Origin of the sequence: Pseudarthrobacter raffinosi (assembly GCF_023913835.1) — a bacterium.
Taxonomy (GTDB): Bacteria; Actinomycetota; Actinomycetes; order Actinomycetales; family Micrococcaceae; genus Arthrobacter; species Arthrobacter raffinosi.
In genome coordinates, this window is the sequence record NZ_JAMXBG010000001.1 from 284,882 (window position 1) to 342,552 (window position 57,671).

General features: G+C 65.2%; 46 protein-coding genes and 1 pseudogene (2 of these 47 running past the window's edge). 15 read left to right on the forward strand and 32 right to left on the reverse strand.

What is annotated here, in order from left to right; all coding sequences use genetic code 11:
• Positions 1 to 548 carry the 5' portion of a carbohydrate ABC transporter permease gene (locus tag NG697_RS01315; RefSeq protein ID WP_252608841.1) on the reverse strand. The gene continues 454 nt to the left of window position 1, outside the view, so 548 of the gene's 1,002 nt are visible here — the first part of the coding sequence; it begins with the start codon at positions 546 to 548; the stop codon falls past the left edge of the window.
• On the reverse strand, positions 545 to 1,957 hold the full coding sequence (locus NG697_RS01320) for an ABC transporter substrate-binding protein (protein WP_252608843.1): 1,413 nt from the start codon (positions 1,955 to 1,957) through the stop codon (positions 545 to 547). Before NG697_RS01320 ends, NG697_RS01315 begins: the two co-directional genes overlap by 4 nt.
• Before the next feature lie 298 nt (positions 1,958 to 2,255).
• On the opposite strand from NG697_RS01320, the gene NG697_RS01325 reads away from it, so the two are divergent.
• A complete protein-coding gene (locus tag NG697_RS01325; protein ID WP_252599353.1) occupies positions 2,256 to 3,404 on the forward strand; it encodes an ROK family transcriptional regulator in 1,149 nt (382 codons plus the stop codon).
• Between the two features lie 20 nt (positions 3,405 to 3,424).
• On the opposite strand, the gene NG697_RS01330 is transcribed toward NG697_RS01325, so the two are convergent.
• Both NG697_RS01330 and NG697_RS01335 read right to left on the reverse strand, forming a co-directional pair.
• Positions 3,425 to 3,778, reverse strand: a complete 354-nt coding sequence (locus NG697_RS01330) for a GNAT family N-acetyltransferase (RefSeq protein ID WP_252599354.1) — start codon at positions 3,776 to 3,778, stop codon at positions 3,425 to 3,427.
• A gap of 67 nt (positions 3,779 to 3,845) precedes the next feature.
• Positions 3,846 to 5,039: a serine hydrolase domain-containing protein gene (locus tag NG697_RS01335; RefSeq protein ID WP_252613400.1), complete on the reverse strand. Its 1,194-nt coding sequence runs from the start codon at positions 5,037 to 5,039 to the stop codon at positions 3,846 to 3,848.
• Positions 5,040 to 5,250: 211 nt separating this feature from the next.
• On the opposite strand from NG697_RS01335, the gene NG697_RS01340 reads away from it, so the two are divergent.
• Positions 5,251 to 5,580 carry a DUF6457 domain-containing protein gene (locus tag NG697_RS01340; protein ID WP_248762200.1) on the forward strand — a complete coding sequence of 110 codons (330 nt, stop codon included), beginning with the start codon at positions 5,251 to 5,253 and terminating at the stop codon, positions 5,578 to 5,580.
• A 33-nt stretch (positions 5,581 to 5,613) separates the two neighbouring features.
• On the opposite strand, the gene NG697_RS01345 is transcribed toward NG697_RS01340, so the two are convergent.
• Positions 5,614 to 7,914, reverse strand: coding sequence for an FdhF/YdeP family oxidoreductase (locus NG697_RS01345; RefSeq protein ID WP_252599358.1), 2,301 nt, complete (start codon positions 7,912 to 7,914; stop codon positions 5,614 to 5,616).
• 138 nt (positions 7,915 to 8,052) lie between these two features.
• Here NG697_RS01345 and NG697_RS01350 point away from each other — a divergent pair, with 138 nt between their 5' ends.
• From NG697_RS01350 to NG697_RS01360, 3 genes are all read left to right on the forward strand, one after another.
• Positions 8,053 to 9,249, forward strand: coding sequence for a TerC family protein (locus tag NG697_RS01350; protein ID WP_252599359.1), 1,197 nt, complete (start codon positions 8,053 to 8,055; stop codon positions 9,247 to 9,249).
• A gap of 90 nt (positions 9,250 to 9,339) precedes the next feature.
• On the forward strand, positions 9,340 to 13,071 hold the full coding sequence (locus NG697_RS01355) for a TM0106 family RecB-like putative nuclease (RefSeq protein ID WP_374209872.1): 3,732 nt from the start codon (positions 9,340 to 9,342) through the stop codon (positions 13,069 to 13,071).
• Positions 13,072 to 13,112: 41 nt separating this feature from the next.
• Positions 13,113 to 14,336, forward strand: a complete 1,224-nt coding sequence (locus NG697_RS01360; RefSeq protein WP_252599360.1) for an MFS transporter — start codon at positions 13,113 to 13,115, stop codon at positions 14,334 to 14,336.
• 90 nt (positions 14,337 to 14,426) lie between these two features.
• Here the strand turns inward: NG697_RS01360 and NG697_RS01365 are convergent, their stop codons facing one another.
• From NG697_RS01365 to NG697_RS01380, 4 genes are all read right to left on the reverse strand, one after another.
• Positions 14,427 to 14,732: an acylphosphatase gene (locus tag NG697_RS01365; RefSeq protein WP_374209875.1), complete on the reverse strand. Its 306-nt coding sequence runs from the start codon at positions 14,730 to 14,732 to the stop codon at positions 14,427 to 14,429.
• A 59-nt stretch (positions 14,733 to 14,791) separates the two neighbouring features.
• On the reverse strand, positions 14,792 to 15,337 hold the full coding sequence (locus NG697_RS01370) for a YceI family protein (RefSeq protein ID WP_248762204.1): 546 nt from the start codon (positions 15,335 to 15,337) through the stop codon (positions 14,792 to 14,794).
• Positions 15,338 to 15,495: 158 nt separating this feature from the next.
• Positions 15,496 to 16,389: a pullulanase X25 domain-containing protein gene (locus tag NG697_RS01375; RefSeq protein ID WP_252599363.1), complete on the reverse strand. Its 894-nt coding sequence runs from the start codon at positions 16,387 to 16,389 to the stop codon at positions 15,496 to 15,498.
• A gap of 241 nt (positions 16,390 to 16,630) precedes the next feature.
• Complete coding sequence (locus NG697_RS01380; RefSeq protein WP_374209876.1) at positions 16,631 to 17,674, reverse strand: adenosine deaminase; 1,044 nt, start codon at positions 17,672 to 17,674, stop codon at positions 16,631 to 16,633.
• Positions 17,675 to 17,782: 108 nt separating this feature from the next.
• On the opposite strand from NG697_RS01380, the gene NG697_RS01385 reads away from it, so the two are divergent.
• Both NG697_RS01385 and NG697_RS01390 read left to right on the forward strand, forming a co-directional pair.
• Positions 17,783 to 20,404 carry an excinuclease ABC subunit UvrA gene (locus NG697_RS01385; RefSeq protein ID WP_252599367.1) on the forward strand — a complete coding sequence of 874 codons (2,622 nt, stop codon included), beginning with the start codon at positions 17,783 to 17,785 and terminating at the stop codon, positions 20,402 to 20,404.
• A gap of 193 nt (positions 20,405 to 20,597) precedes the next feature.
• On the forward strand, positions 20,598 to 21,245 hold the full coding sequence (locus tag NG697_RS01390) for a LysM peptidoglycan-binding domain-containing protein (RefSeq protein WP_252599368.1): 648 nt from the start codon (positions 20,598 to 20,600) through the stop codon (positions 21,243 to 21,245).
• Positions 21,246 to 21,443: 198 nt separating this feature from the next.
• On the opposite strand, the gene NG697_RS01395 is transcribed toward NG697_RS01390, so the two are convergent.
• On the reverse strand, positions 21,444 to 22,046 hold the full coding sequence (locus NG697_RS01395) for a hypothetical protein (protein WP_252599370.1): 603 nt from the start codon (positions 22,044 to 22,046) through the stop codon (positions 21,444 to 21,446).
• A gap of 189 nt (positions 22,047 to 22,235) precedes the next feature.
• Between NG697_RS01395 and NG697_RS01400 the strand changes: the two genes are divergently transcribed.
• Positions 22,236 to 23,150, forward strand: coding sequence for an MSMEG_6728 family protein (locus tag NG697_RS01400; RefSeq protein WP_252599372.1), 915 nt, complete (start codon positions 22,236 to 22,238; stop codon positions 23,148 to 23,150).
• Positions 23,151 to 23,154: 4 nt separating this feature from the next.
• Entirely contained in the window at positions 23,155 to 24,015 is an 861-nt protein-coding gene (locus tag NG697_RS01405; RefSeq protein WP_252599374.1) for an SDR family oxidoreductase, read from the forward strand.
• Between the two features lie 247 nt (positions 24,016 to 24,262).
• On the opposite strand, the gene NG697_RS01410 is transcribed toward NG697_RS01405, so the two are convergent.
• The 3 genes from NG697_RS01410 to NG697_RS01415 all read right to left on the reverse strand — a co-directional run bounded on the left by NG697_RS01410 (position 24,263) and on the right by NG697_RS01415 (position 27,594).
• Positions 24,263 to 25,945, reverse strand: coding sequence for a phosphodiester glycosidase family protein (locus NG697_RS01410; RefSeq protein ID WP_252599376.1), 1,683 nt, complete (start codon positions 25,943 to 25,945; stop codon positions 24,263 to 24,265).
• A gap of 151 nt (positions 25,946 to 26,096) precedes the next feature.
• Complete coding sequence (locus tag NG697_RS21490) at positions 26,097 to 26,198, reverse strand: MFS transporter small subunit (RefSeq protein WP_445260433.1); 102 nt, start codon at positions 26,196 to 26,198, stop codon at positions 26,097 to 26,099.
• Between the two features lies 1 nt (position 26,199).
• On the reverse strand, positions 26,200 to 27,594 hold the full coding sequence (locus tag NG697_RS01415; RefSeq protein WP_252599377.1) for an OFA family MFS transporter: 1,395 nt from the start codon (positions 27,592 to 27,594) through the stop codon (positions 26,200 to 26,202).
• A 190-nt stretch (positions 27,595 to 27,784) separates the two neighbouring features.
• Between NG697_RS01415 and NG697_RS01420 the strand changes: the two genes are divergently transcribed.
• Complete coding sequence (locus NG697_RS01420; protein WP_252599379.1) at positions 27,785 to 30,097, forward strand: FdhF/YdeP family oxidoreductase; 2,313 nt, start codon at positions 27,785 to 27,787, stop codon at positions 30,095 to 30,097.
• Positions 30,098 to 30,183: 86 nt separating this feature from the next.
• Here the strand turns inward: NG697_RS01420 and NG697_RS01425 are convergent, their stop codons facing one another.
• The gene (locus NG697_RS01425) at positions 30,184 to 32,565 is read right to left on the reverse strand and encodes a Tex family protein (RefSeq protein WP_252599432.1); all 2,382 of its coding nucleotides are present in this window, start codon (positions 32,563 to 32,565) and stop codon (positions 30,184 to 30,186) included.
• 171 nt (positions 32,566 to 32,736) lie between these two features.
• Between NG697_RS01425 and NG697_RS01430 the strand changes: the two genes are divergently transcribed.
• Positions 32,737 to 33,033 (forward strand): hypothetical protein, encoded by a 297-nt coding sequence (locus NG697_RS01430; RefSeq protein ID WP_056346782.1) that lies wholly within the window; start codon positions 32,737 to 32,739, stop codon positions 33,031 to 33,033.
• Positions 33,034 to 33,254: 221 nt separating this feature from the next.
• Here the strand turns inward: NG697_RS01430 and NG697_RS01435 are convergent, their stop codons facing one another.
• From NG697_RS01435 to NG697_RS01445, 3 genes are all read right to left on the reverse strand, one after another.
• Positions 33,255 to 34,325, reverse strand: a complete 1,071-nt coding sequence (locus NG697_RS01435) for an alkene reductase (protein WP_252599381.1) — start codon at positions 34,323 to 34,325, stop codon at positions 33,255 to 33,257.
• 151 nt (positions 34,326 to 34,476) lie between these two features.
• Positions 34,477 to 35,184, reverse strand: coding sequence for a PKD domain-containing protein (locus tag NG697_RS01440; protein ID WP_252613403.1), 708 nt, complete (start codon positions 35,182 to 35,184; stop codon positions 34,477 to 34,479).
• 203 nt (positions 35,185 to 35,387) lie between these two features.
• Positions 35,388 to 36,047, reverse strand: coding sequence for a DUF6318 family protein (locus NG697_RS01445; RefSeq protein WP_308293067.1), 660 nt, complete (start codon positions 36,045 to 36,047; stop codon positions 35,388 to 35,390).
• A 233-nt stretch (positions 36,048 to 36,280) separates the two neighbouring features.
• Between NG697_RS01445 and NG697_RS01450 the strand changes: the two genes are divergently transcribed.
• The 3 genes from NG697_RS01450 to NG697_RS01460 all read left to right on the forward strand — a co-directional run bounded on the left by NG697_RS01450 (position 36,281) and on the right by NG697_RS01460 (position 37,824).
• Positions 36,281 to 36,715, forward strand: a complete 435-nt coding sequence (locus NG697_RS01450) for a pyridoxamine 5'-phosphate oxidase family protein (protein ID WP_252599383.1) — start codon at positions 36,281 to 36,283, stop codon at positions 36,713 to 36,715.
• A gap of 19 nt (positions 36,716 to 36,734) precedes the next feature.
• Entirely contained in the window at positions 36,735 to 37,163 is a 429-nt protein-coding gene (locus NG697_RS01455; RefSeq protein WP_252599384.1) for a very short patch repair endonuclease, read from the forward strand.
• 250 nt (positions 37,164 to 37,413) lie between these two features.
• The gene (locus NG697_RS01460; RefSeq protein ID WP_252599385.1) at positions 37,414 to 37,824 is read left to right on the forward strand and encodes an Hpt domain-containing protein; all 411 of its coding nucleotides are present in this window, start codon (positions 37,414 to 37,416) and stop codon (positions 37,822 to 37,824) included.
• On the opposite strand, the gene NG697_RS01465 is transcribed toward NG697_RS01460, so the two are convergent.
• Complete coding sequence (locus NG697_RS01465; RefSeq protein ID WP_252599386.1) at positions 37,797 to 38,567, reverse strand: response regulator transcription factor; 771 nt, start codon at positions 38,565 to 38,567, stop codon at positions 37,797 to 37,799. The genes NG697_RS01460 and NG697_RS01465 overlap by 28 nt on opposite strands.
• A gap of 100 nt (positions 38,568 to 38,667) precedes the next feature.
• Between NG697_RS01465 and NG697_RS01470 the strand changes: the two genes are divergently transcribed.
• Positions 38,668 to 40,323 carry a sensor histidine kinase gene (locus NG697_RS01470; RefSeq protein ID WP_252599387.1) on the forward strand — a complete coding sequence of 552 codons (1,656 nt, stop codon included), beginning with the start codon at positions 38,668 to 38,670 and terminating at the stop codon, positions 40,321 to 40,323.
• Here NG697_RS01470 and NG697_RS01475 read toward each other — a convergent pair.
• The 14 genes and pseudogenes from NG697_RS01475 to NG697_RS01540 all read right to left on the reverse strand — a co-directional run.
• Complete coding sequence (locus NG697_RS01475; protein ID WP_252599433.1) at positions 40,320 to 41,522, reverse strand: 5-methylcytosine restriction system specificity protein McrC; 1,203 nt, start codon at positions 41,520 to 41,522, stop codon at positions 40,320 to 40,322. The genes NG697_RS01470 and NG697_RS01475 overlap by 4 nt on opposite strands.
• 79 nt (positions 41,523 to 41,601) lie before the next feature.
• The gene (locus tag NG697_RS01480; RefSeq protein WP_252599388.1) at positions 41,602 to 43,836 is read right to left on the reverse strand and encodes an McrB family protein; all 2,235 of its coding nucleotides are present in this window, start codon (positions 43,834 to 43,836) and stop codon (positions 41,602 to 41,604) included.
• 71 nt (positions 43,837 to 43,907) lie between these two features.
• Positions 43,908 to 44,159 (reverse strand): PLDc N-terminal domain-containing protein, encoded by a 252-nt coding sequence (locus tag NG697_RS01485; RefSeq protein ID WP_141139620.1) that lies wholly within the window; start codon positions 44,157 to 44,159, stop codon positions 43,908 to 43,910.
• 100 nt (positions 44,160 to 44,259) lie between these two features.
• Complete coding sequence (locus NG697_RS01490; protein ID WP_252599389.1) at positions 44,260 to 44,676, reverse strand: acyl-CoA thioesterase; 417 nt, start codon at positions 44,674 to 44,676, stop codon at positions 44,260 to 44,262.
• Positions 44,677 to 44,723: 47 nt separating this feature from the next.
• The gene (locus NG697_RS01495; protein WP_374209873.1) at positions 44,724 to 46,808 is read right to left on the reverse strand and encodes an ABC transporter ATP-binding protein; all 2,085 of its coding nucleotides are present in this window, start codon (positions 46,806 to 46,808) and stop codon (positions 44,724 to 44,726) included.
• On the reverse strand, positions 46,805 to 48,538 hold the full coding sequence (locus NG697_RS01500; protein ID WP_058929912.1) for an ABC transporter ATP-binding protein: 1,734 nt from the start codon (positions 48,536 to 48,538) through the stop codon (positions 46,805 to 46,807). The genes NG697_RS01495 and NG697_RS01500 overlap by 4 nt, the downstream gene beginning before the upstream one ends.
• Positions 48,539 to 48,784: 246 nt before the next feature.
• Positions 48,785 to 49,822 carry an MFS transporter gene (locus tag NG697_RS01505; protein ID WP_374209877.1) on the reverse strand — a complete coding sequence of 346 codons (1,038 nt, stop codon included), beginning with the start codon at positions 49,820 to 49,822 and terminating at the stop codon, positions 48,785 to 48,787.
• Positions 49,770 to 50,477, reverse strand: a pseudogene (locus NG697_RS21300) (MFS transporter); the annotation flags it as partial. The pseudogene NG697_RS21300 and the gene NG697_RS01505, both read right to left, overlap by 53 nt.
• 343 nt (positions 50,478 to 50,820) lie before the next feature.
• Positions 50,821 to 52,515: a thiamine pyrophosphate-binding protein gene (locus NG697_RS01515; RefSeq protein WP_252599391.1), complete on the reverse strand. Its 1,695-nt coding sequence runs from the start codon at positions 52,513 to 52,515 to the stop codon at positions 50,821 to 50,823.
• 5 nt (positions 52,516 to 52,520) lie between these two features.
• Entirely contained in the window at positions 52,521 to 53,585 is a 1,065-nt protein-coding gene (speB, locus tag NG697_RS01520; RefSeq protein ID WP_056347317.1) for an agmatinase, read from the reverse strand.
• 178 nt (positions 53,586 to 53,763) lie between these two features.
• Positions 53,764 to 54,936: a M24 family metallopeptidase gene (locus tag NG697_RS01525; RefSeq protein ID WP_252599392.1), complete on the reverse strand. Its 1,173-nt coding sequence runs from the start codon at positions 54,934 to 54,936 to the stop codon at positions 53,764 to 53,766.
• 46 nt (positions 54,937 to 54,982) lie between these two features.
• A complete protein-coding gene (locus tag NG697_RS01530; RefSeq protein WP_256470834.1) occupies positions 54,983 to 55,801 on the reverse strand; it encodes an HpcH/HpaI aldolase family protein in 819 nt (272 codons plus the stop codon).
• Between the two features lie 191 nt (positions 55,802 to 55,992).
• On the reverse strand, positions 55,993 to 56,946 hold the full coding sequence (locus NG697_RS01535) for a sugar ABC transporter substrate-binding protein (RefSeq protein WP_252599394.1): 954 nt from the start codon (positions 56,944 to 56,946) through the stop codon (positions 55,993 to 55,995).
• 16 nt (positions 56,947 to 56,962) lie between these two features.
• Positions 56,963 to 57,671: the 3' portion of an ATP-binding cassette domain-containing protein gene (locus NG697_RS01540; protein WP_252599395.1), read on the reverse strand. 89 nt of this gene lie beyond the right edge of the window; the window shows 709 of its 798 coding nt (coding positions 90–798); the start codon falls outside the window, past its right edge — the gene reads right to left on this strand; its stop codon occupies positions 56,963 to 56,965.

Genomic DNA, 57,671 nt, shown 5'->3' on the forward strand with positions numbered 1-57,671 from the left:
GCCCGCTCGCTGAGGAACGGGATGGATTCCTCCCAGCCGAGCAGCTGCTTTCCCCAATAGTTGATGAGGCCAAACTGCGGATCCAGCATGGTGGTCCAGGTAAATGTCACGGCCACGATGGGTGATACGTAAGGGATCAGCATGGACGCGCGGATCAGGGTCCTGCCCTTGAACGGCTTCCGGAGGGCCAGTGCCGCGATCAGCCCCAGGATGATCGCCCCAGCGGTGCCGAAGATGGAGTAGGCCAGCGTAGTGCCGAGCGACGTGAAGAAGCTGCTCGAGAACACGCTGTCGAAGTTGGCCACCGTATACGGGCCGAAGATGCCGGCGGCACGGATATTCAGGATCCGCACTCGCTGGAACGCAAGCAGCAGGGTCCAGAGGATCGGGAGAACCACCATGACCAGGACCAGGACCAGCGTGGGCGAAAGCAACGTAAGTCCGGCCCGCTGCTCCTCCCTGGCCATCGGTGAAAGCATGCGGCGCCCCCGCGGGCCGGCGGCTGATGCCGCCGGCCCGGCAGGAACGTCTTTTTTGACCGAACTCACTTCAGCGAACCCTGGATGGAGCGAAGGGATTCCGCGGCCTGCTTGGCTGCGGTTTCAGGATCGACTCCGCCGGAAGTGACGTCGCTGACCGCCTTGGCGATGGGCAGTTCGCCCAAGGCTGCGCCCACCAGGTCGCCCTGGCCCTGGGTGATGCCCCAGCGCTTCAGGTCATCCGGACCCTGCTCAAGGATTGAAAGGACGTCCTCGGAGTAGAAGTTGCCCAGAGGTTCTTTCCGGTCCACACCGGCGGGCATGGTCTTCCACTTGTCCGAGTATTCAGTCGGCTTGTCCGCCGTTCCCGCACGGACCGGAAGCCTGCCTTCGGGGGCGATGGACAGCCAGTCAACATAGCCGTCGGTCATAAAGTACTCCACGAACTTCTTCGCGGAATCCGAGGCAGAGTCCTTCATGACTGTCCAGGACACAATCTCGCCGAACTGGGCTGGCTGCTCGCCGTCGGGTCCCTGGATGCCTGTTACGACGCCCGTGTTCTTGGCGAGGAAGGCAGGATCGGCAACGCACTCCGGGCACGTGGGCTTGGCGTTGTCACGCAGGCCGGCCATCTCGTCCAGGATGAAGGTGGACCATATAGCCATGGCTGCCTGGCCGGCGAAGTAGGAAGCGCGGACCGTGTCCACATCCTGGGCGCCCGGAACCGAGTACTGGGTCAGCATGTCGCGGTAGAACTCAAGGGCACCCACACACTCGGGGCTGTCAAAAGTGATGTCCCCCTGGGCATTGACCATTTCACACCCGTTGCCCTGCGCAATATGTTCGAAGGTCTGCTGGGTAAACGCCTCGCCGGGCTTATTGGCTGCCGCAAGGCCTGCGAGCTGCGGGGTGTCCAGCTTTTGCGCCGCTGCCTTGATGTCGTCATAGGTCTTCGGTGCCGCAATGCCGGCCTTGTCGAAGAGGTCTTTCCGATAGTAGAGGAGCTGCTGCCAGGAGGAGTCGGGGACCGACAGCTGCTGGTCGCCGTCCCGCGTCAGCTCGAGGGCCCGCTCGGAGAATGTGCTTGCACCCAGGCTCTCGATGACCGCCTTGTTGCTTGCGGGGTCCACCAGGTCGTTAGCGGCGAGCGTGCGGACCTGCGCAAGTGAAATGGAGCCGATGACATCCGGGAGGTCCCCGGCTGCAGCGGATGAGGTCAGGACCTGGTTGAACTGGTCCTCCGGCACGCCCACCAGGTCAACCTGAACGCCCGTGGCGGCGGTGAACTTGGCGATGATCTCCTCCGTTTTGGCGACGCGATCCGGCAGGGTGTCCGCCGTCCAGACGGTGATCGCCTGCGTGCCGCCAGTGGTTTGGCCGCCATTCGAACCTTCGTTGGGTGTGCAGCCTGCCAGCATTGCCATGGTCAGCGACGCTGCCGCAATCACGGCCACTTGTGAGCGGCCTCTGGTTCTCATCACTTCGATGCTCCTGTCTTCGGCGGCCCCGGAAACGGTGCCGCGGATTCGCGCGCTGGGCCCCCGTTTCCGTCTGGCCCGGACCGCTTCGGCCGGGCCAGCAAACAGGTACTGAAAAACTTCCCGGCCGTGAGCGCAGTCACAAAGCCGGGACTTGTGCCTAAAGGCTATCCAAATGTTGTCTAGCTGTCTAGCATTAGCTGCAGAGTCAATCGACACGGGCGCAAGCAGGTTGTGCCTCCTCCACCTCAGGAGCACCTAGGATTGCCAAAGTGCCTTTCAACCGTAGGAGCCGCAGATGTACGTGGGACCAGGGGACGTCCTTCAACTGATCCGGTCGGGTAAAGCCCGGACGCGCGGGGACCTCCAGGAGGAAACGGGCATGTCCCGCATGACGGTGGCACAGCGCGTGGATGCGCTCCTGAAGGCCGAACTGATCCGCGAGGCCGGCACTGCCAGGCCATCCGGCGGACGCCGCCCCACTGACCTGGCCTTCAACCTCCAGCACTCCTGCACGATTTCAGCGTCGGTTGAAACAACCTCCACCCGCGTCGCCCTCACCGACCTCAGCGGGGCCATCGTGGCCGATGAGCCCCTGGATATTGCGGTCGACGACGGACCGGAGAAAGTCCTGCACGGCATCATCGAAGCGGGACACAGACTCCTTAAGCGGTCCAAGACGCCGGCGTCGAAGGTCTCGGGGGTGGGCGTCTCCATCCCCGGCCCGGTGGATCCGCACACCCTCCGGCCCAGCCAGCCGCCCATCATGCCAGGCTGGGACGCCTACCCGATCGTGGAGTTCATCCAGGACGCGTTCCCGGTTCCGGTCCTGGTGGAAAACGACGCGGACGCGATGGCTGTCGGCGAATACAGCGCGGGCTTTGCCGGCGTCACCTCACTCTGCCTGGTGAAGGTTTCCACCGGCATCGGCACGGGGCTGGTCATCGGCGGGCAGATCTACCAAGGCGTCGACGGCGGCGCGGGCGACATAGGCCATGTCCGCCATCCTGCTTTCGCTGGGCTGCGGTGCCAATGCGGGTCCTTCGGCTGCCTGGCCGCGGGAGCCAGCGGAGGCGCCATCGCCCGCGAGCTCGCAGGCCTCGGCATCGAGGCTTCCTCAGGGCGGGATGTGCGCCAGCAGCTGCTGGCGGGAAACGTCGACACCATGCGGCTGACACACGAAGCGGGCCGGCGGCTGGGCGAAGTGATGGCCACCGTGGTGTGCCTGCTTAACCCCGCAGTCCTGCTCATTGCCGGAGACCTTGCCTCGTCCTCGCTGATCGGCGGCATCCGCGAAACGCTGTACCCCATGTCGCTACCCCGGGCCACGCGTCACCTTGACGTCCGGCTTGCAGCCCTGGGCGAAGACGCCGGAATCCGCGGGATGTCCTCCCTGTTGGTGAACCAAGTTTTCTCTGCTTCCGCGGTCAACGCCCGGCTCGGCTGAGCGCGGCCGGCAACTGACCGCTACGCCCGAGCGCGCGGGGCCAATGCGGTGTTCAAGAACTCCAGGTGCACCGGCGTGATGGCCACCGCGGCCACCGCGTAATCCGGGTGCTTGCGGACGTACTTCTTGATGAAGGGGCAGACCGGGACGATGGCGCGGCCCTCCTCAACCGTTTCATTGAGCGCCACCTTGGCGAGCTTGCCCGCAAGTCCCTGGCCGCCGTATTCCTCATTGATCACCGTGTGGTAGAAAATCCGCTGCGGCGAGCCGCCGCCGTCGTACTCCTTGTACACGGCTTTACCAATGACGTTCCCGCCGGTCAGCACTTCGAAGCGCTGGCGCTCCGGGTTGTGGCGGATGGTGACATCGTGCACGGGATCTCCTCGGTTCGGCTTCTCGTACAGCCTAACCTCGGTACCCCCGCCCTTATTTCGTCTCCCGCTAACAGGCCAAATTGAGCGCGTTCACGGCTGCTTCGGCCATCTCGAGCGACCGCCAGTCTTCGAAACCAACGGGGTCCGGGACGGGTTCACGGGCCACCGCCATGGCCACCTGCCGGGACCCGTCTGCGCTGATCAGCGCGAGTGCCGCATATCCCCGCACCACGCCGACATGGCCAAAATAGTCATTATTGGAGCACTCGTCGTACTGCCTCACAAGGCCAAGGCCGAACGTTTCGTACTTTGGATGATGCATCTCCTGCACGCTTTGGAGCGTCAGCAGGGTCCCTTTCTGCAGGGCCGCGAAATAGGTGTTGAGTTCCGGGACGGTGGAAATCATCCCGGTGTCGGGGGAACCGGTGTGGAAAGGAGCGAGCGCTTTGTCCTCCAGCTCGCCGGTTTCCGTCCGGGTGTAGCCGTGGAGCATCCGCTGCGGGCCCGGCTGCTCCCCCGTCATCAGGGTGTCCTGCAGCGCCAAGGGCACCACGTTGTCGTCGTGAATGACCTCTCCGATGTCCTTGCCCCGCAGCTTCTCGACGAGGAGGGCTGACGCCGAATAATTCGTGCCGGAGTAGCTGTACAGGCTGCCCGATCCGCCGGTCCAGGGCATGCCCGCAACGAGCGACACACGTTGTTCATGGGTGAAGGGCCCGTCAACTATGTGGATGGGCGATACCCAATAGTCGGGCATCCCGGACCGGTGGCTGAGGAGGCTGCGTATGGTGATGGGTCCAGGCGGCTTGATGATGTTCTCGAAGTCCGGCAGGTACTTCTGGATAGGGTCATCCAGAAGGACTTTTCCCTCCTCCACCAGCTTCATGACGGACACCGCCACCATGGTGGTGGTGATGTCGCCGATATGGGTCTGGTCACTCAACTGCACGGGTTCCTGGGTTTCAAGGCTGCGGATGCCTTCGGCCGAGGACCATTCGCCCAGCCTTGACTTCAGCTGGATGATGACGGCCGTCGCTCCTCTTGCGCGCATTTCCTCGCTGTACTTTTCCAGCACAGCAACAAAGGCCCGCGTCTTCGGGGCCGTCGCCGTCGCCGTCGCCGGAGAGGATAGAACAGTCGGGGACTGCTGATCTGGCGGATCCGGGGCGCTGGTGCAGCCTGCGAGCGAGGCCAGCAGCGCGGCCGCTGCCACGGCGACCGCAAGGCCGGAGGAGCTGAATCCATGAACGACTGCCTGCACCCACGTCCCTTCACGGGGCCGGTCAGCAACTGAACTCCCAAGAGACCGCCAACTGCCCCGGCACCTTCGATATTCCTCAGGGCAAAACGGAGTGTCAAGGACGCTGCCGCAGCCCGGTGACGCAGCCGCCCAGGCCTTGTAGTGTCGTTGGCAATGGGCCAGGACTCCCCCTGCCGCCCACCAGCAGCGAACCGGCAACCTAGGAGCGAACATGACTGTTGACGAGAACGAAGCCCAGGTCCTGGACCAGTGGACCCAGCGACTGGCCCAGGCACTGCAGATCCTGGACCTGGAGGTGGATCAGGAACTCCTCCTTGATCTGGCCAGGAAGTCTGCCGGCTCGGTGATCCATGCGGCTGCACCGGTCACCACGTTCCTGGTGGGTTACGCCGCAGGGCTCGCCGCCGGCAACGGCAGCGCCGGATCCAAGGAAAAGTCGACGGCGGCAGTCACCCAGGCGGCCGACGTCGCCTTCCGGCTGTGCGAGGACGGGCACGACGGCGGCCCGGCGGCTGGGGGCTGGGCGGACACGGGCCAGTAGGGAGCCCCGGCCACCGGGTCTCGCTCCCCACCGTTAACCGGCTACCGGCTCCAGCCGGACGATCACTTCCTTCGACGCCGGCGTCTGGCTGCCCTCGGCCACGCTGTCCAGCGGCACCAGCACGTTGGCCTCAGGGTAGTAGGCTGCCGCGCAGCCGGCCGCCGTGGGGTAGGAGACCACCCGGAAGTTCCGCAGCACCCGCTCCACGTTGTCCTGGTACACGCCGTGGATATCCACGTGCTGCCCGTCGCTGAGTCCCAGTTCGGCGAGGTCCCCAGGGCTGACAAACACCACTTCGCGGCCCTTCTTGATGCCCCGGTAGCGGTCGTTGTTGCCATAGATCGTGGTGTTGAACTGGTCGTGCGAGCGCATGCTCTGCAGGATCAGCGTTCCGGCCGGCCGCTCCATATGTTCGAGCTCGTTTACGGTGAGCATGGCCTTGCCCGTCGGGGTGGTGAACGTCCGCGAATCCCGTGGCCCGTTCGGGAGCACAAAACCGCCGTCCTGCCGGATCTTCCGGTTGTAGTCCTCGCAGCCGCTGACCACGTGCGAGATGTGGTCCCGGATGAGGTCGTAGTTCTTCTCGAACCCGGCCCAGTCCGCCTGCACGGAGTCACCCACCACTTTTTGGGCCAGCCTGCTGACGATGGCCACTTCGGACAGCAGGCCAGGCGCCACCGGCTCCACCGTCCCGTGTGAGGCATGCACGGCGCAGACCGTGTCCTCCACGGACACAAACTGCGGACCCGATTCCTGCATGTCAATCTCCGTGCGGCCCATCGTGGGCAGGATCAGCGCCTCGGCGCCGGTGACCGTGTGCGAGCGGTTGAGTTTGGTGGAAATCTGGACCGAGAGCTCGGTGTTCTCCATCGCCGCGAACGCCGCGTGGGTGTCCGAAATGGCTCCCACGAAGTTACCGCCCATGGCCACGAAAACCTTGATGCCGCCGTCGCGCATTTGCCTGATGGTTTCGACGGCGTCGACGCCGTGTTCGCGCGGCGGTTCAAAGCTGAATTCCTTGCCGAGGGCGTCCAAGAATGCCGGCGGCATCTGCTCCCAGATGCCCATGGTGCGGTCGCCCTGGACGTTGCTGTGGCCGCGGATGGGAGAGGCACCGGCGCCGGGCTTGCCGATATTGCCCCGGAGCAGCAGAAGGTTGATGATCTCCTTGATGGTGGCCACACCCTTCTTGTGCTGGGTGATGCCCATGGCCCAGGTGATGATCACCTTCTCCGCCCTGAGATAACGGTCTGCGAGTTCGTCGATATCCTCGGTCCGCAGGCCAGTGGCCGCCAGCACGGCAGCCTCGTCCAGCTGGGAAAGGTGCTCGCGAAGCTCCTCCAGACCTTGGCAGTGTTCGGCGAGGAACGCGTGGTCCAGCACCGTGCCCGGATTCGCAGCTTCGGCGTCCAGGACCCGCTTGGAGACGGCCTGGAGCAGGGCCATGTCCCCGCCGATGCGGACCTGCAGGAACTGGTCGGCGATCTCCGTGCCGCGGCCAATGATCCCCTTGACCTTCTGCGGGTTCTTGTAGCGCATCAGGCCCGCTTCCGGCAGCGGATTCACGGCCACAATGCTGGCTCCCGCCTCCTTGGCTTCCTCCAAGGCGGTCAGCATCCGCGGGTGGTTGGTGCCCGGGTTCTGGCCCATCACGATGATCAGGTCCGCCTTGGCGAAGTCATCGTAGGAGATGGTGGCCTTGCCGATGCCGATGGTCTGGCCCATGGCCCAGCCAGAGGACTCGTGGCACATGTTGGAGCAGTCCGGCAGGTTGTTGGTCCCGTAGGCCCGGACAAACAGCTGGTAGAGGAACGCGGCCTCGTTGGAGGTCCGGCCGCTGGTGTAGAAGGCGGTCTGGTCCGGGCTCGACAGCCCTTTAAGCTTCTCGGCGACGATGGTGAACGCCTGCTCCCAGCTGACCGGCCGGTAGTGGTCCTCCCCCGCTGGCTTGTGGACAGGCTCGGTGAGGCGCCCCTGCATCCCCAGCCAGTACTCGGACCGCTGCCGCAGCTCACTGACCGGGTTCTCGGCCCAGAATTCGGAGCCGATCACCACCGGAGTGGCCTCCCAGGTGACAGCCTTGGCGCCGTTTTCGCAGAACTCGAACGTCTTGCGGTGCCCCGGGTCCGGCCACGCGCAGCTCATGCAGTCGAAACCGTCCTTCTGGTTCAGGGCAAGCAGGGTTTTCCCGGTCCTGACCAGGCCCATGTGCTGCACGGCCGGCTCCAACGAGTGGTAGACGCCCGGGACGCCGGCGGCCCACGTCTTGGGGTGGCCGCTGACCTCGATGTCAGCCTCGTTGGCCTCTTCTACGTGCGGGTTCTTGCGTGCCACGTTGCACTCTCCTTGGTTCAAGCTCACATCGGCAGCGCACCGGTTTTCAGCGCGGTGTGACGGTCCCAGTCCACCCTTATTAAGGGGGTCATCCAAGTCAAGCAGGACTAACGGCAAACGCCTAGGTAGGGTGGACTGATGGACGTCCCTCCCTTTGTCTGGACCCTGACCATCGCGGGAATTGTGGGCCTGCTGGCTTTCGATTTCTTCTTCCATGTCCGTAAGGCCCACACCCCCACCCTCAAGGAATCGGCCATCTGGTCCTCCATCTATGTGGGGATCGCCCTCCTCTTTGGCCTGGGCGTGCTGTTGTTCGGCGGCACCACTATGGGCACCGAGTACTTTGCCGGGTACATCACGGAGAAGGCACTGTCCGTGGACAACCTCTTTGTGTTCCTGATCATCATGGCCAGCTTCAAGGTCCCCCGTGCGGACCAGCAGAAGGTGCTGCTCTTCGGCATCGTGTTTTCGCTGATCGCCCGGACGGCGTTCATTTTCCTTGGCGCCGCTTTGATCAACAGCTTCGCGTGGGTGTTCTACATCTTCGGCCTGATCCTGCTGATCACAGCGGGGAACCTGCTCAAGCCGGACAATCACGACGACGACTCCGAAGGATTGGTGGTCAGGCTCGCCAAAAAGTACCTCCCGGCGTCGGCCCATTACGATGGCGACAAACTCTTCACCCATGAGAACGGCAAGCGCGTCCTCACCCCGATGCTCCTGGTGATGGTTGCCATTGGCGGCACCGACATCCTGTTTGCACTGGACTCCATCCCCGCCATCTTCGGCCTCACGCAGAACGTCTTCATCGTCTTCACGGCCACCGCGTTCTCGCTCATGGGCCTGCGCCAGCTCTTCTTCCTGATCGACGGACTGCTGGACCGGCTGATCTTCCTTGCCTACGGTCTCGCCGCCATCCTCGGCTTCATCGGCGTCAAGCTCATCCTGCATGCCCTGCACGAGAACAACCTGCCGTTCATCAACGACGGCGAGCACGTCAACGTCATCGAAGTCAGCACCGGCGTGTCCCTGACCGTGATCCTGGGCGTCCTGGCGGTCACCGTCCTGGCCTCGATCTTCAGCCCCAAGGGCAAGGCCAAGAACGCGGTTTCCGGCGCCAAACGGCACGCCACCGAATACCTGGACCTCAACTACGAAACGGACATGGCGGAGCGGGACAAGCTCTTCGCCCGGATGGTCCGGGAGGAAGACCAGATCCGCAGCCTGCCGGAGAAGTACAAACGGCTTATCCGCAACGAAACCGAATTCATGGACCTCCTCCGCAAAGCCCACACCGAGCACGACGACGCGCAGGTGCGGGCAGCACAGGACTAGCCGGGGGCCTTATTGTCAGCCCCTCTTGCTAGATTCAAACCAGCGCCAGGGGAACTGCCCTCCGGCCAGGCACGTCAATGGGGAGGCCCCGTGTTTCTGCTCGATCCAGCCAGCGTTGATCCCGGTACTGTTGATCCGCGCCTCGCTGATCCCCGCCCCAGCGCGCAGCAGGACCTGGTGTTTTCCGCCAGCGATCTGGTGGCCGCCAGCGAATGTGAGTACCGCACGCTCCGCATCCTGGACGAGAAACTGGGCCGGTCCCCCAAGGCGCAGTTTCCCGACGACGAAATGCAGCGCCGTGCCGGGGCGCTCGGTGACAAGCACGAGGCCAAGGTCCTGGCCGGCCTGATCGCGCAGTACGGCGCTTGGGACGCCAGCCGCGGGGCCGGGGTGTACTCGATCGAGCGCGGGGAAAACACGCGCGGCGAGCTGCTGGCCAAGCACGCTGAAACGGAACTCGCGCTCCGCGCAGGGGCCGATGTCGTCTTTCAGGCAACTTTTTTCGACGGCGAATTCCTGGGCTACGCCGACTTCATCGTCAACGAGGCAGCCGGCACCGGCAATCCTGGACGCTACGAGGTGTGGGACACCAAGCTGGCACGGCACGCCAAGGTGGGCGCGCTCCTGCAGCTCGCCGCCTACGGCGACCAGCTCATCGGCATGGGTCTGGACCCATCGCCCCGGGTCACGCTGGTGCTGGGCGCCGTGCTGGACAGCGATTACGTCCGCAGCTACCACTCCCTGCCGGACCTGCTGCCGGTCTTCCGCGAGCGCCGCGACCGCTTCCGCACCCTGACCGCCGCCCACCGCGAGGCCGGTTCGGCGGTGCAGTGGCAACAGCCCGGCGTCGCGTTCTGCGGGCGGTGCAACTACTGCGCCGAGCAGGTCCAGTCCCACCGCGACCTCCTGATGGTGGGCGGCATGACCACCCTCCGGCGGAAGAAACTCATCGCCGATCACATCACCACCATCGACGCTCTGGCGGATCTCCCGCTCAGCAAGGCCACCGGCTCGGTGGCCCGGCTCCGCGACCAGGCCAGGATGCAGCTGGGCCGGGACGTTCCGGACGGTTCCCGCACCTTCGCCAAGGACGGCGAGGAGCACACCGTCACGTTCAAGGTGCTGCCGGAGAACGCCCTGGCGGCAATCCCGCGACCCAGCCCCGGAGACATCTTCTTCGACTTCGAGGGCGATCCCCTCTGGCAGGACCCCGCCACCAGCAAGTGGGGGCTGGAGTACCTGTTCGGCGTCATCGAGGCGCCTGTGTTTGACGATGACGCTGCTGACGCCCACGCCGCCGACGAGCCCGTGTTCCGGCCCTTCTGGGCGCATTCACGCAACGAGGAGCGGCAGGCCTTCCTTGACTTCCTCGCCTACGTGGAAGAGCGCCGGGCCAGGCACCCCGACATGCACGTCTACCACTACGCCGCCTACGAGAAATCAGCGCTGCGGAACCTGTCCGTCACGCACCTCGCCGGCGAGGACATCGTGGACAACTGGCTCCGCGACGGCCTGCTTGTGGACCTCTACGCCACCGCCCGGCATTCGCTGCGGATCTCCGAGCCCTCCTACTCCATCAAGAAGCTCGAGCCCCTGTACATGGGCAGCAACCTCCGCTCCGGGGACGTCAAGGACGCCGGAGCGTCCGTGGTGGCGTATGCCGGTTACTGCGCCGCCCGGGACGACGGCGACGCCGCCGCGGCCGCCCACATCCTGGCCTCCATCTCCGACTACAACGAGTACGACTGCCTCTCCACACTCCGCCTCCGCGACTGGCTGCTGGGTCTGCGCGGGACGTCTGCCTCACGCGCGGCGTCAACCGGAACAGCCGACGACGGCGGGCGGCCGGCGCCGTCGTCGTCCGCCGTTGCTGCCCCGCCACCAATTCCGGAACCCGAACCAACACCGGAGGAACGCCGCCTGCAGGCCTACCTGGCCGGCCTCCCGGACAACCGGCCGTGGACCAACGACGAACGGGCCATCGCCATGGTGGCGGCAGCTACCGGATACCACCGCCGCGAGCGCAAGCAGTTCTGGTGGGAACACTTCGACCGCACCGAGTCCGAGATCGACCACTGGTCTGAGGACCGCAACGTGTTTGTGGTGGATACCGCGGAAATACTGACCGACTGGGAGCTCGCAAAGCCCACGGCCCGGATGCGCACCCGCACGCTGAGGCTGACCGGAGTCATGAGCGAAGGGTCGGAGTTCAAACCCGGGAGCACCTGGTGCCGGCTCTACGATTCCCCGGTCCCTGATGGCCTGGATGATCCGCTGGGAACCCCCACGGGCCGCGGCTTCACCTTTGGCACGCTGGTGACCGCTGTGGAGGACCACCCGCGGGTGGCCGGCCAGACCATGATCACCATCGAAGAGCGGGAAACAGGAAAGGTCCCCGCCTACCCGCATATTCCGGAGGCGCTCACCGAGGACCAGCCCATCCGCACCGCCAGCATCGAATCTGCCCTGGCCGAGCTGGCCCAGAGGGTCGGCGCCTCGGTCCCCGTCCTTCCGGAACACCCCGGCGTCGACATCCTGCGCAAGGTGCCGCCGCGCTTCCATTCGATGCCGGGTCCCGCCGCCGTCGGCAAGGACGCGGCCGATGCAGCGGACTACGTCACGGCGATCACCGCAACGCTGCTGGACCTCGATCATTCGTACCTTGCCGTGCAGGGCCCTCCCGGGACGGGCAAGACCTACGTCGGCTCGCATGTCATTGCTCGGCTGGTGGACCAGGGCTGGAAGATCGGGGTGGTGGGGCAGTCCCACGCAGTGGTGGAGAACATGCTGTGCACCGCGATCGAAACCGCCGGTGTGGATCCGGCGCGGGTGGCGAAGAAGCTGGCCGCCCCGCATCCCGTGCTGTGGCACCGCACGTCCGACGACGACGTCGCCGCGCTGCTCGCCTCCCCCGGCGGCTGCCTGGTGGGCGGCACCGCCTGGACCATGACAGGCAGGTCCGTCCCCGCTGGATCCTTGGACCTGCTGGTCATTGATGAGGCCGGCCAGTTCTCGCTGGCCAACACCCTGGCCGTGGCCCGCGCGGCCACGCGGCTCCTGCTCCTCGGTGACCCGCAGCAGCTGCCGCAGGTTACGCAGGGCTCGCACCCGGAGCCCGTGGACGAGTCCGCCCTGGGCTGGCTCGCTGCCGGGCACGCCACCCTCCCCGGCGAACTGGGCTACTTCCTGGCGGACAGTTGGCGCATGCACCCGGACCTGTGCCGGGCCGTGTCCGTCCTCAGCTACGACGGAAAACTCGAGGCTGCGCCTGCGGCATCCCTCCGCAGCCTCGCGGAACTGCCGGCCGGGGTGGAAACAGTCTTTGTGGACCACAGCGGGAACACCAAGTCCTCCGCCGAGGAAGCTGCGGAGGTGGTCAGTCAGGCCCAGCGGCACATCGGGCTGAAATGGCTTCCCGGCGACGACAAGCCGGCCAGGCCGCTGAACCCGGAAGACATCCTGGTGGTGGCCGCCTACAACGCCCAGGTCCAGCTGATCCGGCAGGCCCTGCACGACGCCGGGCTGCCGGGTGTCCGGGTGGGCACGGTGGACAAGTTCCAGGGCCAGGAGGCGCCGGTGGTCCTGGTGTCCATGGCCTGCTCCGCAGTTGCCGAGGCTCCCCGCGGGGCCGAATTCCTGCTGAACCGGAACCGGATCAACGTGGCAGTGTCGCGGGGCCAGTGGCGGGCCGTGATCATCCGCTCCCCCGAGCTCACGAATTACATGCCGGCCAAACCGGCGCTGTTTGAGGAACTTGGCGCTTTCATCGGCCTCAGCGCGGGTATCCACAGTGTTCTTACTCACAGCCGCGCAACACTCTGAGAAACCGTGTTCTCACCGCTGAATCAAGGTAAGTTCGTGGCGTGACCTCCCAGAGCAACAGGCTGCCTGTCGGCGCCCTGATAGTCCTTGCCGCCATCGGCTTCACCGCCATCACCACTGAACTCCTTCCCTCCGGTCTGCTGCCCCAGATCAGCGCCGACTTCCGGGTCTCCGAGGCGACCGCCGGGTACCTGACGGCCGGTTATGCGGCCATCATCGTGGTCACCGTGATCCCTTTATCGCTGCTGCTGTCGCGGGTCCCGCGCCACTACCTGCTCATCGCGCTGATCCTGTTCTTCGCGGCCAGCAACGCCTTGGTGGCCATCGTCTCCGATTTCGGCGCGGCCATGGGCTCACGCGTGGTGGGCGGCATCGCGCACGGCCTGCTGTGGTCTGCCATGGCCCCGTTTGTGACGCGGATCGTCCCCGCCCACAAAGTGGGCAAGGCACTGGCCATCGTGTTCAGCGGCAACAGCCTGGGACTGGCCATCGGCGCCCCGGTGGGCACCGCCCTGGGCAACATCGTCGGCTGGCGCGCGGCGTTCCTGGTCCTGGCCGCCTCCGGGGTGGTGCTGGCGCTCCTTGCCGTGTGGCTGCTTCCCCCAGTGCGGCGCATCCCCGATGCTCCGCACCCATCCATCCGCAAGGCGATCGGCCAGCCGGGAGTGAAGACTGTCGCCGTTGGCTGGCCGCTGATGCTTATGGCCCATTTCGCCTTGTTCACCTACATTGCGCCGTTCTTGCGCGAGGTTCGGCTGCCTGACTTCAGCATCCCGCTGTCCATCAGTGTTCTCGGTGTTGCCGGGCTGGTGGGCATCTGGATCGCTGGCATCACCGTGGATTCCCGGCCGCGACGCTGGCTCCTGATCACTGTCGCCGGCGTTGTAGTGTCCGTGGCCTTGCTCCCGCTGGTGGGAAGCGTCCTGCCGGCCTTGGCGCTGCCGGTCACGCTGGTCCTGATGTTGGTCTGGGGCACGGGCATCGGCGCGATGGGGATTTACAACCAGTCGGCCATCCTCCGGGCCGGTGGCGAGTATAGGGACGCCGCCAACGGGCTGACGGTGCTGACCATCCAGATCGGGATCATGATCGGCGCGATGTTCGGCGCCGCCGCCCTCACCATCGCGGGGCCGCTCCTGATCCCGACCGCCGCCGCAATCCCCGCCGTCGTCGCGTTTGTGCTGATCCTTGCCGGACGGCGGCACGCCTATCCGCCGGGGCCGAAAGAACGCCAGGCCACTTTGGCCGAAGCAACGTCCCCATAGTCTCCAGACGGCGCCGAAAGAACGTCACCAACTTCCACATAGCCCGCTCCCGCGCGGGCCTTCTCGGCGGAACCAGTCAGCGGGGCCCTCTCAGCGGGCCCTGAAATCCCGGAACGATCCGTCGGCCGCGGAGATTGACTCCTCCACGCGTTCCACCCGGCCGGGTGCGTTCTCCGACCTCAGCCAGTCCAGGAGCTTTTGGATCTGCTGCTCCGGCCCTTCAGCCACGATGGACACCGAGCCGTCGTCGAGGTTCCTCACCACACCCTTGAGGGCCAGTTCGTCGGCCTTGCCCATCGTCCAGAAACGGAATCCGACCCCCTGCACCACGCCAAAGACGCGGGCAGAGAGCCGGATATCGCCGTTATCCCGGCGCAGATTATCCCGGCCAGGGATGTCCCGGCCTGGGATGTCCCGGCTGGAGTCATCCCGTCGCCCGGAAAACCTCATGGCCGTCAGGACTGCTTAACCAGCGCAGCTTCGACGTTGATCTTGACCTTGTCGCTGACCAGCAGGCCGCCGGCTTCCAGGGCAGCATTCCAGGTCAGGCCAAACTCCTTGCGGCTGATTTCGCACTCCGCGGAGAATCCTGCGCGGGTGGCACCAAAGGGGTCCACGGCTACCCCGGTGAACTCGACCTCCAGCTCCACCGGCTTCGTGATTCCGCGGATGGTGAGATCGCCCGTGAGAGTGTAATCCTCGCCGTCGCCCTCCACCGAGGTGGCCCGGAACGTCATCTCGGGGTACTCCTCCACATCGAAGAAGTCCGCGCCCTTGACGTGTCCGTCGCGGTTGGCGTCGCCGGAATCGAAGCTGGCCGTTTTGACCGTGGCGTGAAGCGAAGCGTCGGCGAGGGATGCGCCAACGCGGGCTTCGGCCGAGGCGTCCGTGAAACGTCCCCGGACCTTGCTGATGCCCGCATGCCGGACAGTGAAGCCAATCTCGCTGTGCGACATGTCCAGCGTCCAGACGCCCGAGGTAAGGCCTGAAGGTAGGGTCACTTTTGCATCTCCTTTGTGGGAACAGTGCTGTGGAAACCGGCCAGGACGACCGGTTTCCACACTGCTTCACTCCGGAGTTTTTGTCCAGATACCGACCCAAAATCCGCCCCCAGATGCCCTTATCTGGACGAAAACTCAGCAGGCGGGGGCGGGTCCGGTCAGTTGATGGTGATGTCCCGCGTGCGGTGGTCGTAGCGGATGGTGACCGTGCCGCCGTCGTGGTGCAGTTCGTGGTTGGGGCCATCGAACGTGCCGAACGCGCCGTAGTTCTCGTCCCACGACCGGTTCAGGGCGATCTTGAAGGTGTACGAGCCGGCGGGCAGGTCGGCGCTGATCTTCCACAGCTGGTCCAGGGCATCGAGCGTCAGCTGGGCCTCGTCGTACTGCGGGGCCCAGTTTTCAGGCGCGCCCAGGATGGTGTTGAAGTCGCCGGCAACCGCAGCGGCCTCGGGCTGCGGGAAAGTCTCCACAGCAGGCGCTTCTGCCGTTACCTTGGTCCCAGCCTTAGCTACAGTTTTGGGCGCTGCCTTGCGCGAGCGGACGGCCTTGACCACGGGCTCTACGGCGTCCTCGATGGCGTCCTCAATGGCCTTCGCGGCCTTCCCGACAGCGTCGGCGGCCTTCTTAGCGGGCGTCCGCTTTGCCGGGGCCTTCTTGGCGGGAGCCGCCTTGACTGCCGGTGCCGGCGCCGGCGGAATGGCGACGTCGGCAGGAACCGGAGTGCCGGCGTCGAGCGCTGTGGCGAAGGAATCCGCATCGGGGAAGGCGACCGTGGCGCGCATGCCGTCATCGGTGATGGTCCAGCCGGAACGGCCCTTGACCAGCCAGCCGGCCTTCACCAGCTTGGCCGTGGCGGACGTGAGCGTCTTGTGTCCACGCGGAATGCCACCGCTGAGCAGCGTGGCCTCGTGATCACTGAACGGCACGCGGGCGGTGGCTTCCGCCAGAACCTCGCCGGCATTGAGTGAACCGCCGGACCATACGCCTTCCGTCAGGACGTGCAGCACGGTCTTGAGTCGGAGGTCGGTGTTATCTGCGATGGACTTGGCCATGATTCCCCTTGCGTAATGCGATCTGTCACTAGGCATCCTGCCAAGACCCTGTTAAATCGCGCGACTTGAATTGGTTAACTCTGCGTGTCGTGACCGACTATGACGCGGATTACAGCAGAACTGAGGCAGGAGTCTCGGCTACGGGGCTGTTTACTCAACCCTGGAGCGCAAATCCCGAGTATCGCCGGGCTCTTCCCGGACGCGCTCGGGCACTAGTGTAGCGAGCCGGAACCCCGCGGAGCTACCCGCCGTTCAGCTCGTCCAGAAGCTCCGCTTTGCGCTCCTCGGAGGCGAACGACGAATGGATGGAATTGGCCGCGAGCCGTGCCCTGTCGAAGTCCGAAAGGTCAAAAACGGCCTTCAGCTGGGAGAAGTTGTCGTCTACGTACCCACCGAAGTACGCCGGATCGTCGGAGTTCACGGAGACGTTGAGCCCGGCGGCGAGCATGGCCGGCAACGGATGGTCCGCCAGGGTGTCCACGGCACGCAGCCGCACGTTCGAGAGCGGGCAGACAGTCAGCGGAATCCGGTCCTCCACGAGCCGTTCCACCAGGTCGGGGTCCTCCATGCAGCGGATGCCGTGGTCAATCCGTTCCACTCCCAGGACGTCCAGCGCTTCGATAATGTACGACGGCGGCCCCTCCTCGCCTGCGTGCGCGGTCAGCCGCAGGCCCGCTTCGCGGGCTTTGGCGAACAGCCGCTCAAACTTGGCCGGCGGGTAGCCCACCTCGGCCGAGTCCAGGCCGATGGCCGCGATGGGGGCATTCATGGCCAGCAGTCCGTCCAGGACCTCCAGCGCGGATTCCTCGGACTGGTCCCGCAGGAATGCGGCAATCAGCAGGGTGGACATGCCGAAGTCCTCCTGGGAGGTGGCCAGCGCCGACGCCACCCCTTTGACGCAGGTTTCCAGGCTGACGCCGCGGGACAGGTGGGCCTGCGGATCCATCATGATCTCCGCGTGCCGGACCCCCGCGGCGGCGGCGCGGGCGAGGTAGGCGCGGGTCATATCGGCGAAGTCCCGCTCGGTCTGCAGCACCGCCATGTTGGCGTAGTACAGGTCCAGGAAGGACTGCAGGTCTGTGAACTCGTACAGTCCCCGGAGCTCCTCCAGGCCTGAGTACGGGAGGGTGATGCCGTTGCGTTCGGCCAGTTCGAGGATCAGCTCCGGCTGCAGTGTGCCCTCAATGTGCAGGTGCAGTTCCGCCAAAGGCACCAGCTGCGCCGCTTCGGTCTCGGGCAGATTCGTCTCCGAAGCTTCCGTCCCTGGAAGTTCCGTCTCAGGCATTTCCGTGCCTGGTCCCGTCTGTGGCAGCGGATCGGCGGCGGTGTCCCGGTTGTTGTCCATCGGGTCAGGATATCGCCCGCCGGCCGGTTCGCGGCTAGAGTCGGATCAATGCGGAACCCTAAACAGGCTGACGATCTTTCCCTTCCCACTCCCCGCCATCTGGCGGACGGCTTCGTCCGTGTCCGGGGCGCGCGGGAGAACAACCTGCGAAACGTGGACGTGGATGTACCCCGCGACTCCATCGTGGCTTTCACGGGGGTCTCCGGCTCGGGAAAGTCGTCACTGGCTTTCGGCACCATCTACGCCGAAGCGCAGCGCCGTTACTTCGAATCCGTGGCGCCGTACGCACGCCGCCTCATCCAGCAGGGCCATAATCCCAAGGTGGAGATGATCTCCGGGCTGCCGCCCGCCGTCGCCCTTCAACAGCGACGCGGCGCCCCCAGCAGCCGTTCCACCGTGGGCACCGTGACCACGCTCTCCAATTCGCTCCGCATGCTGTTTTCGCGGGCGGGCACCTACCCGGTCGGCGCCGGTCAGCTGGACTCCGACGCGTTTTCGCCGAATACAGCGGCCGGCGCCTGCACTGAATGCCACGGACTGGGGATCGCGCACACCGTCAGCGAGGAATCCTTGGTCCCGGACCCCGCGTTGACCATCCGGGAAGGTGCCATCGCGGCGTGGCCCGGCGCCTGGCAGGGCAAGAACCTCCGGGACATCCTCAGCCATCTGGGCTACGACGTGGACGTGCCCTGGCGGAAGCTGCCCCGGAAGCAGCGCGACTGGATCCTGTTCACGGACGAGCAGCCCGTCGTGGAAGTCACGCCCGAGCGGGACCGCGTGGCCAAGCCGTACAAGGGCCGCTTCTGGAGCGCTAAGAGCTATGTCCTGCACACCCTGGCGGACTCCCAGAGCGCCGCCATGCGCGAGCGCGTCCTGGCGTTTATGGAGTCCGGCCCCTGTCCGCGCTGCAGCGGCACCGGACTCCGGCCCGAAGCCCTTGCGGTGTCCTTCGCCGGCCGGAACATAGCCGACCTCAATGCCGCACCGATGGCCGAGCTGGCCGAAATCATCCGCCCAACCGCCGGGCTCAAGGAAGCCGGAACCGCGTCACGCCGGCAGTCCTCCGGCGAGGAAAACGAGGTGGCCGTGGCCATCACCGCCGACCTCCTGCAGCGCATCACCGTTCTCCTGGATCTGGGCCTCGGATACCTGGCGCTGGGCCGTGCCACCCCCACCCTCTCCCCCGGCGAAATGCAGCGGCTCCGGATCGCCACCCAGCTCCGGTCCGGGCTGTTCGGCGTGATCTATGTGCTCGATGAACCGTCCGCCGGCCTCCACCCGGCCGACGCCGAACCGCTCCTGGCGGTACTGGACCAGCTCAAGGCCTCCGGTAACTCGGTGTTCGTGGTGGAACACAATATGGACGTGGTCCGCCGGGCCGACTGGCTGGTGGACGTAGGTCCCCGCGCCGGGGAAGGTGGCGGCGAGGTGCTCTACAGCGGTCCGGTTGCCGGGCTCGCGGCCATCGAGGAGTCGGTCACCCGGCCCTTCCTGTTCGACGACGGCGGGGCGCGCGGCGGCGGGTCCAGCGGGCCCGACGGCGGCGAGCCACCTCGTGCAGGCACAACGCCTCGTGCAGGCCAGGTCCGGGAGCCCGACGGATGGCTGGAGCTCGCGGGGATTAGCCGGCACAACCTCAAGGACCTGGATGCGCGGTTCCCGCTGGGCGTTCTGACGGCAGTGACAGGGGTGTCCGGCTCCGGCAAGTCCACCCTGGTGACGCATGTCCTCGGGGAAGTTGTGGGATCCGGGCTGAAGAATCACCAGGCTCCGCAGCTGGCCGAACCTGATGATGATGCGGGCCCGGCCACGGCGTTGTCTGTGGGACCGGTCAGTGGCGCGGAACGGATCGACAGGCTGGTCACGGTGGACCAGAAACCTATCGGGCGAACCCCCCGCTCCAACCTCGCCACCTACACAGGCCTGTTCGATGCGGTGCGCAAGGAATTCGCGGCCACGGAGCAGGCCAGGGCACGCGGGTTCGGCGCCGGGCGGTTCTCCTTCAACGTGGCCGGAGGCCGCTGCGAAACCTGCCAGGGCGAAGGCTTTGTGGCGGTTGAACTGCTCTTCCTCCCGGGCAGCTACGGGCCGTGCCCTGAGTGCGACGGGTCCCGCTACAACCCCGAGACCTTGGAGGTGACCTACCGGGGCAAGAATGTGGCGGAAGTGCTGCGCCTGACGGTGGATGCGGCCACCGGATTCCTGGCCGACATTCCGGCCGCGGCCCGCAGCCTGAAGAGCCTCGGGGATGTGGGCCTGGGCTACCTCCGGCTGGGCCAGCCCGCCACGGAGCTTTCCGGCGGCGAGGCCCAGCGCATCAAGCTGGCCACCGAGCTTCAGCGTGCCCAGCGGGGACATACCCTCTACCTCCTGGACGAGCCAACCACCGGGCTCCACCCCTCCGACGTTGAACTGCTGATGGCCCAGCTCCATGGCCTGGTGGACAGCGGCAACACCGTGGTGGTGGTGGAACACGAAATGGCCGTTGTGGCGGCGGCGGACTGGGTCATTGACCTGGGCCCCTCGGGCGGTGACGCCGGCGGCCGGATTGTCGCCGCCGGAACCGCCGCCGACGTCGCGGGTTCCACCGCCAGCCGCACCGCACCGTACCTGGCCGCGGCACTTCCCCAGCCGGTCACCAGCGGACCACCAGAAATCATCTCGGTTTGATAACGGACCGGCGATGTCCTAGCGTGAAATACAAGCCCGCCAAGCGGGCGACATGAATGCCCGGTGCTGCCTCCACCAGAACTGCCCGGCCGGCAGACACCGAAAATTGACCTCTATATCGTCAGGGGCGGGCAGTGGCGCAATAACCTCCGGGGACGGACCGAGCGCTGGTGGCCTTCAGGAGCATCACACCATGAACAACACCACCATTCGTACTGCCGCACGCCGTGGAGTAGCCGTCGCTGCCATTTCCGCAGCCGGCCTTGCACTCTCCGTCACCGCAGCAAACGCGGCCACCGACGGCACAACCTGGGATTCACTGGCGCAGTGTGAAAGCGGCGGGAACTGGGCCACAAATACCGGCAACGGCTACTCGGGCGGCCTGCAGTTCAGCGCCAGCACGTGGGCTGCCTACGGCGGAACCGGTTCCGCAGCCGACGCCAGCCGCGAGCAGCAGATCGCCGTGGCCGAACAGGTCCAGGCATCGCAGGGCTGGGGAGCGTGGCCGTCCTGCGCCGCGGAGCTTGGCCTGAGCGGCGGAGGGGGTACGACGGCGGTGGCTCCCCAGAGTGCACCGGTCCAGAGCGTGCCAGTCCAGGTGCCTGTGGAGAGCGTGCCAGCGGTGCCTGCCGCGACGGATGCCGTGACGGCTCCGCAGCACGCCGCGCCCGTGGAACTGAGTGGCGAGACCTACACGCTTGAGCCCGGCGACACCCTGAGCACCGTCGCCGACAAGCTTGGCGTTGAGGGCGGCTGGCAGAGCCTGGCGGACGCCAACCTTGACATAATTGCCAACCCGGACCTCGTGTTCTCCGGGCAGGTCCTCCAGCTTCCCGCCTAAAGCTTCAACACTTTCCGCGGGATCCGCCCCTTTCCCCAAGAACGACGGCCCACGGAAACAACAAAGGCCCGGCAGCAACACCCCCGGGAAACAACGACGCCGGAGCGCCCCTCGCTGGGGAGCTCCGGCGTCGTCCGTTGTTGTGTTCTGAATGGCCGGCAGGGACCTGATCTTCCTACCGTCCGCGATCCTTCGTGCTTAGGCTGCTGCCTTGACCGCGGCCGGAATCTCGCGGACGATGCGAACCTTCCACGCGGCGTCGTCGGTGGTATCCAGCAGTGCCACCGTGCCGTGGGCGAGGTTCAATGCCACACGCTTGGCCGCCAGCAGTTCAAGGTAGAGGTGCTCGTTCATGCGGCTGGGGGTGTCGATCATGTACTTCACGGCGTCGCGGACCTTGCGGTAGTTGGCGCTCTTCTCGCGGTGCAGGTGAAGTTCCAGCATCTGGCGCTGGCGCACTTTGGGCTCGTGCTTGTTGAGCAAGGAGACGGCAAGGTGCACACCGATCACCAACGCGAGGGAGACAGCGTAGATCCACCAGCCGCTGGACATCAGGAACAGGGGCAGGTTGCCGATCGCCACGAGCGCAATCACGATCCGCAGCGCGACGATCCGGCGAAGGGTCAGGGCCACTGAGGCCATGGCCGCACGAAAACCGTGCTGCTCGTGGCGCGCCGCGGCCGGATCAAGGGTAAATTCATCAAGGACCAGGATGCCCTTGGCCTCCGGATCAAGCATCTGCCCAAACTTGGGCACAAACAGCTGCGTTGAACCGGCGGTCACTTCAGGTGAAATTGTCATGAGAGGGCTTCCGGGACGGTGGGGCGTTTCGGTGATCTTAGTGGTTAGCAGCTCCCGCTGTATGTATCGGTCCACTATGTGAAATATTCCGCCGCTCCGTCACGATCAAGGGGCCCTACCACCGGTTCCTCGCGTGTGGCGCCGGGCACTGCAATTGGAACATCCGCCGCATGCCGTCAGACTGAAGGGATGCAAACCTTCCTTCCGTATCCCGATTTCCGGCAGAGCGCCGCAGCACTGGACACCGCCAGGCTTGGCAAGCAGCGTGTCGAGGCGCTGCAGACCCTCCGGGCTCTGGTGATTCCCGAGTACGGCTGGCTGGACCACCCCGCCGTCCGCATGTGGATGGGCCACGTTCCGGCGCTCACCATGTACGGCCTGGCGATGGTGGACGAATGGACCAACCGCGGCCATGCAGACAACACGCGCGCCAACATCACCGAGTTCGCGCCCCAGGCCGCGCACCCGGACTACGCGGCCAAGATCCCGCTGCCGGAGTGGCTCGGAAACCCTGATTTCCACCTGAGCCACCGCGCGAAGCTGCTCCGCAAGGAACCAAAGTTCTACAAGGCTGTGTTCCCGGACGCCGATCTGGACCTGGACTTCATTTGGCCGGAGCCCAAGCACGAGTTCTATCCGGCAGAACCCGAGGGCGACATCCTCTGGATCCTCCGCGACCCGCACGCCGAGATCGATCCCCAGACGCTGGATACCGTGGCACTGCCGCCGATCCGCCGCGGCGGCGCTGTTGCGCCCTCCGCCGCTGAGGACGGCTACTCCCCCGTTTATGTCGACGACGGCTCCCGCCGCCCGTCCAAGCAGCCGCGCAAGCTGCCGCCCAAGCAGCTCGTGAAGAAGCCGACCCGGAAGCGCCAGGCGCAGGAGGAAGCGTTCGCCACCCTCCCCGGCAAGACGACTGTCGCGGTTTCGTTTGAGGACGGCAGCAAGTTCGCCGTTGGGCAGGTGCTGGGCCGTCCTATCACGCTCGCCGACGGCCGCTTCGGCCGCACCTTCAGCGTCACCGAGGTGATCGACCGGTCCGCGTTCGATTACCCGGCCCTCCTGCAGGACCCCCGGGTGTTCTTCCCGGTTCCCGCTCCCTGAGTCCGTGACCATCCTCCTGGCCGGCTGCGGCGATCTTGGCACCGAAGCGGGCCTGCGCTTCGCCGCGGCAGGTCATCGGGTGGTGGGCTGGCGTCGTTCGCCCGAAAAACTGCCCTCTGCGATCGAAGGCGTGGCGGCCGACCTTGGCTCTGCGGATCTGCCCGCTGTCCCGGCGGACACGGCCGCCGTCGTCGTGGCCGTTGCGGCTGACTCACCCACGGAAGCGGCCTACCGTGCCGCCTATGTGGACGGGCTGGCGCACGTTCTGGACGCCTTGAAACGCGACGGCGTGACGCCGCGCCGGGTGCTCTTTGTGTCCTCCACCGCTGTCTACGGCGACGCTGCCGGTGGCTGGGTTGATGAGAGTACGACGGCGGCACCTGGCGGTTTCTCCGGACGTGTCCTCCTCGAGGCGGAGGAACTCCTGGTGTCGCGGTTGCGCGGCACTGGTACTTCGCCCGTTGTGCTGCGGCTGGGCGGGATTTACGGTCCGGGCCGGACCCGGTTGATTGATCAGGTCCGTAACGGGACTGCCGTGATTCCCGACGAGCAGCGCTTTACCAACCGGATCCACCGGGACGACGCCGCTGCGGCGATAGTGCATTTGGCCACCATGGAAGCTATGCCTGCGCCGGTATATGTCGGCGTGGACAACTCTCCCGCTGAACTTGGGGACGTACTGCGGTTCCTGGCTTTGGAAATAGGGTATCCGGAACCGCCCGTCGGACCCGCCGGCGAGGCCCGCGGCGGCAACAAACGCTGCAGGAATACGCTGCTCCGCGGAACCGGGCTTGAGTTCACCTACCCGACGTTCCGGGAAGGTTACCGGGCAGTTCTGGCGCGCACCGCAGTCCGCCACCCCTAAGCCAGCCGCCTATCTGCCCACCATGGCGAGCCAACACCTGAGGCCGGGCGCGAGCGTACACTTGCGGCCCCTGCGGCGCCGGCCGCTGTCTGGGTGTTTGGGCGTCCTTCGGGGTGACCCACATAGGCAGCTAAGCTCACGGTCCTGGTCGGTCCCTCGCGGGAAGACGATGATGCTGCGCGTTTTCGGCGCGATCGCATCCAGCGTGGCCGGTTGACCCGTCAAAAAAGCGCAGGCACCGGACCTGTCAGTGTGCGGCTGGCTCGCGGCCGGGCAGGACCACCAGCGCATCGCCTACCGGCCGCTCGGCGGCCCCCGCATTGGACGGCGTATTCACCACTGCGCCGTTGACCACCATGGTGGTGGATCCGCCGCCGTCCAGATTGATCGCTTCAGTCAGCCCCAGGGACTTTGCCACCTGTGCGGACTCCTGGAGGCTGAGTCCCAGGGAACCGGTCTGCCGCCCGTCCACCGTCACCAGGACCAACCGCCCGGCAGCGTCCGTTCCGGCAATCGTTCTCGGGTTGCGTTTGTGCGCCCAGCCGTAAAACATCCCCGGGTTCCTGTCGTGCACCATGCCGTCGCGCCGCGCTGTCACTCCGATCTTGCCGTCCTCAATCAACGCGGGCCCACCGTTGAGCACGTGCGAGCCCGGACCTGCCTCGAATTCTTTCCCGTCCGCGGCAACCAGCTCTGACGTCAGCCCCAGGTGCGCCCCGGGCTTTGCCAGTTCCAGGAGCCTTTGGACGTCGGTCCCGATCGCTTGGATGCTGGCACCCCCGGCAGGAACGGAGGCGCCGCGGCTGCGGTTTACCGCGGTCACTGTGCCGGTGGCGTCCAGCACGACCTCCAGTCCTGGCCCCGCCGGTGTGGTTGCACCGAATTCCGGAGAAAATGAAACGATCTCGTCTGCGTCTGTGCACGTGACGTCGTGCAGCGGCTCACTGGTCACCACGTCATCCGGCGTCCCGCCGCAGTTGCGGATAAGCCCCGGCACGCGGTTGATACCGTCCAAGGGAAGGACGCTGCCGCCGTCGGACACCGTACCCTCCCAGCTGAGGCGTTCGACGCCGGCCCTCGCCTTTTTGCCGTCGACTACCAATGCCGGCCGGTCACCTACTGCCTCGCTCAGCATCTGCCCGGAGTAGACTCCGACCCCGGCAGGGTCGCCTTCCGCGCCGGCGGCAGGATCGAAAACAAAGAAGCCTCCGTTGACGGCGGCAACGGCTCCGGCGTCCGCCGCGAGCTGGCTGGTGGTCTCCCGCCGCTCAAGGTCGGGCCCGAACGTCGCAGCGATTTCGCCATCGAACTCCTTCGGGTCGATGGTCAGAACCTGAAGGTTCCACGGGCCCCGCGACTGGTCGGCACTGGCCGGATCCCCGTCCCAGCCGACGTACCAGGCCGACGCGGCGTAGCCGGCTGCCTTGACGCCGGCAATGGTGGCAGCAGCGTCCTCACGGCTGGCGAATTCCCCGACTCGAACCCGGAAGCCAAGCTCGCCGCCAGCATCGGCCAGCTGAGGCGAGACGACCCGTTCCACGCGCGCAGTGAAGCCCGCGGCGACCAACTCTGCAGCCACCCGTCGGGCAGTGGGCTCGCTGGACAAGGCGGAAGCGGAAACTTTGGGGTCCGACGACGGAATGGTGACCTCCGCCGTCCAGAACAGGGCGGTGGTTGCTGTTCCCCGCGAAATTGACGTCCTGGTCACGCCAGGCGCAACAGTGCTCACCGTGCGGCTTTCCGGCAGGTCCGGAGCGCCGAGGTCGAGTTTGGTTGCAGGCGCCACCTCCCCGAAGACCGGGATTGGCCCGGCCCCGCCGGTTGCCGCGCCGGCGACCGGCGGAGCCATCAGCGTCAAAGCAACCAACGCGCCCGCTGCCGTCAGCGACCCGCTTTTCTTCCGCGTAGACCCTGGAATCGTTGATTTCATACGGACTAACGTAGCGGCGCCGCAGGCCGGGCGCGGCCAAACTCCGGCCTGTTTCCACAGAGTTGGCGAGCTGTTCATCCACCGTCAGACAGCAACGCTCCGGCCACCGTAGCGGTGGCCGGAGCGTCCTGGTTCGCTCCCGGGTGTCAGCTCACCCGAACAGGGCGGCCACTCGGGTGAGGGTCTGGAACACGCCGTAGGCCAGCGGGATACCTACGATCGACCAGCCGACTGCAAGCTGTACTGAACTCATCTCAGGCCTCCATTGCGGGTACTTCGGACCGGACGCTGTCCGGGCGGGGTTCGTGGAACCGGGCGTCCACTGGTTTGATCATCAGGTTGGCCACGAAGCCGATCACGAGCAACCCGACCATGGTCAGAAGAGCAGGCTGGTACGAGGCCGCTGTGAGCTGGCCCGGCTTCCCCTGGGCGTCCAGGAAAGCATTCACGATCAGCGGCCCGGCAATGCCCGCAGCAGACCACGCAGTCAGGAGCCTGCCGTGGATGGCACCCACCTGGAACGTCCCGAACAGATCCCGCAGGTAGGCGGGCACGGTGGCGAAACCGCCGCCGTAGAAAGAGATGATCACGAAGGCAAGGATCACGTACAGGGCCGTGGTGGCCGAGCCGGCCAGTGCCAGCACGGTGTAAAGAACGGCGCCAACGCCGAGGTACACCATGTAGATACGCTTGCGGCCCGTGACATCGGACGTAGCTGACCAGGCGAACCTGCCCGCCATGTTGCCGATGGACAGCAGTCCCACAAAGCCGCTGGCGACGGCGGCACTCACCAGGGAGACGCCGTCGGACTGGCGGAAGAAGTCCTGGATCATCGGTGCTGCCTGCTCCAGGATGCCGATGCCCGCGGTCACGTTGCAGAACAGGGCGATCCAGACCAGCCAGAACTGCTTGGTCTTCACCGCATTCGCCGCCGAAACGTGCTCCGTGGTGACCAGCTTTGCCGCCTTGACCTTGGCAGGGTCGAAACCCGCGGGCGTCCAGCCATGGGCCGGAACCTTGATGGTGAAGGCACCAAAGAGCATGTAGGCGAGATAGACGACGCCGAGCGACAGGAAGAGCTTTCCGACGGCGTCGCCGCTGGCCACCCAGTCCTTCGCTCCGGAAGCGGGGTCGTACATTTTGAGCAGGGCGCTTGAGACCGGGCTGGCGATGAGCGCCCCGCCGCCGAAGCCCATGATGGCCATGCCGGTGGCCAGGCCCGGCCGGTCCGGGAACCATTTGATGAGCGTTGACACCGGCGAAATGTAGCCGATGCCGAGCCCGATGCCGCCAATGAAGCCGTAGCCCAGGTAGACGAGCCACAACTGGCCGCTGAAGATCCCCAATGATCCGACCAGGAAGCCGCTGGCCCAGAAGACAGCCGAGGTAAACATCGCCTTCCGGGGGCCGTGCTTGTCCACCCAGGTCCCCATGATCGCAGCGGACAGTCCCAGCATCACGATGGCGATGGAGAAGATCACCCCGATCTCGGTCAGGCTGGCATCAAAATGCTTGACCAGCGCTGTCTTGTACACGCTGGTTGCGTAGGCCTGCCCGATGCACAGGTGTACGGCCAGCGCCGCCGGCGGGATTAGCCAGCGGTTGAACCCCGGTGGGGCAATAGTGTGTTCACGATCCAGCCAGCCCATATTTTCTCCTCAATGTCCGCGGCAACGTCGGCCCGGTCCTCCGCAAATTATGGTGCACGTCACACCAGCATCACCACGCTTTGCGCCCAACGGTGGGATTGCCGCGGTAAGCGGTTCCAGCGCGGCACACCGGGCGCGCCACCATACCGCCCATTTCGTTTTCACCCCCATTACCGGCGAGTATGAAGCCATGAAACGTGGAGCTCCTGTCGATGACATCAACGAAGATGACCTGCTGGTCGGCAAACCCAAGAAGTCGGCCGCCGGGCTGAAGGCGGTCGAAGTTGCCCTTGAGCGCGGCTTCGCCCAGGCCGGCGTCACCCGGACCGTCCAGTCCCTGCTGCGGCTGAACCAGCGGAACGGAACGGACTGCCCCGGCTGCGCATGGCCGGAATCCCAGGGACTGCGGAAGCCCGCCGAATTCTGCGAAAACGGCGCTAAGGCCATCGCGGAGGAAAACACGCTCCGGACGGTCACCCCGGAGTTCTGGGCGGAACACTCCATCGCGGAGCTCTCGACCAAGACCGAATACTGGCTCGGCAACCAGGGCCGCATCACCCATCCCATGGTGGTCCGGAGCGGGGAAACCCACTACTCCCCCATCGCCTGGCAGGAAGCCTTCGACCTCATCGGCGAGCACGTCCGGGCCAGCACCCCGGAGCGCACGGTCTTTTACACGTCCGGCCGGACCGCCAACGAGACGGCGTTCATGTACCAGCTGTTCGCCCGCTCCATCGGCACCAACAACCTGCCGGACTGCTCCAACATGTGCCACGAATCCTCCGGCACCGCCCTGAACCCGACCATCGGCATCGGCAAGGGCACCGTTTCCCTCGAGGACATCCACGAGGCCGAGCTGATCTTCGTCGTCGGGCAAAACCCCGGCACCAACCACCCCCGCATGCTGTCCGCCCTGGCTGACTGCAAGAGCAACGGAGGCAAGATCGTTGCCGTGAACCCGCTGCCGGAAGCGGGACTGTTCAACTTCAAGGACCCGCAGTCGGTCTCCGGAGTCATCGGCAACGGGTCATCGCTTGCCGATGAGTTCCTGCAGATCAAGGTAGGCGGAGACCTTGCGCTGTTCCAGGCCCTGGGCCATCTTTTGCTTGAGGAGGAGGAACGCGTTCCCGGATCGGTGGTGGACCGCGCATTCATCGACGCAAATACAGCCGGGTTCGAGGCTTACCGTGCCGCCCGGCAGTGCATCGACTGGGAAGAGACCGAGAAGGCCACCGGACTTTCCCGCCTGCAGATCTCCACAGTGGCGCAGATGCTGGTTAATTCCAAAGCCACCATCATCTGCTGGGCGCTGGGTCTGACGCAGCAGCCGCATTCGGTGAACACCCTCAAGGAAATCATCAACCTGCTGCTGGTGCAGGGCAACTTCGGCAAGCCCGGCGCCGGCGCCTGCCCGGTCCGCGGCCACTCCAACGTTCAGGGCGACCGCACCATGGGAATCTGGGAGAAGCCCAAGGAATGGCTGCTCGCCGCCCTCGACCAGGAGTTCGGTATCACTTCCCCGCGGGGCCACGGCGTCGACTCAGTGGAAACCGTTGAGGCGTTCGAACGCGACGACGTCGATGTGTTCGTGTCCATGGGCGGAAACTTTGCGCTGGCCTGCTCGGACACCGAGATGCTGGAGGCTGCCATGCAGCGCGTCGGGCTGACTGTCCACATCTCCACCAAGCCCAACCGTTCGCATGTGGTTCATGGCCGGACGTCACTGATCCTGCCCACCTTGGGGCGGACAGACACCGATGACAAGCACCCGGGCGGCCGCCAGATCCTTTCCGTGGAGGATTCGATGTCCTGCGTCCACTCCACGCAGGGACGCCTGAAGCCGGTCTCAGACCACCTGCTCGCGGAACCCGTCATCGTGGCGCGCATGGCCCTGGCCACCCTGGGCGACGACCACGCCGTGGACTGGAAGGCGATGGCCGATGACTACGACGTTGTCCGCGACCACATTTCCCGTGTCCTGCCCGGCTTCGAGGACTTCAACAAGCGGCTCAGGACCAGGAACGGCTTCATCCTGCCCAACCCGCCCCGGGATACGCGGAGCTTCGCGACGGACATCGGCCAGGCGCGCTTCACGGTCAGCCCGCTGGAGTACCTGACCCCGCCCGAGGGGCACCTGATCCTGCAGACCATCCGCAGCCATGACCAGTACAACACCACCTTCTACGGGCTGGATGACCGTTACCGGGGCATCTCCAACGGCCGCCGGGTCATCCTGATCAACAAGGACGACGCTGCCGAGCTCGGTTTCCAGGACCGCGAACTGGTGGACGTCATCAGCACGTTCCAGGGCGAGGAGCGCCGCGCCGACAAGTTCCGGCTGGTGCACTACCCCACCCCGCGCGGGTGCGCCGCGGCCTACTTCCCGGAGGCAAACGCCCTCGTGCACCGCGGGCTCGTGGCTCGGGAGTCCAACACGCCCGGCTACAAAGCGATGACGGTCCGCTTCCTTCCGCATGAGGAGCACGCCAAGCAGCTGAGCTGACCGGGCTCCGCGCTGGAGGTTGGGGACTGGGGCGGCCGGCGGTAGCGCCGGCGGCCGCTCCGCCTGGCAGAACGGACCCGGAATCGCTAGGTGGCAACGCCCGCCTGACGCAGGGCTTCGGCCAGCGCGGTGTTCGGCGGGCTCGCCGTGGCTGCTGTTGGTGCCGACGCGACTTTGCGCCCGCTGGCCTCCGGGCGTGGCCCCCGGCTGGCCGAGCGTGCCGCAGCGTCATCGGCCGCTCGTGCCGGACGGCCTCCGGGCGCGGGCTGCCGCCCACCCGAAGGCGACGGCTCGTCGTCGAGCCTTAGCGTGAGCGAAATCCGTTTCCGCTCCGGATCGGCTTCCAGAACCTTCACGCGGACAACCTGCCCGGACTTCACCACCTCGCGGGGATCGGAGACAAAGCGGTTGGCCAGCGCCGACACATGAACCAGGCCGTCCTGGTGCACTCCCACGTCCACAAATGCGCCGAACGCGGCCACATTGGTGACGGTCCCCTCAAGCACCATGCCGGGCTTGAGGTCGGAGATCTTCTCGATGCCTTCGGAGAAGGTCGCCGCGGCAAAAGCGGGTCGGGGATCGCGGCCTGGTTTGTCCAACTCCGCCAGGATGTCCTGGACCGTGGGCAAACCAAACGTGCCGTCGACGAAAGCGCGTGGATCAAGTGACGACGCCGGCGCCGAGCCCGCGGCCACCAGGATTTTCCGGGCAATCGGATACGCCTCGGGGTGCACGCTCGATGCGTCCAGCGGCTCTGCTCCGCCGGTGATTCGCAGGAAGCCGGCGCACTGCTCAAACGCCTTCGCACCCAGGCGGGGCACCTTCTTGAGCTCGCTGCGCTTGGCAAACGGCCCGTGTTCGTTTCGGTACGCCACAATGTTTTCGCTCAGCAAAGGTCCGACGCCGGCCACCCGGCTCAGCAGCGCGGGCGAAGCAGTGTTCACGTCAACGCCAACCGCGTTCACGCAGTCCTCGACCACAGCATCCAGGCTGCGTTCCAGCTTCGATGCCGTGACGTCGTGCTGGTACTGCCCCACGCCGATGGACTTGGGATCGATCTTCACGAGTTCGGCCAGCGGATCCTGAAGCCGCCGCGCAATGGATACGGCACCGCGCAGGGAAACATCCATGCCCGGCAGCTCCGCCGAGGCCAGCGCCGAAGCGGAGTACACCGACGCCCCGGCCTCGGAAACCACCAGTTTCTGCGGTTTCGTCTCCGCGGCCGGCAGCAGCTTGATCAGTTCCGCGGCAAGCTTGTCCGTCTCCCGGGACGCGGTTCCGTTGCCGATGGCCACCAGCTCCACGTTGTGCTTCCGGGCCAGCCGCACCAAGGTGGCGAGGGCCTCGTCCCACTTCCGGGCAGGAGCGTGCGGGTACACGGTGTCGGTGGCAACCACCTTGCCAGTCCCATCCACAACGGCAACTTTCACGCCGGTCCGCAGCCCCGGGTCCAGCCCAAGAGTGGCGCGGTTTCCGGCGGGTGCGGCCAGGAGGACGTCGCGAAGGTTGGCGGCGAACACCCGGACAGCCTCGTCTTCTGCGTCTGTGAACAGCCGTCCGCGGAGGTCGGCGGTCAGCCGGGCCAGCACACGCGAGCGCCAGGCAATCTGCGCGGTCTGGATCAGCCACGAATCGGCGGGACGGCCGCGGTCGGCGACCCCGAGGCACTTGGCCACAGCGGATTCGTAACGGGAACGCGCGGCGGCCAGGGCGTCGTCGTCGTTCGGATCCGCCTCGGCGAGATCCAGCTCCAGGACGCCGTCCTTCTCACCGCGCAACAGCGCAAGCACGCGGTGCGAGGGCATCCCGGTGGGCGCCTGGGCGAACTCAAAGTAATCGGCGAACTTCTGGCCGTCGGACTCCTTGCCCTTCTTCACCCGCGACACCATCCGCCCCTGCGTCCACAGCCGCTCGCGCAGGGTTGCGGCGAGGTCCGGATCCTGCGCAACCCTCTCGACGAGGATGGAACGGGCGCCGGCGAGCGCGGCGGCCGCGTCATCAATGGAGTGTTCGGCGTTCAGGTACCTGGCAGCCTCGCGTTCCGGGTCCAGGTCGGGCCGCTTCAGCAGCGCATCGGCGAGCGGCTCCAACCCGGCTTCACGGGCGATCTGGGCCTTGGTGCGGCGCTTGGACTTGAACGGAAGGTAGATGTCCTCCAGCCGGGACTTGGTGTCCGCGGCGAGGATCGCTGCCTGCAGCTCGGGGGTCAGCTGCCCCTGCGCGGCAATCGCTTCGAGGATAGTACGACGGCGGTCCTCAAGTTCGCGGAGGTAGCGCAGGCGCTCGTCGAGCTCGCGCAGCTGCGTGTCATCCAGCGTCCCGGTGGCTTCCTTGCGGTACCGGGCGATGAACGGAACGGTGGACCCGCCGTCGAGCAGGTCCACTGCAGCCTTGACCTGCCAGGTCTTCACGCCAAGCTCGGCGGCGATCTGGGCGTGGATGGCGCTGTCCGGAGTTGGGGCAGACATGGGGGCGGACGGGACGTGCGCGAGTTGGGTCACCTGAACATTTTGCCCTACGGGCCTGGTGGTCTCCAGCGGCGCCCGGCCGGGCAACCGGCCGGGGTATTCCGCTCCGGGCCGTGAAGTGCTGTAGTTGATATGCCGTCACAGGCAATCACTTCGAGGAAGAGGGCCACCATGCGTGAACTGCTCATCGTCTTTCAGGAAGGATTCGACGAGGCCAACATCACCGTCATGGTCAACGGCAAGGAGGTCCGCCGCGACATGGGCGTGTCCACCAACCCGCTGCTGGGAGAAGCCTACGAAACGTCCGTGGAGCTGCCCGCGAAAGGGGCGCAGGTGGGAGTGGAAGTCACCAACCGCGGCCTGAAAGCCATTACCAAAGTCAGCGGAAAGCCCAAAAGCCTGCTCGTGTCCATCGAGGACGACAAGCTGGTGATGCGCGAAGGAACGGGCCGGGAAGCATACCTTTAGCTATTTCCCTAGCGATAATCCATTCACTGGAGTATTCTTATGTCTACCGCTCAGCGCTTGTGAACCTGGGCGGGCCAACGTTGAAAGATGAGCCAAAACAGCCGTCGGATGGCTATTTGGCGCGCGCTGCCGGGACAGCACACCGAGCAGCCAACGACGGCGGCACCCAAGCCGGGTGCCGCCGTCGTCGTTTAATCTCTGGCCGAGGCCAGCAGTGACCGCTAAGCCGAATACGCGGGGTAGTCCGTGTAGCCTACGGAGCCGTCTGCATAAAACGTGGACGGGTCCGGTTCGTTCAGCGGAAGGCTTTCCTTCCAGCGACGTGCGAGGTCCGGGTTGGCAATGGCGGGGCGCCCCACCACCACCGCATCTGCATGGCCGTCGGCCACCAAGGCGGTTGCTTCCTCCCGAGTGGTCATGGTGCCGAAGCCGGAGTTCACCAAAAACGTGCCGTTGAAGCGCGCCCGGAGATTCTGGACCAGCTCACTCGTGGGCTCGTGGTGCAGGATGCTGACGTAGGCGAGGTTGAGCGGGGCAATGCTGTCCACCAGCACCTCGTAGGTGGCGCGGACATCGGCCGCATCCGTTTCGGCGATGCCCTGGACGCTGTGCTCCGGCGAGATGCGGATGCCCACGCGGCTCGAACCCACCGCAGCCACCGCGGCGTTGACAGTTTCGATCACAAAACGGGCCCGGTTCTCCGGCGAGCCGCCGTAGCTGTCGTCGCGGACATTGGAGTTCGGGGCAAGGAATTCGTGGAGAAGGTAGCCGTTGGCCGAGTGCAGCTCCACGCCGTCGAATCCCGCTTCAATGGCGTTAATCGAACCGGTGACGATTTCCTGCATCACGACGGGCAGCTCACCGATGGTCAGCGCGTGCGGGACGGGATACGGCTGCTTGCCGGACGGGGTGCGGACCTCGCCCTCGATGGCGACGGCGCTCGGACCCACGATGGTATGGCCGCCGGTGATGTCCGCATGGGAAACCCGTCCGCCGTGCATGATCTGGGCGAAGATCCGGCCGCCTTCAGCGTGCACCGCGTCGGTGACCTTCTTCCAGGCGGCAATCTGCTCCGCGGTGAAGAGACCGGGCTGACCCGGATATGAGCGTCCGGCGGGGCTCGGGTAGATGCCTTCGCTGACGATGAGTCCCAAGGATGCCCGCTGCCGGTAGTGCTCCACAACCACGGGACCCGGAACACCGTCCTCGCCTGAGCGGAGACGGGTCAGCGGTGCCATTACCAGGCGGTTGGGCAGTTCAAGCTCGCCAAGAGTCAAGGGGGAAAACAGCATGCGCAGTTCCTTTCGAGGTGAATTGGTACTGCTGTGCCCAACTGCGCGGCGCGTGCAAGTATTCCGATGGAGGCGGGGATCACTCTTTGCGGGTGGCTTCGGCTTGGCTCCAGGCGTTGCCTGCCGCCCTATAGGCGTCGTCTGATGCTTCCTACCGGGATGATGCCACGCCGGGGCAACCTTGTCCCTGCGGGTTCTGGTTGCAGTCGTCGGCGTAGTTCCGGGTGATGGACCGCCAGACGCTGATGGACTGCGGCGGTGCGCTGAACTGGCCCTGGCCCGGTATGGGCAGCGGCGGTCCGTTGTTCACGGAATACGTGCCTTGGAAGGACGTCGTGAGGACGACTTGGAAGTCACCGGTGTCCGCGTAGACGTGGCTTGTTCGGGTCTTCTCACCCCAGCGATCCTGTGGCAGCGGCCCACCCATGGAAGGCTGCGGACCGAAGACGGTTCCGTCGCCGTAATTCCAGGTGTACTGAACCGGCGTGGCGACCACGTGCACCTGCTGTCCGAGCATCGTCACGTCAAACTGTTGCTCGGAAGCGTCGGCATAGAAGTTCGTCTCGGCCCCGCGGAGCGTGTTGGGGCTGGGCTGCGCGACGACGGCTCCGGCATTGATAGGCAGGCTCTCGAACTGCTGCTGGATCTGGGCGGCTATTTGCTCCAGGACATCGACGGGCTTTTCGTCATAAATGCAGGTCGGTCCCGCGAAGAAGCCCCAAATACGGGGAGTGAACTCTGCAAGCGACCTGTACCAGTTGACGCTCCTCCCATCCTCACCTGCTGCGCACGCGATTTCCGGTCCGGCGCAATTTGAACCATCCAGAGTTGGATCCGTCCTGCAAACATGCTTGTACATGTACACGTAAGGATCGTCGCCTACCCCCATAGGCGTTTCGGTCCACGCTCCTGAGCCCGGATGCTGATACCAGCCGCCAACGTTGGCTCCTGCCCCTCCCCAGTCACCTTTGACATCAGTCTCCGCGCGGGCCGGGGAAACAGTCGGAACGTTTAGCAGTATTACTAAAAGCATCAAGAACCCGAATCGGGCAATTGTTTTCATTATTCATTGACCAGGTGCTCAACAGTTTTGGCAGTCCAAACACCATTCTCATATCCGGCGATCATGATGTCGCCGATGGCAGGCTTGCTCTGCGTCATCTCGTCCAAGGACTTGTCGGCGCGGTAGTAGGAAAGGGGTTCCTGCCTCACCTGAATCAAGACTTGATATTCACCTGGCGCAACCTCCAGGAACTTCGTTTGCGCCCCCTCAACGACCATGCGCCCGCCTGCGATCCATTGGCCACCTGAGTGCCAGCCCTCGACGACTTCTTTCACTCGGCCGCAGCTAACGCATGTTGGGCCTGAAATACTCTCGAGGGGCTTCATGTCGCCAGTCTCGTAGGCGTAAGTCAGAGTGGCATACCAGTGTCGGGCGAACGCCTCGAGCCCCTCCTTCGTCTCCGTCTTCGCAACCTCCGGCAACACCGGCACCGGTACGTTCTGAGCACGGCCGCTAGCCGAAGCGGGCACATAAGCAGGAGTCGGCGTCGGGGTTGGCGTTGCGCTTGGGCTTGCCGTCGAAGTCGGAGACGCGGACGAGGTGCCCCCAGGGTCGCCGCCCGAGTTGCAACCGGTCATCAGCAAAACAGAAGCGGCAACAGCAGCAACAAGGTGCAAGCGCCAACGCCGCGAAGTAGTGGAAGTGATGTGCGATGTCATGGGCAGCTAATCCCCCGATAGTTTCAAGACGCTTCGCTCCGAACAATGATCTTAAGGGTAGCCCAGGAGACATTTGAGCGATGAAAGTTATCCACAGCCACCCGCCATCGGTTCTACCACCGCCAGGGACCAATAAAAAGTCACACGAACAATCGCCTTTCCATCCCCTTGGGTACGGAATTCCCAGGCATACCCTCTAGAATTCTTCTACCGAACGTAGAAGAATAGGCGGCATGATGTTTACTCACGCAGATGGCAACCCCGTTCTGGAGCTCGACGACGAGCAGTCCTGGAAACTGCTAGAAGCTACCAAGCACGGCCGGCTGGTGGTTTCCGTTGCCGGCGAACCGGATATTTTTCCAGTCAACTACCTCGTCTCGGACCGGAAAATCTACCTTCGCACCGCGCCGGGCAACAAGCTGGCGCAGCTCACCATCAATTCCAGGGTGCTGCTTGAAACGGACGGCATCCTCTCGGAGGAGGCCTGGTCCGTGGTGCTGCGGGGAACGGCGCGCGTCCTCACCAACTCAGCCGAGCTCGCCGTGGTCGAAGCGCTCGGCCTGAAGTCTTGGGTGCCGACGCTGAAGGATTTCTATGTGGAGATCGTGCCTACGTCCGTCAGCGGCCGCCATTTCGAGCTGGGCGACCAGCCGGAGCGCGAAATCTAGGAGCCCGTAGGCTGGAATCATGGCGGACAGGCTCACTCCCGAGCGGCGCAGCTGGAACATGTCCCGCATCAGGGGCAAGAACACCAAGCCGGAACTGCTGGTGCGCCGCCTCCTCCATGCCAAAGGCTACCGCTACCGCTTGCACGGCACCGCCGGCAAAAGCCGTCTGCCCGGCCGCCCGGACCTGGTATTCGCCGGCCGGCGAAAGGTCATCTTCATCAACGGCTGCTTTTGGCACTTCCACGACTGCCGCGTAGGCCAGCACGCGCCCAAGGCGAATGCCGCCTTTTGGGAGGCCAAGCGCACGCGCACCAAAGACCGCGACGCCGACCAGCGCCAACAGTTATGGGCCGCCGGCTGGGAGGTGCTCACCGTGTGGGAGTGCGAGTTGAAGGACGGCTCTGCCCTCGAAGCCCACCTGGTGGAGTTCCTCGGCGCCAGCAAATAGCCCGGCAAGCCGGCGGCAGGCAAGAAACGCCAGCCGGAACTTGAGCCAAACTTGAGCCTTTGCCGCCTCCCGAATTGATCGGCGCCCGCAAAGATGAACTCCTATGAAAAACCCGCAGTCTCCTCAGGAATCCCGCAGTCCTTTTCCCGAACGGCTGCATCCTCAAGTAACAGATTTACTCTGAAAGTGGACACAAAACCAAGTCATATCCCGCTATTGGGGGCGGCAGGCGCGAGCGGAAGGGACGGAAATGGCACCATCCGATGACGCGGGGCGCCCCTTGGTAGATCCCTCTGTACTTGACCGGCTGCGGGTCGAACTCGACGAGGACGAGGGCTATTGCAGCGTCTTCGTAGGGAACTTCATCGACTACCTGCCGTTCCGGATCGGCAAGCTGCGGCTGGCCTTGACCACCGGAGACCTGGATGGGGCCGTGGACGCGATCCTTAGCCTCAAGACATCGAGCCAGATGGTGGGCGCGGAACGGCTGGCGGGCCTGGCCATGGACCTTGAACGTTCAATCCGGGAAGAGTCACCGAGTGCGGAACCTTCCGTTGCACTGCCGCAGCTTGCCGTCAACTACCTCCGGCCGATCAACCTGTGCAGCCGCCAGACCCTGCACAGGCTCCAGGCTCAGCGCCCGCCAGGCGCCAACCGGTAGCCCACGCCGCGGACCGTCTGCAGCCAGCGCGGTTGCTGCGGTGAATCACCGAGTTTCTTCCGGAGGTTGCCCATGTGCACCTCCACGGAACGTTCGTCCGCCTCGCTGATGTAACTTCCGACGTCGTAATCCTCGTCCCGGAGCCGGCGCACCAAATCCGATTTGGTCCGGACCGTCCGTCCCGCCTCGAGCAGGGCATACAGGAGTTCAAATTCGGTCCGGGTCAGGTTAAGCTCCTGGCCGTCCACATTGACCGACCGTGACGCGTAACTCAGATCCAGTCCGTTGTGGCTGTAATGACCGTTTCCGCTGTCACTAACGGCGTCCGCCGGGCGGTCAGAAACGGGAGCGCTCTCCCCCGCGTCCGGAAGCGACCGGGGCCGGCGCATCATCGCCGCTATCCGCGCGCGGAGTTCGCGGGGGCGGAAAGGCTTGGTGAGGTAGTCGTCAGCCCCGGACTCGAGACCGATCAAAGTATCAAGTTCTTCAGCCCGCGCCGTGAGCATCACGATGTAGGCATCCGAGAACTCGCGGATCTGGCGGGATACCTCGAAGCCATCGATATCCGGTAGCCCCAAATCCAGGGTTATGACGTCAGGATTCAAGATTCTGGCAGCCTTAACCCCTTCGGAGCCGCTGCCGGCCACAGTGACGTCAAAACCCGCCTGAGTCAGGACCGTGCGTACCAACTCGCGGATATCCTGATCATCCTCGATGACCAGACCCACTCGCGCTTCACTCATACCAGCCCCCTCCGCCAGCTTGACAACGTGAGAAGTATAGCCCGCTGCCGATATCCTGCTGGTATGCATTCCCCTATACTCCCACTTCAGGCCGCCGTTCATGAGTGAACCCGCAACATGGGCCACGGGCCGTCTGAAGTTTTTCCGGCGGCCCTTCCACGAATACCGGCTGACGGACAGGGTGGCCCTGAGCCAGATGCCGCTGTTCGTCACCACACTGCTGGCCGCGGTCCTCGTTTCGGCGTTTTTTCCCGGAAGCATGGACACCCCGCTGTTCGTGGTGTTCCTCTTTTCCCAACTTGCCATTATGGTGCTGTGCTACGTGGTGCCATGGGACCGCCTGCCGCACACCACGTTCCTGGTGATCCCGTTGCTGGACTTCATCTCCATTGCGGTGGGCCGCGAAGGAAGCCAGGAAAGCCTCACAGGAATCAGCCTGCTCGCGGTCTTCCCCGTGATCTGGCTCTGCGCTTCCGGATACTACGTCCGCGTGTCACTGTGGCTGTCCTTCATCATGCCGTTGGCGATCATCTGGACGCCACTTTTTGTGCGCGGAGACGTCTCCGGACCGAACCTGGCCCGTTCGCTGCTGCTTCCTGTGATGATGCTGGGGATCGGAGTATCTGTCACCATGCTGACGCTCAGCCTGAGACGTCAGCAGCGGATCCTGGAGGAGAAAGACAAGCAGCTCCAGGCCAGCCTGCTCAGCACCAGGCGGCAGGAAGCCTTGCTCAACTCCGTTCTTGACACGGTGCACCTGGGCGTCCTCGCCGTCGACGCAGACGGGCACGACATCCTGATGAACCGGAAGCAGCGCGCCAACCACGAACTGGCCCGCCCGAAGGACATCGACGATCCGAACGAGTCCCAGCTGCTGGTCTTCGCCGCAGACCGTACCACCCCTGTCCCTGTGGCAGACCGCCCGGTGCGCAGGGCTGTCCAGGGCGAGACGTTCACGGACTACCTGGTCTGGCTGGGCGCAGGCAAAGAGCAGCGGGCCATCACCACCAGCGCCCGGGCCATGACGGACCCGGACGGGACGTTCGCGGGCTCGGTGATCGTCTTCAGTGATGTGACGGACCTGGTGGACGCCCTGGCCGCCAAGGACGATTTCGTCGCCAGCGTGTCCCACGAATTCAGGACTCCCCTGACCTCCATCCTGGGTTACGTGGAACTTCTCCTGGAGGACGATCCCGGCAACGACCAACTGGAGCCGCTGAACATCATCAAGCGCAATTCAGAAAGGCTTCTCACCTTGGTGTCGGACCTCCTCGCCACCAGGAACGGGCAACTGATCGTGACCCCGCACGCCGTCGACGTCGCTGAACTGGTGCGCGCCAGCGTGTCCGCCGCGATGCCCCGGGCTGACGCCTCCCGCGTGGCGTTGAAAGCCGAAACACCAGCCAAGCTGGAGGCCCATGTGGACGGCCCCCGCATCTCCCAGGTGCTGGATAACCTGGTCTCCAATGCGATCAAGTACTCGCCCGACGGCGGCAATGTGCTGGTGTCCTTGGAGCACGACGACGGCCACCTCGCCTGCCGGGTCAGCGATACGGGCATGGGCATGAGCGCCAACGACCAGGCCCAGGTGTTCGCCAAGTTTTTCCGGACCAGCAACGTCCGCCGGACAGCCATTCCCGGCGTGGGGCTGGGCCTCCCCATCAGCAAGGCCATCGTGGAGGCCCACGGCGGAACCATCCAGGTAGAAAGCAAACTGGGCCAGGGCACCACATTCACGTTCCGGGTGCCGGTCTAGCCTCCCGCGCGGGCAGTCCGGACCACTTCGCCCCAGGACTGCCGCGCCAGGTCCGCCACAGCTGCCAGGATGTCCGACGGCGGCAGCGACAGATCCAGCGGAAACTCAACAATGTCGATGTCAGTGTTAAGGATCCGCCGCAGTTTCATCTCGCCCGCCCCTGCATAGACCAGCCAGGCGGTGGGCACACCCAGGGCGGTGCAGTGGGCAAGCATCTGGTAGTGGTCGGCGGTCAGTGACGCGCCAAGGTCAGCGGCGGCCTTGTACTTCGCGTTGTAGGCCACCACGGGGCGTCCGCCCAGCAGATGCACGGCGTCCGGGCGAACAGACAGCCTGTCGGAATCGTGGACAGCCTCGCTGAGGAGCGCGTTGTACTTCAGCCGCATCTCCCCCGGATACGCCGCCATCGCCTCGCGGAGCGCCGTGCCCACAAAATCCTCGAACACGTGGGCCATGTCCACCACAAACGACGCAGTCTGCTGCTTCCCCTCCCCAGCCTCCGCGGAGGCATTCTTCAGGATCAGCTCCGCGAGGCGCAGCACTGACTGGTAGCGGACGTTCATCCTGCTGGGGGTCCACGGCGGCAGGGGCGCGCCGGCTGGAAGGCGGGTGACGGCGTCTAGCTTTCCCTTCAGCTGCCGCAGGCGGCTCAGCACCTCCGGCCGGACGCGTGGAACCTGTCCCATCCGCTCCAGCGCGGCCCGCAGGATCCGGTTTTCGGCGATGTCCTCAGTGAATTCGTCATAGGACACTTCCAGCGGCACCAGCATGCCGGGGCGGCGCGAGATCTGGTCGGAAATCCGGATGCGGCCCTTGACCGTGCGGAGGGACTCGTCAACGGTGAGGTAGCCCTGCAAGACTCCTCGTCCAAGCGCACGCTCCGCCATTTGGGCGAGGGATTCGGCCAGCGCGCTCCAGAGTTCGCGGTCCTCGGCAGCCGCCACGGAATCGGGCCGGAAGCCCTGATTACCGGCATAGCTGAGGAGGAACAGGAGCCGGCTCAGCCCCAGCCGGTCCTTGGGGCGCACATCCAGCTGTAGCGTGGCCGTGCGGACCGACCCCACCTTGCCCGCGGGCTCGATCCGGTACAAGCCCATGCCCATCGGGGACGCCTTGGCCAGCCCGCTGGCGTTCACGAAGGCCGCACTGGCGGCATCCAGGCGTTCCACGGTGCCCTTGGACAGCTCGTCGAGGACCAGATGGCGCGCTGCCTGGCCACGGCCGCGCTGCGCTGCACCGCCTAACGCTGCGCCGCCGTGCGCGGGAGTGTGGGTTGGCTTAGCTGGTAACAAGGCGTCCCAGCAGCTGCTCCAGCCCGAACCGCTCCTCCAGCTGCGCCCGGGTCAGCTGGCCGTGGTAGTGCTCCTCCAGCAGCGGCATCAGCTCGTATTTCCAGATCCGGCGCAGCCCGGCCGGCGTCTGGGCTGCCTTCTTCATGAAGTACGACGGGCCAATCATCAGGTCCCGGTCCCACTCGTCGATGGCCGCGTTCAGCGCATCCAGCAGCAGCGCCGGCGTGGTGTCCAGGTCCCGCACCTGCAGGAACCGCAGCAACGACCCCTTCACGGGCTCCGTCTGCGGGTGCAGCTCGATGAACGCGAACCGGCGTCGGATGGCGGCGTCCATCATGGCGATGGACCGGTCCGCGGTGTTCATGGTGCCGATGATGTACAGGTTGTCCGGCAGCGTAAACGGCTCGTTGGGGCTGTATTGCAGGTAGATCCGGTCATCGCGGTATTCCAGCAGGAAGTACAGCTCGCCGAATACCTTGGCCAGGTTGGCGCGGTTCATCTCGTCAATGATCAGGAAATAGGGCTTCTTTTCGTTCCCAGGCTTGGCGGCTTCCTCGGCCAGCCGGCGCAGCGGCCCCGCCACGAGCTTGAAGGACACCTGGCCCTCGTCAGTCTTGTCCGGCCGGTAGCCCTCGAAAAAGTCCTCATACGCGTACGACGGGTGGAACTGCACCAGCTTCACCCGCTCGTCCGTGCTGTCCTGGGCCAGCTCCGCCGCGAGATGCTTGGCCAGGTACGTCTTGCCCGTTCCGGGCGGCCCGTACAGGACCAGCTGGCGGTTCTCCTCCAGCAGTTCCGCGATCTCCTGCAGCGGCTCCAGGTCCATGTGCAGCGAATCCGCGAAGTCGCGGCTGAGCGGGCGGAAGCCCTCCTGCACAGGGGGCACGACGGCGGCAGGCGCGTCGGCGTCGTTGTCCTCCGGTTCCGCCTCGGCCGGCACGAGCGCCTGGAGCGCCTGCACCACCCTGGTCACGTCAACAACGATCCCCGAGGTGGCCAGCTGGCGCTGGACGTGGCGGGGCAGGTCCGCGGTGGCGTGGCCGTCGTCGTCCAGCCAGCGCACCTTGCGCCGCAGGCGGCGGTTGTCGTCGTTGTGCTCGGGTTCGCCCAGCACCACGCCCAGCCGCACGGTGCCGGCGTGCTGGAACAGAACCAGGTCGCCCGGCTTCATGACGGTCAGGAAGGCGAACACCGCCGTTTTGGTGTCCTCCCGCTCGACGTAGCCGAGATGCTTGTAGTCCTCGTCCACGGCGTGCTGCACCAGCCCCGCGGTCACGCCGGGGTCCAGGTGGCGGAGATGTTCGACGTCGAGCGTCACCTTCTCCTCGTCCTGCCACGCGGTGAGGAGTTCAGCGTTGTCGCTGTGGGTACGCAGCAGCCACGCGCGTCGGCCGGGGTCCCCGACTTTGCGCCACTGGCTGACCAGCTGGCGGGCGTACCAGTCGATGCGCTGGCCCGCCTGTTCATCCAGGTGCAGGCGGATGCGGTTAATGTCCGCGGTGATTTCCTCGTCGGAATCGCCCTTCGCCCCGCCTACCAGCGAGGCGAAGGCGTCGCGGATTTCCTGCCGCTCCACGTCCGCCACTACCGGCTCGAAGTAGCTGGGCCAGGCCAGGTACTCGATGCTGCGGCGGATGGCGGGCTGGTCCGCCGGGGTGCCCGCGGCGAGCTCGTGGAACTTCAGCGGGTCCTTCAGCGCCTTCGCGATGGCCACCGGAACCTGCTGGTCCACATGCTGCACAAACCGGCAGAGCCACTTCAGGTGGTCCCAGATGGTCCAGTTGAATTCGGCGGTGCGGTCCCTGATCACGCCGTGGTCCGTCATGCCCTTGTAGAGTTCCTCGGGCAGCTCCAGCGGTGGCTCCAGCCAGGACGCGGCCTCCGCCACCCGGGCGCGCTTGACCTTCAGCGACTTGACCTCGTGCGCCAGGGGCAGTGACTGCAGGAAGAGTAGCTCCACGGCCAGCTGCTTGGCCTCCCGGGAGGCGTCCTCGAGGTTCTGCCGGAGATTGGTCATCATGGGCGCCTTGGCATCCGCGGCTCCCCGGTTCAGGCGCTCCAGCAGCTCCGCCGCAGCCTCCGCTGTCCAGGTCAGGGTGTTCCCGTCCAGGGCCGACGGCTTGCCCTGCAGGCCCGGTCCCAGCACGAACCAGGCCGCGTCCTCGATCTCCTTTGAGACACCGAGGGCGCGGTGCATGGCAGTCTTGGGATTTGGGGTCATGGGTTCAAATTTACAGGCTCAAACTGGATGCCTGCTCCGAAGACCCTGGCGGTGTGCAGATCCGAGGCCTGCTATTTGACTGCCCCGAGTCCGGCTCCGGGCCGCTTGCGCCCCAGGATGAAGTAGCCCATCGGCCCGATGAAATTGATCAGTGCGGCCACCCGCCAGGCTGCCTTCGGCCCGTTGATTTGCGCCGCCGGACGCTTGGAGATGTCGCGCTGGGCGGCCAGCATCAGCGCCACCTGCCCTATCCCGATGACCACGAATCCCGCCCGTGCCGCCGGTGACATCTCTTTCCAGGTCTTTTTGTTTTTCTTGGCCATGGTCAACGCTCCTTATTGGGTATTTCCAGTTTCCGGTGTGCGCCGTGCCTGCGCAACGGGTGTGCAGGCACGGCGCCGTGCGGTTCAAAACGTGAACGGCTCAAACGGTGAACGGGGCCAGCCGCTCCTTCTGCTCCGGCGTCAGGCGCAGGACGCGGCCGGAGGCCTCGTCCACAAACGCCAGATGGCTGCTGGCCCGGACGCACTCCTCCCGGGTGACCGGGTCCTGCACCACGTAGTGGATGTCAAAACTGGCGCCTTTCACCGCGCCGATCCACAGTTGGACCACGGCCGGGATGTTGCGGTATTCGAGGGTCTTCACGTAGCGGATCCTGTGGTCCACCACCAGCGCCAGGGTCCCCTCCGGAACATCGTTGAAGAGCGAGACTTCCGGCTCAATGCCGGGCAGGCCGGTTCCCCGCGGAGGCCCGAACGCTGTAATCCGCGCCTCCTCCAGCATCCGGACGATCTGGACGTTGTTGATGTGCCCATAGGCGTCCATGTCACCCCAGCGCATCGGGACCAGGACCTCGATGCGCCGGGCGGCTCCGGTTCCCAGCGTGCTCAGCTGTGGACCGCCGTCGAATCGTCCACAACGGTTTCCTCAACATCGGAACCGGCGAACTGGGACATGTACAGCCGGTAGTAGGCACCTTCCGCTGCCAGGAGAGCCATGTGGTTGCCCTGCTCCACGATCTTGCCGTTCTCCATCACCAGGATGGTGTCGGCGTCCCGGATGGTGGAGAGCCGGTGCGCGATCACAAAGCTGGTGCGGTCCGTCCGCAGCGCCGCCATGGCCTTCTGGACCAGCAGCTCGGTGCGTGTGTCCACGGAGCTGGTGGCCTCGTCCAGGATGAGCAGTGACGGGTTGGCCACAAATGCGCGCGCGATGGTGATCAGCTGCTTTTCACCGGCGCTGACGTTGTTGCCTTCTTCATCGATTACGGTGTCGTAGCCATCCGGCAGTGCGCGCACAAAGCGGTCCACGAAGGTGGCCTTGGCCGCTGCCATGACCTGCTCCTCAGTAGCGTCCAGGTTGCCGTACCGGATGTTGTCGTAAATGGACCCGCCAAACAGCCACGCATCCTGGAGCACCATGCCCACCTTGGACCGCAGCTCGGACCGGCTTAGGTGTGTGACATCCACGCCGTCCAGGGTGATGGAGCCTGAGTTGAGCTCGTAGAAGCGCATCACAAGGTTCACCAGGGTGGTTTTACCGGCCCCCGTGGGACCAACGATTGCCACTGTGTGCCCGGGTTCTGCGGTGAAGGACAGGTTTTCGATCAGTGGTTTGTCCTCGGTGTAGCTGAACGTGACGTCCCTGAACTCCACATGCCCGTCGGTCTTGGCCGGCAGGTGCTCGGTGGCGGTCTCGGAGTCCTGCTCATCGGCGTCGAGGAATTCAAAGACCCGCTCCGAGGACGCGACGCCGGACTGCAGCATGTTGGCCATGCCGGCCATCTGGCCCAGCGGCTGGGTGAACTCTCGCGAGTACTGGATGAATGCCGTGGCGTCGCCCAGGGACATCGAGCCCGAGGCCACCCGGAGGCCACCCACGACGGCGATGCCCACATAGCTGAGGTAGGAAACGAACTGCATGACGGGGAAGATCATGCCCGAGACGAACTGGGCTCCGAAGCTGGCCTTGAAGAGGGCCTCGTTTCGCTCTTCGAAGCGTTCCAGCATGTCAGCGTCACGGCCGAAGACCCGCACAAGGTCGTGCCCGGAGAAGGATTCCTCGATCTGGCCGTTCAGCTCGCCCGTGTTCTTCCATTGGGCGGCGAAGAGCTTCTGGCTGCGCGAGCCGATCAGGCCGGCAGCCACACCGGACAGCGGCAGCGCAACGAGGGCGATGAGAGCGAGCTGCCAGGAGACGATGAACATCATGATGACAATGCCGATGACCGTCAGCAGCGAGCTGATCAGCTGCGCAAAGGCCTGCTGCAGCGCCTGCTGGACGTTGTCGACATCGTTCGTCACCCGGGAGAGGACGTCGCCGCGCTGGCGGGTGTCGAAGTAGTTCAGCGGGAGCCGGTTCAGCTTCTTTTCGGTGTCGTCCCGGAGCCTGCGGATCACCTTCATCACGATGCGGTTCAGCACGTAGCCCTGCAGCCAGAGGAAGATGTTGGCCACAAAGTACATCAGCAGCACGATGGCGATCAGGACCGAGAGCTTCTGGAAATTGATCCCGGTGCCGGGAACCAGCTCCATCCGGGACACCATGTCCGCGAAGTTGTCCTGGCCCTGCTGGCGCAGGCCTTCCACGAACTGGTCCTTGCTGGCGCCGGCGGGGAGCTGCTTGCCCACGACGCCGCCGAAGATAACGTCCATGGCCTGGCCCAGGATCTTGGGGGCGATGACGTTCAGGACCACCGAGACAACCACCAGGGCCACCACGGCGTAAATGCCCACAGCCTCAGGCTTCAGGAGCCCCAGCAGGCGCTTCGCCGAGGGCCAGAAGTGCTCGGCCTTCTTGGCGGGCATGCCGCCGAACATGTCGCCGTCGGCCTCGGAGGGCTTGTATTCCTCCTCGAAGAAATCGTCGTCCTCCAGGAGGTCTTCCGGAGTTACGGAATCCGGGTTCGTTTCGGTGGTCGAGCCTGTCGTTTCGGTGGTCGAGCCTGTCGAGACGTTCTTGGCGGCGCTCATGCCATTTCCTCCACGCTCAGCTGGGATTCAACAATTTCCTGGTAGGTGGGTGAGGTTTCCAGGAGTTCCTCATGCGTTCCGCGGTCCACGATCCGGCCGTTGTCCAGGACCAGGATCTGGTCTGCGTCGGTGATGGTGGAGATCCGCTGGGCCACGATGATCACTGTGGCGTCGGCGGTGGTCTGTTTCAGCGCGGCGCGGAGCCTGGCATCGGTTGCGACGTCCAGCGCCGAGAACGAATCGTCAAAGAGGTAGACCTTGGGTTTTGTGATCAACGCCCGGGCGATGCAGAGCCGCTGCCGCTGGCCGCCGGAGACGTTGGTGCCGCCCTGCGCGATGCGGGCGTTCAGTCCGTTCTTCTTCTCGCGGACAAAGCCCTCGCCCTGGGCGATCTGCAGCGCGTCCCAGAGTTCCTGGTCCGTGGCCTCGGTCTTGCCGAAGCGCAGGTTGTGCTCGATGGTGCCCGAGAAGAGGTACGGCCGCTGCGGTACCAGGGCCACGCGCTTGGTGATCTCGGCACGGTCCAGGTTGCTGACGGAGACGCCGTCCAGGAGGACTTCGCCCTCGGCGATGTCGTACAGGCGCGGCAGCAGGGCCAGCAGCGAGGTCTTGCCTGCACCGGTGGAACCGATGATGGCAACGGTCTCGCCCGGCTTGGCGGTGAAGCTGATGTTGCTCAGCACCGGCGTCTCGGCACCGGGGTAGGCAAAGGTGACGTTCCGGTATTCCACTACCCCGGCCAGCGTGGCGGGAGTCTCAGGACGTTCGGGATCGTGGATGGAGGGTTCGACGTCGAGCACTTCACCGATGCGGTCCGCGCAGACGGAGGCGCGCGGGATCATCATGGCCATAAACGTGCCCATCATGACGGCGATCAGGATCTGGAGCAGGTACTGCAGGAAGGCGGTCAGGGCGCCCACCTGCATTTCGCCCGAATCCACGCGCTGGCCGCCGAACCACAGCACCGCGGCCGTGGACAGGTGCAGGATCATGCCGATGGCCGGGAACATCAGGACAAACAGGGCCCCGATTTTCAGGGAGACGTCGGTCAGGTCCTTGTTGGCAACGCCGAAACGCTCGGTTTCATATGGTTCGCGGACAAATGCGCGGACTACGCGGATGCCAATGATCTGCTCGCGAAGGACCGCGTTGATGCGGTCGATCTTCTTCTGCATGGAACGGAACAGGGGCATGAGCCGGACCACCAGGTAGCCCACCACCACGATCAGCACGGGCACGGAGACCCAGACCAGCCACGACAGGCTGATGTCCTCGCGCAGCGCCATGATGATGCCGCCGATGCACATGATGGGGGTGGCCACCATGAAGTTCAGTCCCATCAGCACGAGCATCTGGACCTGCTGGACGTCGTTGGTGCCGCGGGTGATGAGGGTGGGGGCGCCGAACGTGTTCACGTCCTTGGCTGAGAAACTGGTGACCTTGCGGAACACCCCGCGGCGCAGATCGCGGCCCACGGCCATGGCCGTTTTGGAGCCGTAGTAAACGCCGGCGATGGCGGTGCCCACCTGGACAATGGCCACCAGCAGCATCACGGACCCGGTCCGCCAAATGAAATCCGTGTCCCCGCGGGAAACGCCTTCGTCGATGATCTGGGCGTTGAGGCTGGGAAGGTAGAGCGCTGCGATGGTGGACGCCAGCTGGAACACAACGACGGCCACGATGTATGGCATGTACGGTTTGGAGTAGCGCCGTATGAGGGTGAGGAGCATGCCCGTGAATCCTTAGGAAGAGAGCGCGAAACGATGAGGATAAGTGGTAACAGACGGGGCTGACATTTCTCAGCCTACCCACTCTACGAAATCCGTTGCCCGGGCGAAACATCTACGGTAAATATCATCCGATCGGCGTACTCCCCCACACGTTCCTCCCCACTCACCTGCGCGAACGGACACTTGCGGCCGGATCCGTGGGGCCTCAAGTGTCCGTTCGCGCGTCTGTCAGCGGTCGCGCGTCGGTCAGCGGTTCGCGGATGCGAGTTCCGGCGTCGTGCTTTCAGCGTCTGCGCCTGCGTCGGCGCCGACGCCCGTCCCCGCCCCTGACTGGGCCTCCGGCTGGATGTCAACGGTGCGCCGCAGCGGGCGCTCCTTGATGAACAGGACCGAGATCAGGGCTACCACCGCAACGCCGGCGGAGATCAGGAAGGCCTCGGCGGTGGCGTCGCCGTAAGCGGCGCGCATGATCTCGCGGACCGGTGCGGGCATGTCAACGAGGTCCATGCTGGCTCCGGCCGATCCGCCCGCAACCGGGATGCCGGCCGCTGCCAGGCCCTGCGTGGCGAGTTCGCTGACCCGGCTGCTGAGGACGGCGCCGAGCACGGACACACCGATTGCGCCGCCCACCGAACGGAAGAAGGCAACAGACGCGCTGGCCGAGCCGATATCTGACGCCCGGACCGTGTTCTGCACTGCCAGGACCAGGTTCTGCATCAGCATGCCGAGGCCCACGCCCAGGATGGCCGTGAAGATCCCGGCCTGCCACAGTTCGGTGGTGTGGTCCATGGTGCCGGCCAGGCCGAGGCCGCCGATCAGCAGGGTGGACCCGCCGATCAGGTAGCCCTTCCACTTTCCGGTGCGGCTGATGAGCAGACCGGAAACGACGGAGCCGGTCAGGTTGCCGGCGATCATCGGCAGCGTCAGGAGCCCGGCTTCGGTAGGCGTGGCGCCGCGGGCCACCTGGAAGTACTGGCCCAAGAAGGTGGTTGAACCGAACATCGCGATACCCACAGCCACTGAAGCGATGATGGCCAAAGCGGTGGTGCGTTCGGAGATGATCTTCAGCGGGATGATGGGCTGCTCCACCTTGGATTCCACCAGCACCAGCAGGGCCAACAAAACCACACCGCCGCCCACCATGGCGGCCGACTGCCAGGAGACCCAGTCGTAGTAGGCGGGGTTGCCGGCGAAGGAAACCCCGATCAGGAGCAGGCTGACACCCGAGGTCAGCAGGATGGAGCCAAGCCAGTCGATCTTGACGTGGCGCTTGATGCGCTCGATTTTCGAGGGTGATCTGGAGCAGGATCAGCGCAACGACGGCGAGCGGCACGCAGACGAAGAAGGTCCAGCGCCAGCCCAGCGGGCTGTCCACGATGAATCCGCCCAGCAGCGGGCCGCCGGCAGTGCCTACCGCCATCACGGCGCCCATGTAGCCGGAGTATTTGCCGCGGTCCCGCGGCGGGATCATGGTGCCGATGATGGCCTGCGCCAGCGCGGTGAGCCCGCCCATGGCAACACCCTGGATAACGCGGGCGGTGAGCAGCAGCGGGATGGTCTCGGAGAGTCCGGCCATGACGGAGCCGGCCACAAAGATGACAATGCTCAGCTGGACCAGGAGCTTCTTGTTGAAGAGGTCGGACAGCTTGCCCCAGATGGGGGTGGTGACGGCGTTGGCCAGCAGGGCGGCGGTGATCACCCAGGCGAAGTCGGTCTGGGTGCCGTGCAGATCGGACATGATGGTGGGCAACGCGTTGGCAACGATGGTGCTGCTGAGGATGGCGGTGAAGAACGCCGCGAGGAGCCCGGTCAGGGCTTCCATGATCTGGCGGTGCGTCATAGCCAAGGGCGGTGCGGCGGGTTGGCTCGACATATCAGTGCTCCTGGAGGTTCTGGGGTGCGGCGGCTGGTGCCGCGGTTGAAGGTGCCGGGAGTGCATGTGCCCGGGCTGAATGCTTGAGGGACTCCGAGAGTTTTGTCAGGATCAGTGCCGTGTCTTCGGCATCCTCCTGGCTCCAATCGCTGAGGTACTCCTGCAGCGTGGCCGTGCGGCGCTCTTCGATCTTCCGGAGCTTGTCAGCGCCGGCCGGCGACAGGGCAACCAACTGGGCGCGGCCGTCGTCGGGATCCTGCCGCCGGATGACGTAACCCAGCTCTTAAAGCGCGAGAGGACACTTGGGGCCCTTTGGAATGGGGCCTCAAGTGTCCTCTCGCGCTGTGGTGGAGCGGGGGCTGTGGTAGAGCAGGGGCTGTGGTGGAGCGGGTGCTTTGGTGCTGGGTGTTCAGTCGTCCAGGTGGGTGGGGCCGAACATTTTGAGCAGTGTTTCGACGACGACGACGTTGGGTCCGTCCGCCGCGAAGCCCGCCTTGAGCGCGTCCCCGACGTCCTCGGGGGCCACCCGTGTGGCCGGCACACCGAATGCTTCGGCGAGCTTGACGAAGTCGGGGCGCGCAAGCTCGGTGGCCGTGGCCTTCCCGAACGCGCCCACCATGTATTCACGCAGGATGCCGTAGCCGCCGTCGTCCACGATCAGCCAGGTGACCGGGATGTTGTGCTGCTTGGCGGTGGCGAGTTCGGAAATGGAGTACATGGATGAACCGTCACCGGACACGGCGAGGACCCGGCCGGGCTTGCCGACTGTTTCCAGCCCGACGGCGCCGCCGATGGCTGCCGGGAAGCCGTAGCCCAGGCCACCGGCACCCTGGGCCGAGTGGAACTGGCCCTGCCGGGCATCCCAGCAGCTCCAGCCCCAGTACGCGGAAATGGTCATGTCCCAGAAGGTCTGCATGTCCGCGGGGACGGCTTCGCGGATGTCGGCCATGAACTTCAGCTCTTTGCCCAGGTCCTGGGATTCCAGCCGTGCCTTGACCTTGGCGAGCGAGTCCTTCACCAGGTCCTCCGGGGCGGTCCCGTGCCAGCTGCGGATGGTGTCGACGGGCGCAATCAGGGCCTCGTCGAGGGCGGCGAGGGCCTGGCCGGCGTCGGCACGGATACCCAGACCGGGGCTGTTCGATTCGAGGACGCGCGGCTCAGCGTCGATCTGGATGATGCGGCCGCGGGGCGCGAACGTGAAGTAGTTGGACGTGACTTCACCGAGGGACGAGCCGATGACAATCAGGACGTCGGCATCTTCCAGGAGGTCCGTCATATGCCGGTCCTCGATCCAGGACTGCAGAGAAAGCTCATGGGTCCACGGGAACGCGCCGTTGCCGCCAGGAGTGCAGATGACCGGCGCCCGCAGCTTTTCGGCAATCGAGAGCAGCGATTTTTCGGCCCGGCCCCGCCGGGTACCTCCACCGGCGATGATGGCGGGACGTTCCGCCGTCGACAGCCATTTCACTGCTTCCCGGACCAGCTCCACGCGCGGCGGGTTGTCCGCTGCTTCGGCGAGCGCGTCCTCCACCGGGGGCACCATGATGGGATCCAGCAGCACGTTCTGCGGGATTTCCAGCCAGACCGGGCCCTGCGGCGAGGAGATGGCTTCGGTCCAGGCATCCTGGATGGCCGACGGAATGCCGGACGCGTGCTGGATCAGGCGCTGGCTCTTGGTGACGTTCGCGGCCGAGGCCTTCTGGTCATCGAGCTGGTGCAGCATGCCCTTGCGGCGGGCGCCTAGTCCTTCGAGCGGGATCTGGCTGGCCACCACCACCATGGGCACACCCGTGGCGTAGGCCTCCTGCAGGCCGGCCAGGGACGTCAGTGCACCGGGTCCGGTGGACAGGAACAGCACGCCCACTTCGCCGGTGGCGCGGGAGTACCCGTCCGCGGCGAAGGCGCTGTTGTTCTCCACGCGGGAGGACACGAAGTGCAGGTTGCCGCGGCCCATGGCGTCAAACAGGCCGAGCGCGTGCTGGCCCGGGATGCCGAAGACGGTCTTGGCGCCGAGCGCTTCAAGGGTTTCGACGACGAGGTCCCCGCCGTTGCGCTGGCTGGTCCCCTTGGTAGGTGCTGCTGTGCCCGGATCGAAATCAATCATGGTGGCTATTCCTTGGTTCCGGCGGCGAAACCGGCAGGTTGGCGGGCTTCTTGGCCGAGAGCTTGGGCGGCGTAGCCGTTGGCGGTCCCGAACCGGTCACCTTCAACAGCATTGTCCGCCATCAGGGTGATCAGTTCATAGGCCACATGGCTGGCTGCCACGCCGGTGATTTCGGCGTGGTCGTATGCAGGAGCAACCTCGACGACGTCGGCGCCCACCAGGTTCATGCCGCGGAAGCCCCGGATGATCTCCAGGAGTTCGCGGCTGGTGATCCCGCCGGCCTCGGGGGTTCCGGTGCCCGGCGCGTGTGCGGGGTCCAGGACGTCGATGTCCACGGAGATGTAGAGCGGGCGGTTGCCGATCCGGTCGCGGACCTTGGCAACGGTCTCCAGGACGCCCTGGTAGTAGACGTCCGCGGAGGTGACGATGCCGAACCCGAAGCGATGGTCGTCGTCGAGATCCTTTTTGCCGTAGAGCGGGCCGCGAGTGCCGATGTGGCTGATCGCTTCCGTGTCCAGGATGCCTTCCTCAACGGCCCGGCGGAACGGGGTGCCGTGGGTGTATTCGGCGCCGAAGTAGGTGTCCCAGGTGTCCAAGTGGGCGTCAAAGTGCAGCATGGCAATGGGTCCGCCAGCCCGCTCGGCAGCCGCGCGGAGCAGCGGCAGGGCGATGGTGTGGTCCCCGCCGAGCGTCACCAGCTTGCTGCCGGCCGCGGTGAGGTCCAGGGCATTCTGCTGGATGGTTTCGATGGCTTCGTTGATGTTGAACGGGTTGACCGCCATGTCGCCGGCGTCGGCCACCTGGATGTTTTCGAACGGGCTGACGTCCCAGGCCGGGTTGTAGGGCCGGAGCAGGCGGCTCGCTTCCCGGATGTGGTTGGACCCGAAACGGGCGCCGGGGCGGTACGAAACACCCGAGTCGAAGGGCACTCCCACCACCGTCACGTCAGCCTTGGCCACCTGGTCCAGGCGCGGCAGGCGGGCGTAGGTTGCAGCGCCGGCATAGCGCGGGATACGGGATGAATCGATGGGGCCAAGGTTGCCGTTGGCTTCGATGCGCAGCTCTTTCAAGATGAGCCTCTCCTTCGAGGATTGATCGGCGGGTGTGACAGCCATCATAGCCTGAAGTTTCCTTATGCGCATCAGTTGTTTACAAGAACGCCGTCCGGGCGGGGCCTCGCGGACCGTTCCCGCCTGGGTTAATGGTCCGGCGGTCCGTCCGGTGTTTTCCGGACGGACCACCGGTGGGCTAGAGGCCTGCGCCGGTGCGGTTCCACCCGCGTGCGGAGTCGCCGGGAGCTTCCCAGCCGTCGTCGGTCACGATCAATGTGTCCTCGAGCTTGATGAATCCGGACTCGTGGTCCTCGAACCACGACTCGATGGAGAGGACCATGCCGGACTTCAACGGATCATTCGCATGCGCCCCGAAATAGGGAACGGGTCCGGTTGAGGTCAGCCGGGGAACTTCGTGGGTGATCAGGCCCATTCCATGGGCGACGAATTTCATGTTGGCACCATCAGGCAGCTTCGAGATCGTGTCGAGCGCTGTAACGAAGATGTCGCCGCCGCGTTTGCCTGCAGCGACAGCGGTCCGTGCCTCCTGCTGCACGGTTTCGATCTGTGCCAGCAGATCGGTCTGTCGCGCGGTGGGCTCGGTGTCAATTGCCATCCTGGACAGATCGCCGATGTATCCCTCGTACATGCCCCCGGAATCGATCGACAGGCTGGTGCCTGAGCGCCACACATCGGAGGACGGGGACCGGTTCATGGATCCTCCGCCGAGAGTCACCAGGGCGTATTCGTAGAACAGGCCTCTCCTGGTCTGCTCGAGGCGGAAGATCTCGGCGATGTCGTGTTTGGTCATTCCGGGTTGGACCAGGCCGAACGAGGCCTGCATTGAATCGATGATGCCATGGGACGCGATACGGACCAGCTCAAGTTCTCTCTCGGACTTGACCCCGCGAAGGGATTCCAGAACCGGATGGACCTCCACGAATGTCGCTGCGGGAAGGAGCTCGCGCAGGGTGTCGAGGGCGTCCGCGGGGATGAATGACTTCTCAACCCCAATTGTGGCGCGGGCGAGCCCGCGCTTCTCCAGAGCCGCCGCTGCGGCCCGGGCCGTGTCGATACTGGTCCAGCTGATGTTCTGGATATCGGATACCCAGATTGCTCCGCCCGCGGTTCCCCAGTCCTCGTTGCCTGCTCCGATGTAGAAGGAGTCATCGAGTTTGCCCCGCACGATTCCGACGGCGGGAAGGTAGCGGCTGACCCCGGTGGCGTCAGCATGAGCGAAGAAGAAGAACCGGTAGCCGCCCAGCAGATGCTGCACGTTGTGTTTTGTCGTGGCGAGCAGGGCATCAATGCCCGCTCCCTCCATAAGGTCCTCGAGGTACTGCTCATCGAAAGGTACCGAAACTGCCATTGGATACTCCAGACTTCGTTTTGTTATTCGTCGCCGATGCGACCAATTATGTGAGGGAACTCGTGGACATCCCCGGGCCGGCATCCGCCGCCTGAACAGCGTCTCTGGCGCTGCCCACGGCGCCGCGGAATGCGTCGGCGAGGAGTTTGGTGGAGTTGAAGAGAATGATCCTGGCGCCGCGTTGTGCCCAGGAGGCTGCCTCTTCGGTCGAGTCCGCGATGACGCACAGGGCGCAGTCCGCTGAGCTGGTGACATTGTCGGCTATGCGCTCGATGGCGGCCGCGACGACCGGGTGGGCGGTCTGGCCCGGCAGTCCGAGGGACATGGACAGGTCGCTGGGGCCGATCCAGACGGCGTCCAGGCCCGGGACGGCGGCGATGGCGGCACTGTTGGCGGAGGCTTCTTTGTCTTCTGCCTGGGCGACGACGAAGGTCGTTGCCGCCGCCGCGTCGAGGTGGGTCTTCAGCGGCACCGTTCCGTGGTGGCCGGCGATGGTACTGACAGCCAGGCCCCGTGTGCCCATGGGCGGATAGTGTGCGGCGGCGACCGCGGCAGCGGCTTCCCCGGCGGTGGATACGTGGGGAACGACGACGCCGGTGGCGCCGGCATCGAGGGCGCGCAGGATCAGGAGCGGATCATTGTGGCCGAGGCGGACAAGCGTTGACACGCCGGCCAGCCTGGCCGACCGCAGATGGTTTTCCAGCGCCGAATCATCGGCCATGCCGTGTTCGGTGTCGATCATGACCAGGTCGAAACCGGTATAACCGGCCATTTCAACCATGGGCTGATTCGGCATTTTTACAATGAGCCCGTAGAGGCAGTCTCCGGCGGAAATTCTGTCCCGGAGGGAATGGTCTGCTGTCATAATCCTTCGATTCTTCAACGCGCGGGGGCGCCGTCGTGATGCACATACGTTTGGATGGAGATGATTTCCCGAAGGGCGTTACCCGCTCCGGATGCTGCCGGTGTCGGTCCGTTCGGGCTGTGCGCCTGCGGCCACGCAGTGCCGGGCCGCTCACATCGAGGACCCGGCACTGCGCGTACTCCGTTTCCGGGTTACTGGAAGGAGGTGAACTTTTGGGCGTTGTCCTTGGTGACAACCTCGGTTCCGGTGTCGATCCGGGCTTCGACCTTGTCCCCGCGCGCGGCAGCAGCGGCCGTCGTCACAGCCGTGGTGCCCATCTTCTTGGGGAACTGGGCAATGCTGGCCGTCTGCGTGCCCGCCAGAATGGCCTTTGCTTCATCGGGAAGGGCGTCGAAACCGACCAGAAGCAGGTTCTCCTTGAACGGGTCGGACTTTTTGCGGGCTTCGATGGCGCCCAGGACGGGCGGGCCGCAGGCGCTGTAGATGGCGTCCACCTCAGGGTTGGCGGATCCGAAGGCCTGCATTACGTCAACGCCCTTGGTCTGGTCACAGTTGGTGGAGAGGGTGTTGACGACCTTGATGTCGGTCGTTTTGAGGACGTCGAGGACTCCGTTGACGCGGGCGTCCAGTGCGGGTACTCCGGGGACGCCGGACATAACGGCGATCGTGCCCTTGCCCTTGAGCTGTTCGTTGATGTAATTGCCGGCTTTGGTGCCGCCGGCCAGGTTGTCGGTTCCGATGTAGCTGGAGGCGCCCTTCCAGCCCGGGAGGTCGTTGTCGATCAGGACGATCTTCACGCCCTGCGAGACGGCACGGTCCAGGGCCGGCTGGACCTGGGGCCCGATGGGTGCGATAGCGATGGCGTTGGCGCCGCGGGTGACCATGCCTTCAATGGCGGTGATCTGTGGCTGCGCGTCCTTGCCGTCGCCGGGGGCCTCCACGCCCAGGAAGTCGATGCCATCCTTGGGCATGGCGTTGATGCCATCGCTCATGGCGTTGAAGTACGCGTTGGCGGTCTTGAGGATGACGCCGACTTTGGGTTTGCTCTCTCCGCCGGGGCCTGCGGGACTTCCGCCGCAGGCGGTCATTGAGAGGGCGAGGGATCCGGCCAGCGCACTGGCGGCAAGCCATTTAAGTTGTTTCATGTGATTCTCCTGCTGACTAGTTGGTTGAGTCTGATTTTTCGCGGGCAGCTGTTGCATCAGCGCCCCCGACGATGAGGGAGACGAGCCGTTCATGGGTGGCGGCGCTGGGTATTTCTTCGCCGACGACCCGGCCCCGGCGCAGGACGATGGCGCGGTCGGCGACTTCGATGACGTCGTCGAGCTGGTGGGAGATGAGGATGACGGAGATACCGCGCGCGGGAAGGGTCTTGATCAGATCGAGCACCTTTCGGGTTTCGCGGAGGCCCAGTGCGGCGGTGGGTTCGTCGAGCAGGACGACCTGTTTGGCGAAGGCCACGGCCCGCGCCACGGCGATTGCCTGGCGTTGTCCGCCGGACATGAGCCCGACCGGCATGGTCATGCTGGGGATCCTGACTTTCAGTTCCTCGAGCAGCTTGGTGGTTTCGGCCTGCATGCCGCGGTTCTTCAGGAACCCCCAGCCGCGGGAGAACCGGCCGGGGCCGACGAGTTCCCGGCCGGCGTAGAAGTTCGCCGATGCGGGAAGGTTGTCGAAGAGGGCCAGGTCCTGGTAGACGGTTTCGATCCCGGCTGCCCGGGCGTCGGCGCTGCTGCGGAAGGACGCAGGCTCACCGTTGATGAGGATTTCACCGCCGTCGATCTGGTGCGTGCCGCTGATGCTTTTGACCAGCGTGGACTTGCCGGCTCCGTTGTCGCCGAGCAGGGCCAGGATCTCGCCGCGGCCCAGC

Bases quoted from the DNA above. Each gene is read 5' to 3' on its own strand.
- NG697_RS01320 (WP_252608843.1), bottom strand. From the start codon at position 1,957: ATGAGAACCAGAGGCCGCTCACAAGTGGCCGTGATTGCGGCAGCGTCG.
- NG697_RS01325 (WP_252599353.1), top strand. From the start codon at position 2,256: ATGTACGTGGGACCAGGGGACGTCCTTCAACTGATCCGGTCGGGTAAA.
- NG697_RS01340 (WP_248762200.1), top strand. From the start codon at position 5,251: ATGACTGTTGACGAGAACGAAGCCCAGGTCCTGGACCAGTGGACCCAG.
- NG697_RS01350 (WP_252599359.1), top strand. From the start codon at position 8,053: ATGGACGTCCCTCCCTTTGTCTGGACCCTGACCATCGCGGGAATTGTG.
- NG697_RS01375 (WP_252599363.1), bottom strand. From the start codon at position 16,389: ATGGCCAAGTCCATCGCAGATAACACCGACCTCCGACTCAAGACCGTG.
- NG697_RS01380 (WP_374209876.1), bottom strand. From the start codon at position 17,674: ATGCCTGAGACGGAACTTCCAGGGACGGAAGCTTCGGAGACGAATCTG.
- NG697_RS01385 (WP_252599367.1), top strand. From the start codon at position 17,783: ATGCGGAACCCTAAACAGGCTGACGATCTTTCCCTTCCCACTCCCCGC.
- NG697_RS01390 (WP_252599368.1), top strand. From the start codon at position 20,598: ATGAACAACACCACCATTCGTACTGCCGCACGCCGTGGAGTAGCCGTC.
- NG697_RS01395 (WP_252599370.1), bottom strand. From the start codon at position 22,046: ATGACAATTTCACCTGAAGTGACCGCCGGTTCAACGCAGCTGTTTGTG.
- NG697_RS01400 (WP_252599372.1), top strand. From the start codon at position 22,236: ATGCAAACCTTCCTTCCGTATCCCGATTTCCGGCAGAGCGCCGCAGCA.
- NG697_RS01410 (WP_252599376.1), bottom strand. From the start codon at position 25,945: ATGAAATCAACGATTCCAGGGTCTACGCGGAAGAAAAGCGGGTCGCTG.
- NG697_RS21490 (WP_445260433.1), bottom strand. From the start codon at position 26,198: ATGAGTTCAGTACAGCTTGCAGTCGGCTGGTCGATCGTAGGTATCCCG.
- NG697_RS01415 (WP_252599377.1), bottom strand. From the start codon at position 27,594: ATGGGCTGGCTGGATCGTGAACACACTATTGCCCCACCGGGGTTCAAC.
- NG697_RS01420 (WP_252599379.1), top strand. From the start codon at position 27,785: ATGAAACGTGGAGCTCCTGTCGATGACATCAACGAAGATGACCTGCTG.
- NG697_RS01425 (WP_252599432.1), bottom strand. From the start codon at position 32,565: ATGTCTGCCCCAACTCCGGACAGCGCCATCCACGCCCAGATCGCCGCC.
- NG697_RS01430 (WP_056346782.1), top strand. From the start codon at position 32,737: ATGCGTGAACTGCTCATCGTCTTTCAGGAAGGATTCGACGAGGCCAAC.
- NG697_RS01435 (WP_252599381.1), bottom strand. From the start codon at position 34,325: ATGCTGTTTTCCCCCTTGACTCTTGGCGAGCTTGAACTGCCCAACCGC.
- NG697_RS01440 (WP_252613403.1), bottom strand. From the start codon at position 35,184: ATGTACAAGCATGTTTGCAGGACGGATCCAACTCTGGATGGTTCAAAT.
- NG697_RS01445 (WP_308293067.1), bottom strand. From the start codon at position 36,047: ATGACATCGCACATCACTTCCACTACTTCGCGGCGTTGGCGCTTGCAC.
- NG697_RS01450 (WP_252599383.1), top strand. From the start codon at position 36,281: ATGATGTTTACTCACGCAGATGGCAACCCCGTTCTGGAGCTCGACGAC.
- NG697_RS01455 (WP_252599384.1), top strand. From the start codon at position 36,735: ATGGCGGACAGGCTCACTCCCGAGCGGCGCAGCTGGAACATGTCCCGC.
- NG697_RS01460 (WP_252599385.1), top strand. From the start codon at position 37,414: ATGGCACCATCCGATGACGCGGGGCGCCCCTTGGTAGATCCCTCTGTA.
- NG697_RS01465 (WP_252599386.1), bottom strand. From the start codon at position 38,567: ATGAGTGAAGCGCGAGTGGGTCTGGTCATCGAGGATGATCAGGATATC.
- NG697_RS01470 (WP_252599387.1), top strand. From the start codon at position 38,668: ATGAGTGAACCCGCAACATGGGCCACGGGCCGTCTGAAGTTTTTCCGG.
- NG697_RS01480 (WP_252599388.1), bottom strand. From the start codon at position 43,836: ATGACCCCAAATCCCAAGACTGCCATGCACCGCGCCCTCGGTGTCTCA.
- NG697_RS01485 (WP_141139620.1), bottom strand. From the start codon at position 44,159: ATGGCCAAGAAAAACAAAAAGACCTGGAAAGAGATGTCACCGGCGGCA.
- NG697_RS01490 (WP_252599389.1), bottom strand. From the start codon at position 44,676: ATGCGCTGGGGTGACATGGACGCCTATGGGCACATCAACAACGTCCAG.
- NG697_RS01495 (WP_374209873.1), bottom strand. From the start codon at position 46,808: ATGAGCGCCGCCAAGAACGTCTCGACAGGCTCGACCACCGAAACGACA.
- NG697_RS01500 (WP_058929912.1), bottom strand. From the start codon at position 48,538: ATGCTCCTCACCCTCATACGGCGCTACTCCAAACCGTACATGCCATAC.
- NG697_RS01515 (WP_252599391.1), bottom strand. From the start codon at position 52,515: ATGATTGATTTCGATCCGGGCACAGCAGCACCTACCAAGGGGACCAGC.
- NG697_RS01525 (WP_252599392.1), bottom strand. From the start codon at position 54,936: ATGGCAGTTTCGGTACCTTTCGATGAGCAGTACCTCGAGGACCTTATG.
- NG697_RS01530 (WP_256470834.1), bottom strand. From the start codon at position 55,801: ATGACAGCAGACCATTCCCTCCGGGACAGAATTTCCGCCGGAGACTGC.
- NG697_RS01535 (WP_252599394.1), bottom strand. From the start codon at position 56,946: ATGAAACAACTTAAATGGCTTGCCGCCAGTGCGCTGGCCGGATCCCTC.